39 protein-coding genes and 1 pseudogene are annotated in these 49,583 nt (G+C 33.0%); 30 read left to right on the top strand and 10 right to left on the bottom strand.

The window, feature by feature from the left end:
* Together AABL85_RS15105 and AABL85_RS15100 are read right to left on the bottom strand one after the other, a co-directional pair.
* Positions 1 to 622: pseudogene (locus tag AABL85_RS15105) on the bottom strand (hypothetical protein); the annotation flags it as partial.
* 562 nt (positions 623 to 1,184) lie between these two features.
* Entirely contained in the window at positions 1,185 to 1,574 is a 390-nt protein-coding gene (locus AABL85_RS15100; protein ID WP_006259418.1) for a group III truncated hemoglobin, read from the bottom strand.
* Between the two features lie 58 nt (positions 1,575 to 1,632).
* On the opposite strand from AABL85_RS15100, the gene AABL85_RS15095 reads away from it, so the two are divergent.
* From AABL85_RS15095 to AABL85_RS15075, 5 genes are all read left to right on the top strand, one after another.
* Positions 1,633 to 2,382: a DUF2520 domain-containing protein gene (locus AABL85_RS15095; protein ID WP_341310693.1), complete on the top strand. Its 750-nt coding sequence runs from the start codon at positions 1,633 to 1,635 to the stop codon at positions 2,380 to 2,382.
* A complete protein-coding gene (locus tag AABL85_RS15090; protein ID WP_341310692.1) occupies positions 2,382 to 2,909 on the top strand; it encodes an HAD-IIIA family hydrolase in 528 nt (175 codons plus the stop codon). The genes AABL85_RS15095 and AABL85_RS15090 overlap by 1 nt, the downstream gene beginning before the upstream one ends.
* 8 nt (positions 2,910 to 2,917) lie before the next feature.
* Positions 2,918 to 3,505 (top strand): Maf family nucleotide pyrophosphatase, encoded by a 588-nt coding sequence (locus AABL85_RS15085; RefSeq protein WP_341310691.1) that lies wholly within the window; start codon positions 2,918 to 2,920, stop codon positions 3,503 to 3,505.
* Between the two features lie 2 nt (positions 3,506 to 3,507).
* A complete protein-coding gene (locus tag AABL85_RS15080; RefSeq protein WP_341310690.1) occupies positions 3,508 to 4,032 on the top strand; it encodes a mechanosensitive ion channel domain-containing protein in 525 nt (174 codons plus the stop codon).
* A 253-nt stretch (positions 4,033 to 4,285) separates the two neighbouring features.
* Positions 4,286 to 5,974 (top strand): hypothetical protein, encoded by a 1,689-nt coding sequence (locus AABL85_RS15075; protein WP_341310689.1) that lies wholly within the window; start codon positions 4,286 to 4,288, stop codon positions 5,972 to 5,974.
* A gap of 431 nt (positions 5,975 to 6,405) precedes the next feature.
* On the opposite strand, the gene AABL85_RS15070 is transcribed toward AABL85_RS15075, so the two are convergent.
* Positions 6,406 to 7,014: a trimeric intracellular cation channel family protein gene (locus AABL85_RS15070; RefSeq protein WP_341310688.1), complete on the bottom strand. Its 609-nt coding sequence runs from the start codon at positions 7,012 to 7,014 to the stop codon at positions 6,406 to 6,408.
* A 22-nt stretch (positions 7,015 to 7,036) separates the two neighbouring features.
* The gene (locus AABL85_RS15065) at positions 7,037 to 7,774 is read right to left on the bottom strand and encodes an RDD family protein (RefSeq protein WP_341310687.1); all 738 of its coding nucleotides are present in this window, start codon (positions 7,772 to 7,774) and stop codon (positions 7,037 to 7,039) included.
* A 16-nt stretch (positions 7,775 to 7,790) separates the two neighbouring features.
* On the opposite strand from AABL85_RS15065, the gene AABL85_RS15060 reads away from it, so the two are divergent.
* The 9 genes from AABL85_RS15060 to AABL85_RS15020 all read left to right on the top strand — a co-directional run bounded on the left by AABL85_RS15060 (position 7,791) and on the right by AABL85_RS15020 (position 18,031).
* Positions 7,791 to 8,756 carry a stage II sporulation protein M gene (locus AABL85_RS15060; RefSeq protein WP_341310686.1) on the top strand — a complete coding sequence of 322 codons (966 nt, stop codon included), beginning with the start codon at positions 7,791 to 7,793 and terminating at the stop codon, positions 8,754 to 8,756.
* Between the two features lie 3 nt (positions 8,757 to 8,759).
* On the top strand, positions 8,760 to 9,680 hold the full coding sequence (locus AABL85_RS15055; RefSeq protein WP_341310685.1) for a hypothetical protein: 921 nt from the start codon (positions 8,760 to 8,762) through the stop codon (positions 9,678 to 9,680).
* Positions 9,680 to 10,495 (top strand): DUF4129 domain-containing protein, encoded by an 816-nt coding sequence (locus AABL85_RS15050; RefSeq protein WP_341310684.1) that lies wholly within the window; start codon positions 9,680 to 9,682, stop codon positions 10,493 to 10,495. Before AABL85_RS15055 ends, AABL85_RS15050 begins: the two co-directional genes overlap by 1 nt.
* Position 10,496: 1 nt before the next feature.
* Positions 10,497 to 11,702: a hypothetical protein gene (locus AABL85_RS15045; RefSeq protein ID WP_341310683.1), complete on the top strand. Its 1,206-nt coding sequence runs from the start codon at positions 10,497 to 10,499 to the stop codon at positions 11,700 to 11,702.
* Between the two features lie 9 nt (positions 11,703 to 11,711).
* Positions 11,712 to 12,710, top strand: a complete 999-nt coding sequence (locus tag AABL85_RS15040) for a MoxR family ATPase (protein ID WP_341310682.1) — start codon at positions 11,712 to 11,714, stop codon at positions 12,708 to 12,710.
* A 14-nt stretch (positions 12,711 to 12,724) separates the two neighbouring features.
* The gene (locus AABL85_RS15035) at positions 12,725 to 14,059 is read left to right on the top strand and encodes a DUF58 domain-containing protein (protein WP_341310681.1); all 1,335 of its coding nucleotides are present in this window, start codon (positions 12,725 to 12,727) and stop codon (positions 14,057 to 14,059) included.
* A gap of 4 nt (positions 14,060 to 14,063) precedes the next feature.
* On the top strand, positions 14,064 to 14,858 hold the full coding sequence (locus AABL85_RS15030) for an RNA methyltransferase (RefSeq protein ID WP_341310694.1): 795 nt from the start codon (positions 14,064 to 14,066) through the stop codon (positions 14,856 to 14,858).
* Positions 14,859 to 14,967: 109 nt separating this feature from the next.
* Complete coding sequence (locus tag AABL85_RS15025; protein WP_341310680.1) at positions 14,968 to 17,565, top strand: SEL1-like repeat protein; 2,598 nt, start codon at positions 14,968 to 14,970, stop codon at positions 17,563 to 17,565.
* A gap of 1 nt (position 17,566) precedes the next feature.
* The gene (locus AABL85_RS15020; protein ID WP_341310679.1) at positions 17,567 to 18,031 is read left to right on the top strand and encodes a GNAT family N-acetyltransferase; all 465 of its coding nucleotides are present in this window, start codon (positions 17,567 to 17,569) and stop codon (positions 18,029 to 18,031) included.
* A gap of 39 nt (positions 18,032 to 18,070) precedes the next feature.
* Here AABL85_RS15020 and AABL85_RS15015 read toward each other — a convergent pair whose 3' ends face one another.
* Positions 18,071 to 19,444, bottom strand: a complete 1,374-nt coding sequence (locus AABL85_RS15015) for an MFS transporter (protein WP_341310678.1) — start codon at positions 19,442 to 19,444, stop codon at positions 18,071 to 18,073.
* A gap of 213 nt (positions 19,445 to 19,657) precedes the next feature.
* On the opposite strand from AABL85_RS15015, the gene AABL85_RS15010 reads away from it, so the two are divergent.
* The 11 genes from AABL85_RS15010 to AABL85_RS14960 all read left to right on the top strand — a co-directional run bounded on the left by AABL85_RS15010 (position 19,658) and on the right by AABL85_RS14960 (position 33,839).
* On the top strand, positions 19,658 to 20,560 hold the full coding sequence (locus AABL85_RS15010) for an AraC family transcriptional regulator (protein WP_341310677.1): 903 nt from the start codon (positions 19,658 to 19,660) through the stop codon (positions 20,558 to 20,560).
* A gap of 93 nt (positions 20,561 to 20,653) precedes the next feature.
* Positions 20,654 to 21,127: a GNAT family N-acetyltransferase gene (locus AABL85_RS15005; RefSeq protein ID WP_341310676.1), complete on the top strand. Its 474-nt coding sequence runs from the start codon at positions 20,654 to 20,656 to the stop codon at positions 21,125 to 21,127.
* A 5-nt stretch (positions 21,128 to 21,132) separates the two neighbouring features.
* Complete coding sequence (locus tag AABL85_RS15000) at positions 21,133 to 21,924, top strand: hypothetical protein (RefSeq protein ID WP_341310675.1); 792 nt, start codon at positions 21,133 to 21,135, stop codon at positions 21,922 to 21,924.
* A gap of 589 nt (positions 21,925 to 22,513) precedes the next feature.
* Positions 22,514 to 24,730, top strand: a complete 2,217-nt coding sequence (locus AABL85_RS14995) for a RelA/SpoT family protein (RefSeq protein ID WP_286415490.1) — start codon at positions 22,514 to 22,516, stop codon at positions 24,728 to 24,730.
* A 97-nt stretch (positions 24,731 to 24,827) separates the two neighbouring features.
* Positions 24,828 to 25,298 carry a Fur family transcriptional regulator gene (locus tag AABL85_RS14990; protein WP_025124782.1) on the top strand — a complete coding sequence of 157 codons (471 nt, stop codon included), beginning with the start codon at positions 24,828 to 24,830 and terminating at the stop codon, positions 25,296 to 25,298.
* Positions 25,299 to 25,325: 27 nt separating this feature from the next.
* Positions 25,326 to 26,597 (top strand): adenylosuccinate synthase, encoded by a 1,272-nt coding sequence (locus AABL85_RS14985; RefSeq protein WP_286415491.1) that lies wholly within the window; start codon positions 25,326 to 25,328, stop codon positions 26,595 to 26,597.
* Positions 26,598 to 26,722: 125 nt separating this feature from the next.
* On the top strand, positions 26,723 to 28,405 hold the full coding sequence (locus AABL85_RS14980) for an OstA-like protein (RefSeq protein ID WP_286415492.1): 1,683 nt from the start codon (positions 26,723 to 26,725) through the stop codon (positions 28,403 to 28,405).
* Positions 28,406 to 28,409: 4 nt separating this feature from the next.
* Complete coding sequence (locus tag AABL85_RS14975) at positions 28,410 to 29,603, top strand: aspartate aminotransferase family protein (RefSeq protein WP_041890063.1); 1,194 nt, start codon at positions 28,410 to 28,412, stop codon at positions 29,601 to 29,603.
* 29 nt (positions 29,604 to 29,632) lie between these two features.
* On the top strand, positions 29,633 to 31,030 hold the full coding sequence (locus AABL85_RS14970) for a tetratricopeptide repeat protein (RefSeq protein ID WP_341310674.1): 1,398 nt from the start codon (positions 29,633 to 29,635) through the stop codon (positions 31,028 to 31,030).
* A gap of 39 nt (positions 31,031 to 31,069) precedes the next feature.
* The gene (gene aroE / locus AABL85_RS14965) at positions 31,070 to 31,822 is read left to right on the top strand and encodes a shikimate dehydrogenase (RefSeq protein ID WP_341310673.1); all 753 of its coding nucleotides are present in this window, start codon (positions 31,070 to 31,072) and stop codon (positions 31,820 to 31,822) included.
* A 133-nt stretch (positions 31,823 to 31,955) separates the two neighbouring features.
* A complete protein-coding gene (locus AABL85_RS14960) occupies positions 31,956 to 33,839 on the top strand; it encodes a DUF349 domain-containing protein (protein ID WP_286415495.1) in 1,884 nt (627 codons plus the stop codon).
* Positions 33,840 to 33,956: 117 nt separating this feature from the next.
* Here the strand turns inward: AABL85_RS14960 and AABL85_RS14955 are convergent, their stop codons facing one another.
* Together AABL85_RS14955 and gyrA are read right to left on the bottom strand one after the other, a co-directional pair.
* Positions 33,957 to 35,231, bottom strand: coding sequence for a tetratricopeptide repeat protein (locus AABL85_RS14955; RefSeq protein ID WP_286415497.1), 1,275 nt, complete (start codon positions 35,229 to 35,231; stop codon positions 33,957 to 33,959).
* 18 nt (positions 35,232 to 35,249) lie between these two features.
* The gene (gene gyrA / locus AABL85_RS14950) at positions 35,250 to 37,763 is read right to left on the bottom strand and encodes a DNA gyrase subunit A (protein WP_286415498.1); all 2,514 of its coding nucleotides are present in this window, start codon (positions 37,761 to 37,763) and stop codon (positions 35,250 to 35,252) included.
* A 250-nt stretch (positions 37,764 to 38,013) separates the two neighbouring features.
* Between gyrA and AABL85_RS14945 the strand changes: the two genes are divergently transcribed.
* The 3 genes from AABL85_RS14945 (at position 38,014) to AABL85_RS14935 (ending at position 43,673) form a co-directional block, all read left to right on the top strand.
* Complete coding sequence (locus AABL85_RS14945) at positions 38,014 to 40,548, top strand: ATP-dependent Clp protease ATP-binding subunit (protein WP_341310672.1); 2,535 nt, start codon at positions 38,014 to 38,016, stop codon at positions 40,546 to 40,548.
* Between the two features lie 527 nt (positions 40,549 to 41,075).
* Complete coding sequence (rimK, locus tag AABL85_RS14940) at positions 41,076 to 42,440, top strand: 30S ribosomal protein S6--L-glutamate ligase (protein ID WP_286415501.1); 1,365 nt, start codon at positions 41,076 to 41,078, stop codon at positions 42,438 to 42,440.
* 63 nt (positions 42,441 to 42,503) lie between these two features.
* Positions 42,504 to 43,673 carry an LETM1-related biofilm-associated protein gene (locus AABL85_RS14935; RefSeq protein WP_341310671.1) on the top strand — a complete coding sequence of 390 codons (1,170 nt, stop codon included), beginning with the start codon at positions 42,504 to 42,506 and terminating at the stop codon, positions 43,671 to 43,673.
* Between the two features lie 12 nt (positions 43,674 to 43,685).
* On the opposite strand, the gene AABL85_RS14930 is transcribed toward AABL85_RS14935, so the two are convergent.
* Complete coding sequence (locus AABL85_RS14930) at positions 43,686 to 44,336, bottom strand: carbonic anhydrase (RefSeq protein WP_286415503.1); 651 nt, start codon at positions 44,334 to 44,336, stop codon at positions 43,686 to 43,688.
* Between the two features lie 4 nt (positions 44,337 to 44,340).
* Entirely contained in the window at positions 44,341 to 44,985 is a 645-nt protein-coding gene (locus AABL85_RS14925; RefSeq protein ID WP_286415504.1) for a carbonic anhydrase family protein, read from the bottom strand.
* Between the two features lie 459 nt (positions 44,986 to 45,444).
* Here AABL85_RS14925 and metK point away from each other — a divergent pair, with 459 nt between their 5' ends.
* Entirely contained in the window at positions 45,445 to 46,737 is a 1,293-nt protein-coding gene (gene metK, locus AABL85_RS14920) for a methionine adenosyltransferase (protein WP_341310670.1), read from the top strand.
* A gap of 127 nt (positions 46,738 to 46,864) precedes the next feature.
* The gene (locus tag AABL85_RS14915; protein WP_286415506.1) at positions 46,865 to 47,272 is read left to right on the top strand and encodes a hypothetical protein; all 408 of its coding nucleotides are present in this window, start codon (positions 46,865 to 46,867) and stop codon (positions 47,270 to 47,272) included.
* A 51-nt stretch (positions 47,273 to 47,323) separates the two neighbouring features.
* Here the strand turns inward: AABL85_RS14915 and AABL85_RS14910 are convergent, their stop codons facing one another.
* On the bottom strand, positions 47,324 to 49,255 hold the full coding sequence (locus tag AABL85_RS14910; RefSeq protein WP_286415507.1) for a polysaccharide biosynthesis protein: 1,932 nt from the start codon (positions 49,253 to 49,255) through the stop codon (positions 47,324 to 47,326).
* Positions 49,256 to 49,583: the final 328 nt, after the last annotated feature.

Below are 49,583 nucleotides of genomic sequence, written 5' to 3'. Positions count from 1 at the left end.
CATCCTTGATATAGAAGAACTGATTCTTTTCTGTATCATAGCTTACATTTCCGTACTCTCCTTCTAGCTTATTGATAATGTTTTCAATAAACTCTGTGCTATCTCCTAACTTAGTAATGAACTCTTTGTTCTCTACTAATTGAGTAATGAAATCATTATTCTTAATAAGATTATTAACGAATTCCTTATTGTCAGCTAATTCAGTTATAAAAACACTATTATTAGCAATATCTTTAATAGCAAGAGCTACTACATTATTTTGACTATCAGTAATTACTAATTTTTCCTTATCCTCACTTATTGTAAATGATTTATTAGTCGTATCGGTTATAGTTGATCCCGACATCAAAGGAATCCACTTGTTCTCAAACCAATAATAAAATCCAGCTTTTAAATTAGTGGTTCCAATATTATAGACCAATAAACTTTCTATATGTTCTCCTTTTATTGTACTTGTATCTGTTTCACTTAATAAAGTTACTCTAGGAAGCAAAACTCCTTTATCTTTAGCTGATATATCAAGCATAGTTGCTTCTGCAGGTTTTTTAACCCCAACCCCAACTTGAGCTGTTGCATACCCACTAAAAAAGAGTGCTGCTAATGGAATAATTTTCTTAATCATAATTTTACTTTTTTTCTTGAATTACTTCTTCATAACTAACTCCAACAAAATTACGACTAATTAATTATATTTAATATTAAGCTTATTTTTTAAGCAATTTCACAATATATAAACACAAATAACATGAATAAATTGCAAAAACAAAACAAAACAACAACAAAACACTATTTGAATTAATTACAAATAAACAAGATTAGTAAACGAATAAAAAAAAAGAAATCACATAAAATCACAGTCTTAAAAAAAGAAACATGATAAATAACAAACAATCACTTTTCGCGATTTATTACAAAGAGTAGGGTAATTACATTTTTATTAGCAGTTTTTTAGCAAAATACCTCTTCAAATCTAAAGATGAAGGCCTTTTTCTTCTTTTACAAGAAAGCCTTTTATCATTTTAACATAATAAAAAGCTTAATAATTTTAAATAACTTGAACTGTAAAGGATTTACATTTTCACTCTATTTAAATCTCGACTCATTGTAATAATAAAGTTAATTTTATCAAAAAAGGGACATAGCAATTTTACTATGTCCCTTTTACTTTATAATGTACTTACACTTTACTCCAATGGCTTCATTCCTGCCTCTCTAAAGTATTCTATCTTACTTAAAAACATCGCAGCCATACGCTCTGCACGCCATTTGGCCTCATCTGCTATTTTACCTTCATACAGTTCATCTACAGTACCATTAAAGATCCTTTTCCACTCTTCGAAATGCTCACCTTCTACAGGTAGCTGTGCATGAGGAGGAAAAGGTTTGCCTCTATATGTATATTCTTCCAATAGAATAGTTTGCCAGAAGGCATACATTTTTTCTAAGTGCTCAGGCCATCTTCCTTCTAATTTACTATTAAAAATAGGTCCTATAAACTCATTCTCTTGTACTCTTCCATAAAAGGTATCTACTAATACCTTAATATCTTCTATGTTTTCTATATCTTTTCTCATTACAAATTATTATTTTTACACACTATCTGTTTACAAATAAATGCTAAACTTCACTGCTATGATTACAATATCCATTTTAGGTTCTGGCAAAGTTGCTCATCACTTGATACTAAACTTTTTAGAACACGACAATATTTGTTTACAACAAGTGTATGCACGAACTCCTAACAAAGTTAAGAACTTAGTCTCTCAGAATCAAATTATTTCAGATATCAATGAGCTAAAACCCGCAGATATTTTCATCATTGCAGTCAGTGATGACGCTATAGAAGAAGTCTCTTCAGCTATCCCTTTAAAAGACGCTTTTGTGGTACATACCTCAGGGACTAAGCCTATGAGTTCTATCGCTAACACTAGTAGAAAAGGAGTTTTCTATATGCTACAGACCTTCTCGATAGATAAAGAGGTTGATTTCAGCCTTATCCCTTATTGTATCGAAGCTAGTAATAAACAAGATTTTGAACTTTTAGAAAAGTTAGCTTTATCTTTTTCTGAAAGAGTGTATAAGATCTCTACAGATCAGAGACAGTCTATACATCTAGCAGCAGTATTTGTAAATAATTTTACAAATCATCTTTTTAAACTAGGAGAAGATATTTGTAAAGAGAATATGGTTCCTTTTGACATTCTAAAGCCTTTAATTCTAGAAACAGCGACTAAGGTACAGACCTTATCGCCTAGAGAAGCACAGACAGGACCAGCTGCACGTAATGATCAAGGAACTATAGATCGTCATCTAGAAGCTCTAAATGACCCTATAAAAAAAGAAATATATAAACTTATAACTAATTCAATACAAAACAACTAATGTCTAAACATTTTAAAGAAATAATGAATGACATCACTACATTCATATTTGATGTAGATGGTGTACTAACGGATGGTACTGTACACGTAACACAAGAAGGAAATTTACTAAGAGAAATGTACATTAGAGACGGCTATGCCATGAAAGCTGCTATCGAAAACGGATATAATGTATGTATCATTTCGGGAGGTAGTAATGAAGGAGTACGTACAAGGTTTGCTAACCTAGGGGTGAAAGACATCTACTTAGGAGTACCTGATAAAGTAAAAGTGTTTAAAGAATATATAGCTGCTAATAATATCGATCCTAATACTGTATTATACATGGGTGATGATATACCTGACTATCATATTATGCAGGAAGTAGCTCTACCTACTGCTCCTCAGGATGCTGCACCAGAAATAAAAAGAATCTCTAAGTATATCTCTCATCTTAATGGTGGTAGAGGAGCTGTCAGAGATGTAATCGAACAAGTAATGAAAACACAACAAAAGTGGTTTCAACACTTTAACGCTAAATTTGACTAATAAACGTTATGCTTAATAAGCTATTAAAGGATTATAATATTGTACTAGGATCTAACTCTCCTAGACGTAAACAATACTTAACAGATTTAGGTTTCTCCTTTACCGTTAGAGCTTCAGATATAGATGAGTCTTATCCTGAAGAGCTTGTAAGAGAACAAATCACTGACTATATCGCTAAAGCTAAAGCTGAGGCTATAGAACTACAGCATGATAACGAAATCATCATCACCAGTGACACTACAGTGTGGAATAATCATATCTCACTAGGTAAACCTGAGAATAGAGACGAAGCCTATACGATGCTGAAGAGCTTATGTGGTCATGAGCACGAAGTGATTAGTTCTGTATGCTTAAAGAGCAAAGACAAAGTGAGCGTCTTTCACTGTATTACTAAAGTGAGTTTCTCTGACCTGTCTGATGAAGCACTGTATTTCTACATAGACCAATATAAACCTTATGACAAGGCAGGGGCTTATGGTATACAAGAGTGGATAGGACTAGTCGGAATAGATAGAATAGATGGCTCATATACTAATATAGTAGGCCTGCCAACTAAAGAACTTGTAGAAGAATTATTGAAATTCATTAAGAAATAAATATGCTAAAAGAATATTACACAGAGATTATAGCGACTGTAATTACCTTAGCTCTATACATTCCATGTAGAAAATTAGTAGGATATATCATCCGATCTTTTTCTACTAAAGAACAGCGTAAAGATAGTCGTGTACTACTGATTATCAGATTATTTAATACGCTTCTATCTGTTATTTTTCTAGTGCTTATACTAACTATTTGGGGAGTAAAAGCAGAGAATTTTATGGTGACCTTAACCTCTGTTTTTACAGTAATAGGTGTAGCGATGTTTGCTCAGTGGTCTTTATTAAGTAATATCACAGCAGGAATATTACTATTCTTCTCATTTCCATTTAGAATAGGAGATACTATAAAATTACAAGACAAGGACTTTCCTATAGAAGCCAAAATCATTGATATCAAAGCATTCTGTACTATATTACTTACTCCAGAGAACGAGAAGATATCTTACCCTAACAGCTTACTATTACAAAAAGGAATTGTTATAGTCAATAAAAAAGAGGATATCGACAACCCTACAATATAATAATGGCACACATTTTGTATTTACCAGTTCGGTTTAAATAGTCAAATGGTAGTAGAAGAAAGGCTAGTTAACCTATTTTTAGGTTTTACTAGTCTTTTTTTTATAAAGTCACAACTAATCAATAAAACTACTTCAAAACACGAATACTTATCTATACTGTACACTTTATAGAAGGTCATAGATTCCATTCTAGCTATATAAAGAACAGTATCACAAGATCATTTGCAATTTATACCTCCTTAATTTCGTTGAAATGAATGCAATTGATTGGAGTATTTTCATACTAATTTTATTTATTGTTATCACCATTAAGCATTTTAAGCTTAATAAAGCAGATAATAATTCTATTTACGAAAAGTCAACACTACACTATGGTTTCAAGATTATAGCAGTACAATCTTTTATATACACTTTTATCTCTCTTCCTGGACAAGCGTATTCACAGGGAATGACATTCCTACAGTTATACCTAGGGATTCCTATCGCAGTATTTATCGTTATATTCTTAATTATACCTAAGTATAAAACACATAATATAAAAAGTGCATTTGAATACATTAAAACAAAGTCTAATAAAAGAGTCTATTATTTAACTAGCGCTATATATCTAATTTTAAGATTACTGATTCTTACGATCACATTCTATGCTATGGCTATGATACTATCTATATTATTAAAAATAGATTTCAAAATCTTGCTGTTGATCATTGGAGCTCTTTTTATAGTTCTAAGTATTTTTTTAAAAAATAATACCAATTTATTCCCAAGACGAAATCAGCTATTATACGCCGTTATCATAACTACTATCATCTTTCTGACTATATTATATAAGCTTCCAGAAGGCATGTATCTAGATGATACATTAAGCTTTACCGCCTCTTTTGATAAACTTACTGTTATAGATAGTGACCTTGCCTTAAAAGATAATTTTGACTTAGTCAAGTGTTTAGTAAACGGAACCATACTATTTGTAGCTCTATTATCAATGGATACAAAGATTCTACAGATATATAGACAGAGTAAATACTCTGATAAAACGAAGGATGGACTTATTATCAACGGGTTATTCAACGTCCCTTTTCACTTCTTTATTCTACTAACAGGATGTGTATTATTTACATTTTATCAGTTTAACGATGCACCATTGCACTATAACCCTCATAATGTACACACAGTATATCAATCTGAATATGCAGAACAATACGATCAAATCAAACAAGAATATCAAAAAATATTAAACTTAAAGAAAGAAGCCAGTTTCTTATACAGTGGGCAAATCTATCAGAACTATAGTAATCAAATCTTAAAAGATCAGATATTAAGCTTGACAGAAAATGCCAATAAGCTACAGGTAGAAGCTAAAAAGCTAATCAAAAAAGCCAATCACAATGTAGAAGTGAACGATTCTGATTTTATACTTCTTCATTTTATCAATTTTCATGTACCTACAGGAATTACAGGTATTATCATGGCTTTGTTTTTTATTTGTCTGATTTCAATTGGATTACATGAAATAAATTGGCTGTCAAAAAAAACAAAAAAACTATTATCTCATACCAACCCAGTTATTCTAAGACAACTAGAGCATAAAAGGTCTAGTGATATGGTTACTATTTTTATTATCAGCCTTGTTCTACTTATAGTATATAACATTCCTGTATTTCTAAATCTTATCCAAATCCTATGGGCGTACTCATCTCTATTTTCTGGAACTTTACTAGGTGTTTTACTAGCGACTATGTACTTTAAAAACAATTATAAAGCTTTATTTTACAGTATCTTAGTAACTCAAATTACTATTATTATACTATACATCACTACTCCTATTCATTATCTATGGTATAATACTATTGGGTTAACCTCTATACTTATATTAGTGTCTATGGCTAACCTACTCTGTAAACTATTTTTAAATCATAATAGAACTACTATCCAGGCCTAACCTCAGATTAGTCTTCTATTCCACTTAAGTATGTATCTTGTACTAGTTTCATTTTGTTTAAAACCTATATGATGATACTGTATATCAATATTGTATCCGTTATTTTATTTGATTTAACGGACTTACTACAGACTCATAACGGACTCACTACGGACTCAAATCAAGGGAGACAGAAATAAAACTGCTTCCAGATTAGAACTAGCTCTTAATCACAATAACTTACATAATAAAACTGATTCACTATTGATTTTATCGTGATTAATTGATCGTTATACACTAAACTATTTCGATTATCAAAATCCATAATACAGCACATTTATCTTTACTTATTAATGGCTAATATACAAAACAAAAAAAAGTGTACACTACATCATGATCTGTACTATACACCTTATCTACTATACATACTTACTTCTCTAAAGAGAATAAGTCTACATATTTGCAAATGGCAAACTCCACTTATACTTCACAGCTAACACTCTAATTAAAATAATAATACCTGCTGTACCAACGTATAATATGTCCTTACTCAACTCAAAATAGTTTAGCAAATAATATACTAAACCTCCAAGGATACATGCTGTAGCATAGATCTCTTGTTTAAAAATAAGTGGAATCTTATTCGCTAAAATATCGCGAATAACCCCTCCAAAACAAGCGGTAATCGTACCTAAGGTAACGCAGATAATCGGATGTAAGCCCACTGTCATCCCTTTCTCTATACCGATTAGTGTAAACACAGCGATACCTATGGTATCAAATAAGAAAAGAGAATAACGCAAGAAGTTAAATTTCTTATAGAACACGATGGCCATAGCTACCCCTAATAAGGTTACATAGAAATAACTAAGGTTGGTCAGCCACATCACGGGTGTCCACCCGATCATCATATCTCTGATAGTACCACCTCCTATAGCTGTCGCGAATGCTAAAATAGTCATCCCAAACAGATCTAACCTTCTTTCACGCCCTGCTAATGCTCCCGAAATTGCAAAAGCTAATGTTCCGAGCAAATCTAAAATATCGAAAAAATTAAACATTAAATAGTATAAAAATAATCTGCTAAACCTTAGCTGTTAAATAATTGTAGTCTTTTAATACCGTTTCTATAAACTCCTGATCTGAGAGTGTCTTCAGCTCACCTATACCTAGTACGCTCTTAAGTTTGAGTACTAGCTTCTCTAATAGCTCGTGATCTCTATTAGCCTTAAAAGTAGTTAAAGCTTCTTTTATAATATAAACATCCTTATCGGTTAAACTTAACACTTGCGAAAATAAAGGCGTGTACTCCTCCTCTACTTCCTGAAAAATAGTGGATGACAAAAGTAATCTTTCTTTAACAGATATCACTGCTGTACCTGCTAAAATATCACCTAATCGCTGACTCTTATCTGTACATACAATAGTAATTAAACCAACTGCTGCCGAACCTATCCAAAAATCTACTAATCTCATTACCCAACGGCTAGCATAGTCTACCACAGAAGCTTCATACCCATCTATCTTAATCACCTTAATCCTCATGATCTTCTTACCTGGAGTAGCTCCTTGCATGATCGTCTCAAAAAATAGAGTATAAAATAAAGCAGGAGAAACTAGGATTATTACAATTGCTATTTTTGACCATTCATCCATAAAAGCATTAACTATTCTTAATTGATTTATTATATAAAAAATCAAAATCAAATACAATCCTTTAAAAAAAAGATCTAAAATAGAAGCCAACATTCTTTCGCCAAGAGACGCAGTTTTAAATTCTATTTTGATATTTTGTGTTGTATTTATTGTTAAATTAGCCATAAATTATCTGCTTTAAATGAGAGAAGTCGCTTTTATCAAATATAATAAAGAAAAATGGATTGAATACGAACACACAATATATTCTAACTCAATTCATAAACCTGATTACTTGGCTGATATGTACATTCAGATAATGAATGACTTATCCTATGCACAAACTTATTATCCCAAGAGTAAAGTTACACAATATCTCAATATTTTAGCAGCGCAAACTTATCAAAAAATTTACAAAACAAAACGTATTGAAGAAAATAGACTAGTTTATTTCTTTAAGACAGAAGTTCCTCTAGTTGTGCATGAAAATCGCAATTATCTTTACTTTTCTGTACTAACCTTTCTGATCATTGTAGGTATTGGTTTTGTTTCTGCTCATTATGATTTAGAGTTTATTCGTTTGATATTAGGAGATCATTACGTTAACCTAACAATAGAAAATATTCAGAATGATGATGCTATGGGTATCTATAAGTCTGGGAGTAACTGGGGAAGCTTTATCGGTATAACGTTTAACAATCTATTTGTGTCTCTGAAGTTTTTCATCTATGGAATCTTTGCAGGATTAGGCACACTATTCTATCTACTCTATAATGGTATTATGGTAGGAGCTTTCCAATACATGTTTATCAGAGAAAATGCTTTTATGGATAGCTTTAGAGGAATATGGCTACATGGAGCTATAGAGATCACAGGGATCATCATTGAGGCATTTGCTGGCTTTGTATTTGGGGGTAGCTTATTATTTCCTAAGACCTTCTCGAGAAAGAATTCCTTTATTCGAGGGTTTAAGAATGGATTTAAAATATTCTTAGCGATGGTGCCATTCGTTATCACAGCTGCTTTTATAGAAGGCTTTATAACGCGCTATGCTAAAGAGATGCCTGATGTGCTAAATTATATAATTATACTAGGTACATTCTCTATCATTATTTATTACTTCTTCATCTATCCTAGAAAAGTATATTCAAAACTTATTAAATTATAATCTATGTTTGTTGTTTTTAAAAAAAGAGATTTCAGTGATTTAATGAATGATACGATATCATTCTTTAAAATAGAAGGAAAACCATTCTTCAAAAATTACTTTGCCCTATGTGGTATACTATTACTAGGCTTATTTGTATGTACTTACTTCTTATTTGATATGGTATTTTCAGCGTCTAGCACTGCAAATAACTCATCATTAGACACATTCATGGACAATAATGCTGGTCTTTTCTTCTTAATTGTCTTAGTAGCGGGGATTGTTAGTATTCTTATAAGTATTATAGCTATGTCATATCCTGTATACTATCTAAAGGCGATGGTAGAACACCCTAAGGATTATCAAGATATAAAGCATATCACTAATCCGCTAAAAAAGGATATTTGGAGACTACTTGGTTTCGCACTTGCTTCTTTTTTCACTATATTTCCCTTAATTATAATTGCTTTCTGTATTGCAGCTGTTTTAATCTTTTTATTAATAGGGATTCCTATTTTAATAATTATGCTTCCTGCTGTTGCATCATGGATAAACTTAGCTTATTATGAATACGTGACTAACAGAAGTGGATTTTTTGAATCTTATCAAACAGCTTATTATATGCTGAAAAGTAAATTCTGGATTATTGTTGGGAACACTTTCTTAGTTTATCTAGTAATTCAAATCGTTACTACTATGGTAAACATAATCCCTCAGATAATGTTCTATGGAGGATTAATATTCAGTGAAAAAAGTTCTTATGATCTAGAAGAGACACAAGGTTTTAAACTAATGGTCATTGGTATTATTATCCTAAGTACCCTAGTATCTTTTGTGATGAACAATATTATGTTGATTAATCAAGGATTAATTTACTACAGCATCAGAGAACAAAAAGAAAACACACAGTCTCATACAGACATTGATATGATTGGAAAAAACTAATGAAGAGATTCTTATTTATACTATTATTTTTATCATTTTCTACTCCTCATTTTGGGCAGGCAGAGCAGGATACTATTGTATCTGGTGTAGAGTCTTCACAAGATGAAGAAGACGCTAAGGAAGAAGGAGTTATCAAGGCTAAGCCTGTCAATGTACTTCCGTACTTAGAGGAGACGAGTACAGATGTAGTACCTACTAAATTTGAGACAGATTATAAAAAGAAATACAAGAAAGATCCAGACTTCGATTATAAAGAAGAGCTTAACAAAGACTCTATTTGGAAGCGCTTTAAGCGATGGTTTAATCAACAACTAACTGACTTCTTTAGACAATTTGATATTGACTATGAAACAAGTAGCCGCTTACAAGTTTTTTATAGAATAGGTGGAATAGTGGTTATCTTTCTTTTAATTTATTATATCACAAGAGCTGTTATTCAGAAAGATGCCTATTGGCTATTCAAGAAGAGCGCTAAAAAGATGGAGATACAGGTAGATGAAATAGAGTTAAACCTTAAAGTAGTGGACTTCCCTTCTCTATTAAGCAAAACCATTGCAGAGCAACAATACCGTCTAAGTATTCGTTACTATTACCTATGGCTTCTACAGAGATTACAAGAAAAAGAGGAGATCGAATGGCATATCGAAAAAACAAACTCTGACTATCAAAACGAAATAAAAGATAGCAAACTAAAAGAGGATTTCAGGTACCTTTCTTATCTGTATAACAATATATGGTATGGAGAATTCGAAATAGAGGAATCTGAGTTTAACCGTGCAAAACAGTCATTTGACACTATACTAAAACAAAGCTAAAATGAGTAAATCGACAAAAACAATGTTGTTCCTTTTTATCGTGATTATGGGCTTTGTTTATTTCATAGAGTCTAATAAAGTAGATCCGATAGATTGGCGCGAAACTTTAGATAATACACATAAGATTCCCTTTGGGACATATATACTAGATCAGGAGATAGAGAAAATATTCCCTAATGATAGTGTAATCAGAATAACAGGAAACGTCTATGACTTCTTTAGAGATAAAAAATATGATAGTGTACATAACAGCACACTGTTTTCTTTAAAGAGCTATGGGTATATTGATTCTTTTGCTAGAGTAAATTTACATCACTATATCGCAAAGGGAAACAGTGCTGTTATCTTTCAAGATAATATAGACGGGCTAATAGAAGGTATAGAGATGAATCATCTACAGTATACATTACAAGAAGAACTATTAGATCAAGATAAAGTATCAGTGACATTGACTAATCCGAATATTTCTACTTATTCGTTTCAGTTAAAAGACTTAAATACAAACTACTTCGATATTCCAGATTCTCTACGTACAAAGGTAGAAGTGCTAGGATACTTAAAGTATAAAGGAGTCAAATATCCTAACCTCATCCGCTATAAAAAAGGATCAGGTCAACTTATATTAGGACTTCAACCTATTGCATTTACAAACTATAATTTGTTAGAAAGTAATAATCACCTTTATGTTCAGGGTATATTATCCTACTTACCTCAACAGAATACCTACTTCACAGTATCTAGATTACCAGGAGATAATGAGTACCACTCTACTTCTATTCTTAGATTTGTGTTTAAACATCCAGCCTTGACATGGGCGTGGTATTTCTTCCTAGGAACTTTGTTTGTATTTATCATTTTCACAGCTAAAAGAAAGCAAAGAGTTATACCTATTATCACACCACTGTCTAATACTACTGTTGAGTTTACCAAAACAGTATCTAACCTTTATATTCAAAATAAAGATTACGAAGACCTGATTAATAAACATATAATATATACTCTAGAGAAAATAAGACGTGTACATTGGTTAGACACCTCCAAACTAGATGAATTATTTATCAACAACTTACATATCAAAACCAAGAAGGATAAAGAAGATATCATCAAATTTGTTAGGTTTATAGAGCAGTTTAAAGCTGCACCACACTATGCATCAGAAGAAATGCTAATCGAATTAAACAAAATAATTGAGAAAATCATTGATTAAAAATATACTATGGAAAATACAGTAACCCCAGAAGAAAACTTACACTTCGAATCTAGACTAGATTTGAGTTTGTTACAAGAAAAGATAAAAGGAATCAAAAGTGAGATACAGAAAGTAATCGTTGGTCAAGATAAAACAATAGATCAAATCATTGTGTCTCTATTAGCTAATGGACATATTCTATTAGAAGGTGTACCAGGAGTAGCTAAGACACTTTCTGCTAAACTACTGGCACAGACCATCGATATGGACTTTAGTCGTATCCAGTTCACACCAGATTTAATGCCTTCTGATATATTAGGTACCTCAATATTCAATATGCAAAAAAGTGAGTTTGAGTTTAAAAAAGGTCCTATATTTTCTAATCTAATCTTGATCGATGAGATAAACCGTGCTCCTGCTAAAACTCAGGCTGCCTTATTTGAGGTAATGGAAGAAAGACAGATCACAATAGACGGGCATTCTTATAAAATGGAAGAACCTTTCTTAGTAATTGCTACTCAGAACCCTATTGAGCAAGAAGGTACTTATCGATTACCTGAGGCACAATTAGACCGTTTCTTATTTAAGATTAATATAGACTATCCTTCATTAGAAGAAGAAATCGCCATCGTTCAGAGAGAACATGAATTATTAGATAAAAAGAAAACTACGATGATTAATAAAGTAGTTACTCCTAATGAGATCATTTCTTTCCAAAAGCTAATCAAAGAAATTATCGTTGAAGAAAAGATCATCGAATACATTGCTAAGATCGTTGCTGATACTCGTATTAATCCACTGTTATATCTAGGAGCTTCACCTCGTGCCTCTATTGCTATTCTAAATGCTGCCAAGGGATTCGCTGCTATTAACAACAGGGACTTTGTGACACCTGAGGATATTAAAGAAGCTGCTATACCAGTGCTAAAACACCGTATCATAGTATCACCTGAAAGAGAGATGGAAGGGCTAACAGCGAATGACATTATAAATCAAATCATCGAATCAATAGATATTCCTAGATAATAAAGACAATACTTATGTTTAAATTATTCAAGCAACTTTATTTACAAAAACGAGTGTATATGGTCTTAGGGACTATTATAGCTCTATTTGTACTTGCCTTTATATTTCCAATACTGTATAAAGTTGTTTGGGGGTTATTTATATTATTTTTTGCTATCATATTGGTAGATATCACACTGTTATTCAACAAGAAGAATAAAATAGATGCTGTGCGTATCTTACCAGAAAAACTGTCTAATGGTGATGATAATACCATTTATATCTCCATAGAGAATAAATATAATATCACAGTACAATGCTACATTATAGATGAGATCCCTTTTCAATTTCAAAAAAGAGATTTTGAAATCACTAAACCCCTGACTTCTAAGGAGCAAAAAACACTTAGTTATACCTTAAGACCTACGAATAGAGGAGAATATGTCTTTGGGAAGTTAAACATATATGTATCTAGTCCTCTTAGATTAGTATCTAGAAGATTTGTATTTTGTGATGACATTACCTTAGCTACCTACCCTTCTTTCATTCAGATGAAGAAATATGATTTGATTGCTTTTTCTAAAAACAAATATGCTTTTGGGATGAAAAAAATCAGAAAAATAGGTACTACTACTGAGTTTGAACAAATAAAAGAATATGTATTAGGAGACGATATACGCAATATAAACTGGAAAGCAACTGCTAAATCTAGTCAATTAATGCTCAACCAATTTCAGGATGAGAATACAGAATCTGTTTATAATATTATCGATAGAGGACGTGTGATGCAAATGCCTTTTAATGGTCTATCTTTACTTGATTATGCGATTAACTCTACCCTAGCCTTATCTAATGTTATCCTTAAGAAAAATGATAAAGTAGGATTAATGACTTTCTCAGAGAATATCACAAACCAACTTCCTGCTGAAAGCAAAATAAGTCAATTACAAAAAATCATGGAACAACTATACAGAGTTAATACAAACTTTGTAGAAAGTGATTTCGGTAGGTTATATGCACACATCAAACACAAGATTACACATCGCAGTTTGATTATTCTTTACACTAATTTTGAATCCTTATCTAGTTTAAAAAGACAATTACCTTACCTAAGAGCTATTGCAAAAAATCACGTTTTATTAGTCGTTTTCTTTGAAAATACAGAATTAACTAAGCTCACTGAAAAAAAGGCTAAAAACACAGATGATATTTTTGACAAAGTAATTGCAGAAAAATTTAACTTTGAAAAGCGTTTAATAGTAAATGAATTAACCAAATATGGTATTCAGTCTATACTAACAGCTCCAGAAGAATTATCCATAAACACGATTAATAAATACCTGCAAATCAAAGCTAAAGGTACCTTATAACATGATGATTAAAAGAATAGATAGCCCACAAAACACCTTGATTAAAAGCATTGTCCAACTACAAGAAAAATCTAGAAATAGGAAACAATCAGGTACATTTGTTATTGAAGGGCTTCGAGAAATAGAATTAGCAACTAAAGGAGGATATGCATTAAAGACTCTTTTATTTTATCCTGACCTTGTATCTGAGGCCTCTCTGCGACCTTTCATTTCAAGAGAAACAGAGTTAATAGAAATTTCTAAAGAGGTCTATCAGAAACTAGCTTATAGAGATACAACTGAAGGGGTGATAGCTATCGCGCATACAAAATCATTAGTTCTAGAGGATCTAAAGCTTTCTGAAAATCCTATTATCTTAGTAGCTGAAGCGACTGAAAAACCGGGGAACATAGGTGCTATACTTAGAACTGCTGATGCAGCTAATATAGATGCTGTCATCATCGCTAACCCTAAAAGTGATATCTATAATCCTAATGTAGTCCGCTCTAGTGTAGGATGTGTTTTTACAAATCAGATAGCAATGGCCTCTACTACGGATGCTATTGCCTTTCTAAAAAAACACAATATCAATATCTACTGTGCTACATTACAAGATTCAACTTCTTATCATACGAGAGATTACAAAGAAGCTACTGCCTTCGTAGTAGGTACTGAAGCTACAGGACTTACACAAGAATGGAGAGATGCTAGCACTAAGAATATCATCATACCGATGAGTGGAGTAATAGACTCAATGAATGTATCTGTGGCTGCTTCTATCTTACTGTTCGAAGCAAAACGCCAACGAGATTTTAAATAACAACAAACATAGCACCTCATCCAAGGTGCTTTTTTATTTTATATAGCGGTAAATAGTGACATTGCAATACTGTTTTTTATTCTATTTTTGAATACAAAAATAAAGCAACATGGGACACAGACATATCGTAACTAATATAGACTTAACACCACAGGGAGAAGTAGAATATCATTTTATAGGAGAGTGGAAATATGAAATACCTTTATTCTTTTTTCCTCTATTCAGCATTCCGGTACAGTCTAAAGAGTTAAAAGATTACAGTCTAAAACCTTCTTATCTTCTATACTTTAGAATGAAAGAAGCCATGCCTCTATTTGAACAATTCCACCAATGGATACAATCGAACATAGATATACTCGTTCCTAAAGAACATCAACCTAATTACTTTGAGTCTTATCAAAAACAACTATATTACTTCAATAATTTAGAAGGTGATAGTCTTGTACTTGATGGTTCTGATGTGTATAATATGAGTGAAGGTAGTCACAAGACTTTAGCAAAAGAATATTTAGCTACTTTAGAAGGGTTAGCTACTGAGTTTAAAGAACTATTAGATAGTAATGCAAGTGTAGAAGAGTTTAACACCTCAGATATTGCCAGCTATTTCTTCCCTTTTAGCACCCTTCAAGAGTATCTTAATAATGATAATGCCAACTATGGATGGGATTGGTTAGAAGTTGCTTTTGAGCCAAACTACGACTTTTTACACTTTGAGGAAAATGAGCGCTGGGGAATAAAAAAGCTTAATGGAGAGGTTATTCTACCTGCTATTTATGATGGAATTGGAGAGTTTGAAGAAAGTGGCTTAGCCTATATTATTCTAAATGACAAATGTGGTTTAATCGATAAACAAGGAAACATCGTACTTGAGCCAGTATGGGACTACGTTAGTACAACAGGGATAACTTATGTAGAAAGCACAACTGACAATCCTGATGAATACACATCTATCATAACTTGTTCATTAAAAAAGAACGAGAAATATGCCTTATATAATATCAGTACACAGTCGTATATCACTGATTTTATCTATGACGAAATTGAATTATTAAAAGACGATTACTATAACGTTCTTCAAGGAAATCTATACGCCGTATTCAATTACAAAGGAGAGGAATGCATTCCGTTTACCTCTACTGAACCATTCGAATATTACTATCAGTTCTTCTGTGGTAAGCACGATAATAAGGACATTATGTATTCTAATCAATATAGTTTTATAGGTAATTATGACTTTAGCGATATTTCTGATATTGGTACAGGAGATTGTCTATTAGTGCCATCTGCAAAGGGTACTAAACTAAAAAAGATAATTGATGCACACGGCAACTTGGTCTTAGACGATGTAAAGATGGCAGAAGGCCTAACGGATAAATGTATTAAAGTAATCACAGATCAAGGAATGACGATCTATGATATAGAACTAAAGGAGAACTTAATTGATTATGTGAAAGGACGTATAGAGAAGTACATCTTGATGGACATCAATCTACAAATCGGACAGGTATATATCAGTTCAGGAAAGAAAAAAGGTGTTTACGATTGTGTCAATCGCACTTGGGCTATCCCACTACAAATAGCTGTTGAGCTTAAGGTTTTAGGCATAGAAGCTTATGCAATTAAGAACAACCTATGGAATATAACGCCGATTGGGCAAACTATACCTGTAGTAGAAGATTGTAATTATATTACTTTGCATCCCCTAAATCATGAACCACAAGTTGTAGTGGTGTATAAAGATAAAAAAGTATACCAATACCAAGATAATGCTTTAGATTTATTACCACTTACACAGTTAATCGCATTAGCAACGCGTATGCACTATAATCAAGACGGAGAAGTAAGCCTATTTAAACCGTATTTTGCAGAACGAGTGAAACAAGTCACTACAGATGATTACCTAAGTTTAGAGTCTTTCTATATCCACAGAATTAAAGACTTTTACTTAGATAATGACTGGATAGAAGAATACAATCAATTAATCAACTTTTCAGAACAGCTCAATAATGATGAACTACTTCAGGATTTAGCCTATCGCCATCTCACAGAAGAGGACTATATTGATTATCCTAAAGCTATGAAACTGTTTTTAAAAGCTTCAGAGCTTGGAAATCACTACGCAGCGACCAATATTGGTTATATGTATTTTGAGGCTTTAGGAGTACCTTACAACAGTGAAAAAGGATTACAATACTACTTACTTGGAGCAGAAAGAGGAAATAATCAAGCTAAACTTAACTTAGCTTACCTATATTACCAAGGAGCTGAAGGTATAGACATAGATTTCGAAAAAGCCTTACATTACTTCTTACCATTAGAAAAAGTTGGTGGATTTTATGTCACCAACTATATTGCAGATTGTTACTATCTATTAGGTGAGTATAAAAAAGCAATGAAATTCATCAAAAAAGACCTTAAAGGAGAAGATCATTTAGGTTCCTTTTTAATGGGTAAGTGCTATAATTTAGGCTATGAAGTCAAACAAGATACAGCTAAAGCGATTGAATATTTTGAACAGGCAGTATCTAAAGGTTATGTATATGCAGCCACCGATTTGTTATATATCTATGCCTATGACGAGAAGTTTAAAAACAGTGAAAAGTTAGCCTACTATTTAGAAATAGCTAAAGAGAATGACTTAGATTTACCTACTGACTTCAAAGGTAAAAACACTTTAAAAAGTTTTTTAAAGAAATGGTTTAAATAATATGATACACATACGCCCAGCCATATTAGAGGATATACCTCAACTACAACTGCTTTATCAAAAGCAGTTTGTAGTGATGCAAGAATATCAACCAGATTACTTTAAAGCTGATCTACCTGCTATTGATTTCTTAGAAGAAACAATACAATCAGACGAATGGGACTTCTTAGTAGCTGTTGATCAAGGCAAGCTTATTGGTATGGTTGCTTTATTTATTGAGCAAACCTTACCTTATGAGTGTTTTGTACCTCATAAATACCTCAACTTTGCAGATATTTTTGTAGAACCTGAGTATCGTAGTAAAGGGATTGGAAAACAATTAATAGATGCTGTTAAACAATGGGCAAAACATAGACAAGTAGACTACATAGAACTTCTGGTAGTGGAGCAAAACAAACGTGCTTATGACCTCTATCTCAAAGAACACTTTGAACCTGTACATACCGTAATGAGGTATAAAATATGATAGAGATACCCTTATATATCATTGCAAGGGCATTTCTTATTATTCTTTTAGAGCTTTAACAATGCCAAAACTCAAAAACAAAGCTATCAATAACAATACACAAATTAAAACCAGCACTACTGCAAATGCTAAAGTGTAATCTACTCTATTTGCTACTCCAAAAAACACACTTCCAATAGCTGCTACTCCAAATGCTGAACCTATCTGTAGACCACAGTTTACTACTCCCGAAGCTAATCCTGCAAACTGAACAGGTATATTACTTAAGCTTAATCTAACTACAGATGCTAAGGTCAATCCCATTCCACATCCAATGACAAACAAATCAACCTTAAACAACAAGGGCTCAAAACTATACAAAGTATATAGTAATAATAAGAAACCTATACCATAAATAACTAATCCCAAAGAAAGAATAGTCTGTTTAAAATATCTACTAATTACAGAAGAACTCAATGACATAATAATAAATCCAATACCAAAAGGAATAATAGCCTTACCCGCTTCCATACTTGTCCAATACAATTCTTCTTGTAAATAAATACCTAATACTAAATAAAACACTCCACTTGCATAGTATAGAAAACTTATAATCACTCCTAGTTTTAAATTCTTAAACTTAAAGATAGTAAAGTCTACTAAAATGCTCTTTCCTTCTTGTTTACGCATATTCTGAACCTTGATAAACAAGTACAAAAACACTACTGATGCTATTAAAAACATAACAGTCTGTATAGCTATTCCTTTCTCTACTATTGTCGTTAAAGGATAAATAAAGCTCATTAATCCTAGACTTAACAATGCAGTCCCTCTATAATCAACTTTCTCTATAGACTTATGATCTTGTTTTGGTAATGTTATAATTGCCATCACCAACGCAAACAACCCAACAGGTAAATTAACTAAAAATATCACACGCCATCCTAAGTCAAATATATTCCACTCTATCAAAACTGCTCCAAGATATTGTCCTAACGCAGCGGCTATCCCAAAAGTAAAACTATACAAAGCCATTACTAAACGCTTTTCTCTTTCGTCAAAAAGCGTATGAAGAATAGCCAAAACCTGTGGTATCATAACTGCTCCTGAGATCCCTTGTAATACTCTACCTATAATCATCATCACAGGAGATTGAGAGAGACCACAGAGTACAGATGAACTAATAAAACCTATCAATCCAATAATGAATATTCTCTTACGCCCATAAATATCTCCAAATCTACCACCTGATATTTGAAACACAGCATAAGCACAAGTATAGAAAGATACTATCATCTGCAATTCACTACTACTCGATCGAAGAGAATGTTGTATAGAAGGCAATGCTAAATTGACAATATAAAAATCCAAGGGAGAAAGTATAGTGGCTACTAATAAAATAAATAGTATAAACCATTTGTCTTTAAAAATCATAAAACACATTTTAAAAACTTAGTTTAAGCTTTAACTCAACTAAGCTATTATTACCTTACAAAATTCCTAAAGAATTACACCTAATAGATAACGCATATAGAATTATAAACAACGTTAGAAGAAGTATTATAACTAACTACAAATCATTTTACTAACAACTTATTTAAAACCAATATAAATACTTATTTTTGCAAACGATAAGAAACATAAGCTATGTTACAAGGAAATAATCAGGGAAACTTAATCGTAGATAGTCATCATATAGAAGGAGCTACACATACTATGGATATTACAGTGATCCATACCGCTATAGCCAGTATAAAACACGGAACTTATACTGCGGAACAAGACTTCTATCACACTGTACTTCCTACTAAAGAATCTATCCTTACGTATAATTGTATACAAGGAAGTAGCTTAACCTTAAACCATGACAACCTCAACATTCATGAACAAGGAGCGCTATTGTTTAAAGAAAGAGCTGTTCCTTATGAACACATTATGAAAACGGCAAAAGACAAAAGAGGAGAGTTTTTAGAAATAGCAGTAAACAAAACCTTTGTGACCAACTTATTTGAAGAAGAAAAAGAATACTTAGAAGAGCTATTAGGTAGCCAGTCTCCTAAACTTGTATTTGACTTAAATCTAAATTCCCTCCAAGTCTTACAACAATTAGTTTCTCATCCTTATCAAGGAAAACTTGCTGAGCATTATATCAATAATAAAATAGAAGAAGCTCATTTATTACAATACCACAATTGGAGTTATAATAAAACCCCTAAAGAATTAAGCCTTCACAGAAAAGATGAACAAGCACTACACGAAATCAAATCGTATATCACAGATAATTATAACAAAGACTTCACGATACAAGAGTTAGCACTGAGAGTAGGTATTAATCAAACCAAACTAAAGAAAGGCTTTAAAGCACTCTTCGGAACGACTACGTTTAAGTACATCCATGACCTGCGCATGCAGAAAGCCTTAGAAATGATAAAAAGTAGAGAGTATAATATCTATGAGATAGCAGAGTATGTAGGTTATAGACACAGTCACCACTTCTCCACAGCATTTAAGAAGTACTATGGTCAACTACCTACTAAAATAAAAACATAACCTATGCTACCAACTCCTTTCATATAAAACCCTTCCCTTGTTCCCTTTCTTATCTTTAAATCCCTTATTTTAGTCATCATAATACTATAACACATGATTAGAAAAGCACACTTAGAAGACATACCTACTATACAACAGTTATACTTTAATTTATTCGAAGTAATGGCTGACTTAGAACCTCACTATATGAAGGCTGCTCAGCAAGACACTGCTTTTATAGAAAGCGTTATCAAAGGAGAAAATGATTTTATTATTTTTGTAGCAGAAGACGATAAAGAAGTTCAAGGCTTTGCTATAGCACAGCTGCAGAGTGCACCACCCTATAACTGCTTTGTACAACAGCGTTGTGTTTATCTAATGGATTTAGTTGTTGACCCAGATAGTCGCGGAAAAGGCTATGGAAAGAAGCTAATCCATGCTGTCAAAGAATGGGGAGTACAAAATAAGGTTGACTACTTCGAACTAAATGTTCTCTCTCAAAATAAAAAAGCAATAGACCTATACCTAAGAGAAGGGTTTGAACCATTTAATATCTCTATGCGTATGCGTCTTGACAACAAAGCATAAAACAAATGAATCAAACTGACTATGCAATAGGTATCACCATACCAATAGAGGCAGACTATGTACTATCACCTACTGTACTGTATGATGATACACTTACAGGTATCTACTTTAACACAGAAGATGAGCAATATGGCCGTATCACATTTAGTAATCTAGATGCGATACGAGTATGTCGTGGAGAATATCTTCCCTATCCAGATGACTGGACAGAAGATAAGGAAATGCCTTGGGTCTATGTAGTACAGCATTCTAAATGGCAAATGGAACGATATGTGTATGAAAAAAGTCATTATGGAAGAACTTATGAATTTGGTGGTGATGTAGAAGATATGCGTACAGACTTTAAGCACTATATCTTTAAGTTTCACGACCAATTTGTTGAAGTTATCGCAAGAGGTTTTTGGTGGGAAAAGGACGCTAAGTCTTTAATGAACCAACCTCTACAAAAAGGCCATCCTTTCTTAAACTTACCAGAGGAAGAAGCAATTTTACATCAAGCACATGGATTAACTACTCAGATTACTAAAAATACACTGCCTATAGATGTACTAATAGAACAAGCTAAATATTGCTCTCAAAAGTTATATCAATTCGCTCTAATATTTGAAGGTAAAGCCAGTGTTGACAATACTGTATCTATAGTCAATAAAGATGGTAAAATACAGAGCGAGCTAAGAGGATATTTTGGCGGAAAGAATAAGGTGTTCGAGGGGATTCCTACTTTAGAAGAAGTCCTTCCATACATAGAAAAATATATGTCAGAAGTAGCAGAAAGAAGAAAAGCAATGAGAAAATAGATTTTATTTTCATTATATTACGCTCTAGAATTTCTAATCATTATGTAGACACTTCCAGATTAATGACTCATAAAATATTTCAAATTATCTAATTATCCAAAACTACTCTAGTTTTCTAGCTGACAGGTGTTAGATTGATTTGATACAAGTACGTTATGAGTCCGTAGTGAGTCCGTTATGAATCCGTTATTTTAGTCAAAATAACGGAGTGAATATAGAAGCATTTCTCTATCACTACTTATTCATTTCAAGTTAGACACGACATAAACATTAAGAGAGGTCAAAGGGATTTACTAGATTATTCTTAACAATTACACAATATCATTCAGAATATATCTCTTTCGTAAGAATATACTTCATCAATTCACCTTCACCAATTGATATTTTATCATCACGTAGTGTGTTATTTAGTCTATCAAATCCTATATGCACTGCAATATACAACCTAATCAATTGATAACAAACAAGGTGTAACAAATAATTCTAAATAATAAATCTCTATTTTTTTAACAAAACATAGTTCATCTATAACTGTTTTTTCACTATATTTAATGAACACTATTTTAGATATAAAAGTTGCGAATTATATATGACAGAGGAAGAAATAGAATTAGAAAACAGAGCAATTGCTAAAGAATACAAAGAGCTTTTAAAAATAAGTTATCAGACCTTATCTGAGGATGATAAAAAATTAATCCGTAAAGCATTTGATGTAGCGGTTGAAGCTCATAAAGATCAAAGAAGAAAATCTGGAGAAGCTTATATTTTCCACCCTATTGCTGTGGCAAAAATTGTCGCTTCAGAAATCGGTTTAGGTCCTACTTCCATTGCTGCGGCATTAATGCATGATGTAGTAGAAGACACAGATATTACAGTTGAGCAAATAGAAGAATGGTTTAATCCAAAAATTGCCAAAATTGTAGAAGGATTGACCAAGATGGCTATGTTAGAGCCAGATCCTCATATCTCTATGCAAGCGGAGAACTACCGTAAAATGCTATTGACACTAAATGATGATGTGCGTGTAATCTTAATTAAGATAGCTGACCGACTTCACAATATGCAGACCATGGAAAGCATGGTAGATTATAAACAGGCGAAAATAGCGTCAGAGACTTTATATATCTATGCTCCGTTAGCTCATCGATTAGGGTTATTTAATATTAAGACTAAACTAGAAGATTTAGGTCTAAAATATACAGAACCTCGCATCTATCAGGACATCGTCAATAGGATGAAAGAGAGTAAAGAAGAGCAAGATCAATACATACAAACAGTAAGTGATATTCTGAAAAAGTCATTAGACGAAGAACAGGTAGAATATTCAATGAAGGGAAGACCGAAGTCGATCTACTCTATTCGTCGTAAGATGAAAGCACAGAATGTAACATTCGATGAGGTATATGACAAGTTTGCCTTGCGTATAATTTATAAATCTACTCCCCACGATGAGAAATTCATTGCCTGGAAGATTTACTCTATTGTGACAGATCACTTCCGCCCTAGTCCGAATAGACTTAGAGACTGGATATCAGCACCGAAATCTACTGGATATGAAGCTTTACATATTACAGTAATGGGGCCGAAAGGAAGATGGATAGAGATTCAAATCCGAAGTGAGCGCATGGATGAAATTGCAGAAAAGGGATATGCCGCTCACTATAAATACAAGCAAGGTATTACAGAAGAAAATAGCTTAGACAAATGGTTAAATCAACTTAAAGAAGCTTTAGAAAATGCAGAGACAGATGCTGTAGACTTTGTTGAAGACTTTAAGCTGAGTCTATACGCTAAAGAGATTTATATTTTCACACCGAAAGGAGAGATTAAATCACTCCCTAAAGGAGCTACTGCTCTTGACTTTGCCTTCGCGATACACTCAGAAGTAGGATTGCGCACTAGAGGTACTCGTGTCAACGGCAGATTAGTACCGTTAAATCATGTACTTGTCAGTGGTGATCAGGTAGAAGTAATCACATCTGAGAATAAGAAGCCGAGCGTAAGCTGGCTAGACTATGTGACTACTACTCGAGCAAAAAATAAGATTAAAAGTTCGCTAAACGAAGACACGAAGCGCATTGCTGAAGATGGTAAGGAACAATTACAGCGCAAACTGAAACATCTAAAAGTAAATCTAGACGAAAAAACTGTGAATGAAATGGTAGCTTATTTTAAGCTAAAAACAAGTCAAGATTTATTCTATAGAATTGGAGCTGGTGTCATTGATAACGTTCAGTTAAAAGAATATGCTGCCAATAGAAACAACTCTTTATTTAGCTTCTTTAAAAAGACGATAAAAAGAGCGCCTTCTATCCCAGTTATCACAGATACAGCAGCTAATAAAACAGGTGATTTACTTGTATTCGGTAAAGACAATGAGAAGTTAGATTACAAACTAGCTACCTGTTGTAACCCTATACCAGGTGATGATGCATTCGGGTTCGTAACGATAAATGAAGGAATAAAAGTACATAAGACAGACTGTCCTAACGCGATCAGTATGCGATCTAACTACGCTTATAGAATCATCCAAGCACACTGGGTAGATTCTAAGGAAGCGATGAACTTCGAAGCGACTATCAATATCACAGGTCTTGATTCAGCTGGTCTAACTACTGAGATTACGAAGATTATCATAGAAAGTAAAGTCATCAATATTCGCAGTATCTCATTAAGTGAAAATGCTGGAATATTTAAAGGATCTATCACAGTGATCGTTCCGAATAATGATGTACTGAAAAAAATGATGGGTAACCTTAAGAAAATCGAGGGAATAGAGAAAGTAACACGTGTAAATCCATCATAAAATAATTATAATTTATTCGCATATAGACTAACCTTATTTGATTTATTATAATTCAAACGAAAATAGCTCTATATTTGCAACTAAGATATTTTTGAATATGGGAAGTGAAAAAAATCAAGAAATCGTAAAAAATGTGTTCACGAAGTTTTTAGAAGAAAGAGGACATCGTAAAACACCTGAGAGATATGCTATTCTTCAAGAAATATATGATAGCGAAGAGCACTTTGATATAGAGTCTCTTTATATCAAAATGAAGAATAAAAATTATCGTGTAAGTAGAGCTACGCTTTACAATACTATTGAAATTCTTTTAGAATGTGGACTTGTAAGAAGACACCAATTCGGTCAAAACCAAGCACACTATGAGAAGTCCTATTTCGATAAACAACATGATCACATTATTTTAACTGATACAGGAGAAGTAATCGAGTTTTGTGATCCTCGTATACAGACTATTAAAAAGACAATTGAAGAAATCTTTAATATAGACATCCACAATCATTCTCTATACTTCTATGGAAATAGAAAGACAGTAGAAGAGGAAGAACAAGTGGAAAACAACAACTAATTTTCAAACTTTTTAACAACACAAACAATGACAGTAGACTTACTACTAGGCTTGCAATGGGGCGATGAAGGAAAAGGTAAAATCGTAGATGTACTAACTTCTAAATATGACATCATTGCTCGTTTTCAAGGAGGACCAAACGCGGGACACACTTTAGAATTTGATGGGATTAAACATGTATTACGCACTATCCCTTCTGGAATTTTCCATAAAAATTCTATTAACATCATTGGAAATGGTGTAGTGATTGACCCAGTAGTTTTCATCAAAGAGATTGAGGGATTAGAGAAGTTCAACATCGACATTTACACAAGATTATTAATTTCTAGAAAAGCTCACTTAATCTTACCTACTCACCGCTTACTTGATGCAGCTTCTGAAGCAGCAAAAGGAAAAGCTAAAATCGGTTCTACATTAAAAGGTATTGGCCCAACTTATATGGACAAAACTGGTAGAAATGGATTAAGAGTTGGAGACATTGAACTTGCTGACTTTAAAGAGCGTTACCGCAACTTAGCAGACAAGCATGAGGCAATGATTAAGTTCCACGATGTAGAATTGCAATACAACTTGGCTGAATTAGAAGAAGAGTTCTTCGCAGCAGTAGAGCAATTAAAGAAATTAACGTTCATCGATAGTGAAAACTATATCCATACAGCTCTAAGAGAAGGTAAATCAGTCCTAGCAGAAGGTGCTCAAGGATCACTGTTAGACGTTGACTTTGGAACATATCCATTCGTTACATCATCTACTACTACGGCAGCAGGTGCATGTACAGGATTAGGAGTAGCTCCAAATAAAGTTAAAAATGTATTTGGTATTTTTAAAGCTTATACTACACGTGTTGGTAGTGGACCATTCCCTACAGAATTAGATAACGAAATCGGTGCTACTATGGCAACTGTAGGTCGTGAGTTCGGTTCTGTTACAGGACGTGCTAGACGTTGTGGATGGTTAGACCTAGTGGCTTTAAAATACGCAGTAGACGTGAATGGAGTTACAGAATTATACATGATGAAAGCTGACGTATTATCAGGTTTTGAATCATTACAAGTATGTACTAAATACTCGTATAAAGGAGAAGAGATCACTCACTTACCTTACAATATCGAGCCAGAAAACGTTGAGCCAATTTATGTTGAGAAAAAAGGTTGGAAAGCTGACTTAACAGGATTGACAGAGTATGACCAATTACCAGCGGAACTAAAAGAGTATATCAAATTCATCGAAGATGAAGTAGGTGTACCAGTAAAAATAGTTTCTGTAGGTCCAGATAGAACACAGACTATCTTAAAATAAGATACTTAAAAAACACTTCTTACGAAGTGTTTTTTTTTTGCCCTTCTTCTAGCCTGTTTATAAATTCTTCTTAACTAAAATCTTTGTACGTATTTTTTACTTAAATTTGAAAAAAATATAGTGACTTGAGAACAATACCGTATTATTTACTTTTTATACTATTCGCATTACTAGGTTTTAGTCAAAACAAAAAAAAAATCATCATACATCACGCAGACTACTCTGATATCAATCATGAGGTACTGCCAGATGCCGTAATCTTAACAGGAAATATATCTGCTGAGCATGACGGTATGAATATGACATGTAATAAAGCGTACTTCTTCGAAAAAGAGAATTATCTAAAGCTTTTTGGGAATGTTCACATTGTACAAGGAGACACCTTAACAATGAATAGCCATTATGCTGAATATAATGGAATCAATGGTTTTGCTTATGCGCAAGGAGATGTATTACTTACTTCTCCAGACTCTACCTTAGAGACAGATACTTTAAAATATGATCGTTTAAAGGATCTTGTATTCTATGACAGTCATGCCACTATTCACAACAAGGGTAATGTATTAGAAAGCGAAAAAGGACGTTACTACACTACAGAAAAGAAGTTCCAATTCTTCACAGCTGTAAAAGTAACTTCAGATAAAGGAACAGTGATCAAGTCTAATCACTTAGATTTTTATGAAGTACCACAACACTCATATGTATTCGGTCCTTCCACTATAACTAACAAGGAAGATTATATCTATACTGAAAATGGTTTTTATGATGTAAAAAACGATTTAGGAAAGATGGTAAAGAACTCTTTTATCTGGTATGATAAAAGAAAAATAGAAGGAGATTCTATCTATTATTCTAAACTAAAAGATTTTGCTTCTGCAACGAATAACGTTAGAATAACTGATACTATCAATAAAAGTAAAATAACTGGACACTACGCAGAGTTATACAAAGCTAAGGACTCGATGTTCGTTACTAAAAAAGCTTTAGTTAGTATGAAATCACAAGAGGGAGATTCTGTGTATATGCACGCTCCGCGTATTTTACTGACAGGAAAGGATAAAGAGCGCGTAATACGCGCCTTTAACGATGCTCGTATACTACGTGATAGTATGAGTGGTAAAGCAGACTCTATTCACTGGAGTGAAAAAGCGGGCTTAACACAGATGATAGGTAAACCTGTTATCTGGAATGGAGATAGTCAGGTCACAGGTCGTTTTATTCACCTACTTAGTAATGCAGAGACTCAGAAGATGGACTCTCTAAAAGTATTAGAAAATGCCTTCGTGATTCAAAAAGATACAATAGGAGATGGTTATAATCAATTAAAAGGTGTTAACTTATACGGTAAATTTAAAGAGAATAAACTAGATGAGTTAGACTTGATTAAAAATGCAGAGCTTATCTATTATATGTATAATGACAAGAACGAATTAGTCGGTATCGACAAAGGGATTTGTAGTCATATCAATGTCAGTTTCTTAGAAGGAAAGATTAACACGGCTACAAAATATGTAGATCCTAAAGGAGACTTATATCCTGAGAAGCTACTACCTAAAAATGCTCGTCTATTAAGAGATTTCTTATATAGAGGTGACGAAAAGATAAACTCATTAGAAGATATATTCACTGATGAGGAATTACATAAAGAGAAAAAAGGAGAACAAGCAAGAGAAGACATGAAAGAAGGTTATAATAAGCCTATAGACATTCTCCCTGAAACAATAAAAGCTACACCTGGTCTATCTAAAAAACTAGAAGAGGACAGCAAAAAACAAGAGAACAAAGCGCCTAAAAAAGGCAAAAAGTAAAGTAATGAAAGAAGATTTTTATAAATATCAAGCACAGACTTCACCTAATCCTCTAGCAATGGAGATATCTCATGCTAAAGGTTCTTATATATATGACAAGAATAACAAAGCGTATTTAGACTTCGTAGCAGGTGTATCTGCATGTACATTAGGACATCAACACGAAAGAGTGAATAACGCGATTAAGGATCAATTAGATAAATATTCGCATGTAATGGTATATGGTGAATATATCCAAGACCCTTCTGTAGAATTCTGTAAACTGCTAGCAGAGAATATCCCTGCTCCACTAAATAAAACCTATTTAGTAAACTCAGGTACTGAAGCTACTGAAGGTGCTTTAAAATTAGCAAAAAGAGTAACAGGAAGAAGTCAACTAATCTCTTGCTTCAACGCGTATCATGGTAATACTATGGGATCTATGAGTGTTATGGGGTTTGAGGAAAGAAAGCGTGCTTTTAGACCACTACTTCCAGATGTAGACTTCATTCACTTTAACTGTGTAGAAGATTTACAAAAGATAACAACCAAAACAGCTGGTATTATCTTAGAGACTATACAAGGAGGCGCTGGATTTGTAGAGCCTTTTGACGGGTTCTTAACGAAAGTACGCGAAAGATGTACTGAAGTAGGTGCCTTAATGATCGTAGATGAAATCCAACCAGGTTTCGGTAGAACAGGTAAGCTATTTGGATTCCAAAACTATGACGTAGTTCCTGACGTGATCGTTATGGGAAAAGGTATGGCTAGTGGGATGCCAGTAGGTGCATTCACTGCTAGTGATGAACACATGAATCAGTTATATGACAACCCTAGATTTGGACATATCACTACTTTCGGTGGTCACCCTGTTATCGCAGCAGCGAGTTTAGCGACTTTAAGAGAATTAGTAGAAACTGACCTTATGGCTCAGACACTAGAAAAAGAAAAGTTATTTAGAGAACTATTGGTTCACCCTCTTATTGAAGAAATCAGAGGTCGTGGTTTAATGATCGCTCCTATGACACCTAGTGCTGATATTACTAATAGAGTAATCATGAAGTGTCAAGACAAAGGATTAATATTATTCTGGCTACTGTTTGAAGGAAAAGCGATAAGAATCACTCCTCCCCTTACAGTATCAGAAACAGAAATAAAAGAAGGATGTGCTATCATCATTGAAGCACTAAATGAAGTACAAAAAGAATTAGGATTATAATATCCTAAATAATCAACTTAAATACAAATATGCATTTAGATAACGAAGAAGAAGAATACAAATTATCTCTATCTCGTTTTGAGTCTATGTTAAAGACCAATAAGGTTTTGTTTTTTGATTCAGAAGAGTTTGAGAATATCATTCTACACTATCTCGATTCTGGAAAGCTAAACCTAGCGAAAAAAGCGCTAAAACTGGGACTAGAACAACATCCTAACTCTATTGGGTTAAAACTGGTAGAAGTAGAATTATTAGTATTCCAAAATAAATTAGAAGCTGCTGACCGCTTATTAAACGAAATAGAAAGTATAGATCCGGAGAATGAAGAAGTGTTCATTCAACGCGCTACTGTATACTCTAAAAAAGGAAGACATGAAGAGGCTATCGTATCTCTACAAAAAGCATTGACTCTGACAGAGGATCTAGCAGACGTCTACTCTTTATTGGGAATGGAATATCTATTATTAGATAAAATAGATCAAGCAAAAGATAACTTTATTCTATGTCTAGAACATGATGAAGAGGATCAGTCTGCTTTATATAATGTTGTATACTGTTTTGACTTCCTTAGTGAGAATGAGGAAGCTATATCGTTCTTAACTAAATTTATTGACAAGAACCCTTATAGTGAGATTGCTTGGCACCAATTGGGAAGACAGTATTTTACAATTAAAAATTACGAAAAAGCAGAATGGGCTTTTGATTATGCTACTTTAATAGACGAAGAGTTTATCGGTGCTTATATCGAAAAAGGTAAAACACAAGAAAAGCTAAATAAGTTTAAAGAAGCTATTGACAACTATATGAATACTTTAGAGTTAGATGATCCTAACTCTTATGTATTAATGCGCATAGGTAGTTGTCATGAAAGTCTTAATAACTTTCCTCAAGCTTATCAATATTACAAAAAAGCAGTACATGAAGACCCTATGTTAGACAAAGGATGGATAGCATTAACTGATTTATGTATCACAGAGTCTAATTATGAGAAAGCATTATTCTATTTGCAAAAAGCACTTCAAATAGATGAATTCAATGAAAAATACTGGATAAGACATGCTATTCTAAATAAAACATTGTTTAACTTTGAAGAGGCTGAACGAGGTTATAAGGTAGCTGCTGAACTTGGAACAGATATTGTAGAGCATTGGACAGGTTGGGCGGATGTATTGTATCTTCTAGGAGATTTTAACACTGCGATACAGAAACTTTTACAAATAGCTAACTTCCATCCTAATGATGCTGAAATAGATTATAGATTAGCTGTTATATACTTTACCCTACATGATATAGATAAAGGTACAGAATATCTAATTAATGGTCTGAATAAGAACTTTGAAAAGAGAGCAATTATAGAAACATACTTCCCTAATCAATGGGAGAATCCTATAGTACAAAGTATTATCAAAAATTACAATAAACAATAAAGCTATTCTTAAGAATAGCTTTTTTTATAAAAACTCAATATGACTAAACGCTACGGATTAATAGGTAAAAACATAGATTATTCTTTCTCACGTACCTACTTTGCAGAAAAGTTTGAGAAATTAAAAGACAAAAAAAGTATTTATATAAACTTTGATTTACAAAACATAAATGAGTTTTCTAAAATACTAGAAAACCACAAGGATATTAAAGGGTTAAATGTAACTATACCTTACAAACAATCGATTATTCCCTATCTAGATTCACTTTCTAAGAAAGCTAAAGCTATTGGAGCTATTAACACAATTCAAATCAATAAAAAAGGACAATTAAAAGGCTATAATACAGATTGGTATGGCTTCTACCACTCCCTAAAACCAATGCTAAAGTTTCATCATAAACGTGCCTTAATACTCGGTACTGGAGGAGCTAGCAAGGCAATTGAATATGCCCTTAAGAAATTAGGTATAAAATACACTTTCGTCAGCAGAACAAAAGAAGACTATAATCTAACTTATAGTGAACTGACTGAAGAAATAATGAATCATTATACGATCATAATCAATACTACACCGGTTGGAACATTTCCTAATATTGACCAGATGCCTGAAGTTCCTGTACATCTGCTATCAAAAAGGCATATAGTATATGATCTTATCTATAACCCTGAAGAAACTACCCTAATGAAAGAAGCAAAAGTATATGGCGCAAAAGTAAAGAACGGCTATGAAATGCTAGTACTTCAGGCGGAAAAAGCATATAAGATTTGGAATAAACCATTCAGTAGAGATTAATACTAAATAATTGATATAATTAGTTCTAGCAGAATAAAAGTACGATTTATTCAATATTTTTTACTAAATTTGAGAGAGCGCGTTTATTTATTGCGCTTTACTACATATTGTTTAAATAAATACTTTTTCAAACATGTTAGAACAAAAGAATGATAACCTGCATGAGCTAGCAGATGGACAAAAACCGGAATCAAATTCAAATGCGGTTGTCCCAACTGATAAAGAAATAGCTCTTGATTCTATTACAGCTTCAAATGCTGAAGAAGGTGAAGATTTAGCTTCTTATGAAGAAACCAACATCCCTACTGTTAACTACGAAAAACTAGACTTAGAAAAACTAACTAAAGAACTTCATAAATTAGTCAAGAATTACAAAGTAACAGCTATTAAAGATCACGTAGAAGACATCAAAAAAGAATTCTATAGTAAATATAATGATCTTATAGATGAAAAGAAAGAAGCTTTCTTTGACGAAAACCCTGATGCAAATGAATCAGATTTTCAGTACATCCTTCCTATTAAAACTGATTTTGACAAATACTATGATGAGTATAGAGTAGCTAAAAATGCATACTTTAAACAACTTCAGAATAACCTTAATGTAAATCTAGAAAAACGTTTAGCTATTATAGAGAAATTAAAACAATTAATAGAAAACGAGCATAATGGTGATGCATTAAAACAATTAGGAGAACTTAGAGAAGAATGGAAGACCGCTGGTCCTATACCCAAAGACAAATACAATCACGTATGGAATAACTATCACTTCCATGTAGAGAGATTCTATGACCAGTTACACCTAGATAGAGAATCAAGAGATCTTGACTTTAAATATAACTTAGAACAGAAACAAAAGCTAATCGCAAGAGCAGAAGAACTATTAGAAAATGACGACATTATTAAGTCATTTAGAGAGCTACAGACGCTACATAGAATCTGGAAAGAAGAGATAGGACCAGTAGATCGAGAGATAAGAGAACAAATCTGGGATCAGTTCAGCGAAATCACAAAACAACTACACGATAAGCGAGAAATATTATTCGAACAACTGAGAAGTGTCGAAAGAGAAAATCTTGCCTTAAAAGTGGCTATAATAAGCGAAATAGACATTCTTTCTAAGCAAAAGATAACCAACCATAACCAATGGCAGAAAGAAATAGCTAAAGTAGAAGAGCTAAGACAGCGTTTCTTCTCTATAGGTAAAGTACCAGTAGATAATAACGAACAAGTTTGGGATCTATTTAAACTAGCTACAAGAAACTTTAATAGTAATAAAAATGCTTATTACAAAGAGCTTAAAAAAGAGCAACAAGACAACTATGCTAAAAAACTAGCATTGATAAAAAGAGCTCAAGAACTAAAAGACAGTGAAGATTTTGCAAAGGTTACTCCTATAATGAAAAAGATACAGGATGACTGGAAACTAATAGGCCACGTACCTCGCAAATACTCTGATCAACTATGGGCTGACTTTAAAGAAGCTTGTAACTCTTACTTTGATAGATACCATGCTATTAAAAATAAAGAATCTGCTGTAGAACTAGATGCTTATAATAGAAAGAAAGAATACTTAGATCTATTAAAAGGATTTCAGTTATCTGGTGATCACAAGACAGATTTAGGAGAAATCAAGAATCATATCAACAATTGGAAATCTATTGGTGCTGTACCTGCTAACAAACGTTTTATAGAAGGTAAATTCAACAAGATTCTAGATGTGCTATTTGACAAACTAAGTTTAAGTAAAAGAGAAACTGAAGCGGTTAAGTTCAATAATAGATTAGAATCTATATTAGAGACAAATGATAAGCGAAAGCTACAGAATGAAGCTGTATTTATTCAAAGAAAAATAGAAGAAATAAACTCATCTATTATTCAATTAGAAAATAACCTAGCTTACATTCAGAATCCTAGTGACGATAATCCTTTTGTAAAAGAAGTTAAAAAGAGCATAGAAAAACAAAGAGATGATTTAAAAATCTGGGAAGATAAATTAACCCAAATCAGAAATATATAAGTACAAAAAAAGAGAAACCTTAGTTTCTCTTTTTTTTGTATTCTTGAACAGAAATACTTTAGAAAAAAAGGTGGATTTAATAAATCCACCTTTTTATATCATAATAGAATCCTATTATTATTTATTTGTTTTAGCTTCTAATGCTTTTAATTTATCAGTCATTTCTAATGCACGATAAATATTTTTTAAAGTACTAATAGCTGCTTCATTACCAGGATTGATAGAAATAACTTTCTCTAAGTCATTCATCGCATCTTTATAAATAGCATGTTTTTCTTTTTGATACTGCTCATATTTCTTATTATCAGCAGCAGACATACCTAAACTATTCATTTTATTAGTCAACTCCTGGTCTGGTTGTAACTTAAGGAAAGCCATGTTTAAATAAGCATTTTCAGACTTAGGGTTAATACGGATAGCTTGTTCATAATATTTACGAGCATCTTCAAAACGTCCAGCATCAAAACTAGTAACTCCTAAGTTGTATAATAATACATCATCATTAGGGTTTTTAGCTAAAGCTTGTTTTGCTAATTCCTCATATTTACCCATATTATTAGACTTTAGGTAAAGATCCATATGAGTTAATAATAAGTTGATATCGTCTGGATTAGCTTCTCTAGCTGCTACGATAGCTTTTTCAGCCTCTTCTGTTTTACCTTCTTGGCTATAGATCAACACTAAGTTTTTAAGAATCTCTGGTCTTTTAGAGTCCTCTTTTACAAACTTAGGGTCAGTATGAGTACCTTGTTTTACCATCAAGTCACGCATTTTAGCGTCTTTCCCGAAACTTTGTACTTGACCAGAAGCTTTCTCTACTGCAGTATAGTAAGACTCACTTCCATTATATCCTAAATCAACTAATTTCTTATAGTTCTCTACAGCAGTAGCATAATCTTTAGAGTTAATAGCCGTAGAAGCCGCATAGTATAAATACACAGTATCTTTAGGACTTAACTCATAAGCTTGAGTAAAACGTCTAGTAGCACCTTTATAATTAGCAGAACCATTATCTTCGATAGCTTGTCCTACAACTTTAGTAGCAACACTTGCTATCTCTTCGTCGGCTTGCTTAACGATTTTACTTCCTTTATTTGTTTCAAACTCATTCAATTTTTTGTAAGAAGCAATAATAGCATCAACGTTATTATCTACATCTACATCCTTTTGAATTTGAGAATAGGCTAATGTTCCTTGTAGAGCATAATATTGTGCTTTCTCAGCGTTAGAAGCATTTCCTAATACTGCTTCAACTGCTTTTAAGGCAGCAGTTGCTTCAGTTACATTTCCTTTTTTTACAGCTTTCTCAGCGTCTTTAAGCTCTTTTTTTTGAGCCATTGTCAACCCTGATAACATTAAAGCTGACAATAAGTAAACATATCTTTTATTCATAATATATTGGTATGTGTTTTATTCTAAATTATCACTCCCTTGATCATCAATATCAATGATTGTATCAATATCTCCTTCTAAGATATCTTCATCATCCTCTGCCATAACTTTACATACAGCTGCGATAGAGTCATTTCCTTTAATATTAATTAAACGAACTCCTTGAGTTGCACGTCCCATTACACGAAGATCTGAAACTTTCATACGAATAGTTAAACCTGATTTATTAATGATCATTAAGTCATCTGCATCAGTAACAGAATTAATAGACACTAACAATCCTGTCTTATCAGTAATGTTCATTGTCTTAACTCCCTTACCTCCACGGTTAGTCTCACGGTATTCATCTAAAGAAGAACGCTTACCATAACCATTCTCTGACACCACAAGAATCTCACTATTTAAATCACTTACAGATACCATTCCGATTACTTCATCTTTATCATCTGCTAGAGTAATACCTCTAACACCTGACGCAGTTCTTCCCATAGGACGAGTTTTCTCTTCATCAAAACGAACTAATTTACCAGAACGAAGTGCTAATAACACCTTACTCTTACCATCAGTTAATTTTGCTTCTAGTAATTCGTCATCTTCTTTAATCGTAATTGCATTAATACCATTTTGACGAGGTCTAGAATATTGCTCTAATGGTGTTTTCTTCACCTGACCTTGTTTGGTAGCCATGATAACGAAGTGCTCATTGATGTACTCTTCATCTTTAAGATCTTGAGTACAGATGAATGCTTTCACTTTATCATCATTCTCAATATTGATTAAGTTCTGAATAGCACGTCCTTTACTTGTCTTAGTTCCTTCTGGAATTTCATAAACTCTCATCCAAAAACACTTACCTTTTTGAGTAAAGAATAACATGTATTGGTGATTAGTAGCCACATACATATGCTCTAAGAAATCTTGATCTCTTGTACCAGCAGATTTCTGCCCTACTCCTCCTCTATTCTGAGTTTTGTATTCAGTCAGTGGAGTACGTTTAATATATCCTGCATGAGAAATAGTAATTACTACTTGCTCATCAGCAATTAAATCAGTGATACTAACATCTCCTCCTGCATATTCAATAACAGAACGACGCTCATCACCGTATTTTTCTTTTATCTCAGTTAACTCCTCTTTAATCAAGTTCATTCTTAGCTCTACGCTAGCTAACAACTCTCTTAAATGATTAATTAACTTCATGATTTCTTCATACTCAGCACGTAGTTTATCCTGCTCTAGTCCTGTTAACTGACGTAAACGCATTTCTACAATAGCACGAGCTTGAATCTCTGATAAGCTAAAGCGCTCTATTAATTTAGCTCTAGCCTCATCAGCATTACTAGAAGAACGAATAAGAGCAATTACTTCATCGATATTATCAGATGCAATAATTAATCCTTCTAAAATATGCGCTCTTTCTTCTGCTTTTCTTAACTCAAACTGAGTTCTACGAGTCACCACATCTAAACGGTGATCTACGAAATGAGAGATTAACTCTTTTAAATCTAATAACTGAGGTCTTCCATTTACTAATGCGATATTATTCACACTGAACGAAGACTGCAATTGAGTATATTTATACAGTGTATTTAAAACAATATTTGGAACAGCATCACGCTTTAATACGTATACAATACGCATTCCTTTTCTATCAGATTCATCACGAATAGTAGCAATACCTTCGATCTTTTTCTCGTTAATAGCTTCAGCAGTTTTCTTAATCATTTCTGCTTTATTAACTTGGAAAGGAATCTCAGTCACTACGATAGACTCTCTACCATCTACTTCTTCAAAATTAGCTTTAGCACGCATTACTACACGTCCACGACCAGTTTTAAAAGCTTCGCGTACTCCTTCATATCCATAGATAATACCACCAGTAGGGAAATCAGGAGCTTTAATATAATTGATTAATTCATCGATTTCAATATCATTATTATCGATATAAGCCAATGTACCATCTATAACCTCTGATAAGTTATGAGGTGCCATATTCGTTGCCATACCCACTGCGATACCCGATGCCCCATTCACTAATAAAGTAGGGATTCTAGTCGGCATTACTTTAGGCTCTTCTAAAGTATCATCGAAGTTTAATTGAAAATCTACAGTCTCTTTGTCAATATCAGCAAGAATCTCTTCAGACATCTTCTTCATTCTTGCCTCTGTGTAACGCATCGCTGCAGGACTATCTCCATCTACAGATCCAAAGTTACCTTGTCCGTCCACTAGTAGATAACGCATACTCCAATCCTGTGCCATACGTACCATAGCGTCGTACACTGAACTATCTCCATGTGGGTGATATTTACCTAAAACCTCTCCTACAATTCTCGCAGACTTTTTATGTGCTCTATTAGACATGATGCCTAATTCATACATTCCAAATAATACTCTTCGATGAACAGGTTTTAAGCCATCTCTAACATCAGGAAGCGCTCTAGAAACAATAACTGACATCGAGTAATCGATATAAGCAGATTTCATTTGCTCCTCTATGTTAATAGGAATTAACTTTTCTCCTTCAGACATAAGTATATAAAATTAAAAATTGTCAAATTATTAAACGCGCTAATATACAGTTTTTATAGGTTTTCTCCATGTTTTTATACAAGTATTTCACTTGATTATCTAACAAATTGATTTTTTCTAAAAAAAACACTTTCTTCCTTTTTTATTAAAGTTTTTTTTTGTCAATTAGCTAATGTCAGCTTTATACTATAGGTACACTTTTTGTATCTTTAAAGATTAAAATGAATATTCACCTAATTTGAATTGAAAAATGGATGATAATTTCTCACAAGAAGTAAAAGATGTAATTTCGTATAGCAAGGACGAGGCTATTAGGCTTAGTCATGACTCTATTGGTACTGAGCATCTATTACTAGGACTATTAAAAGTGGAACAAGGTGAAGCGTCTAATATTTTAAATAACCTGGACATAGATGTTGATTTTCTACGTCACAAAATAGAAACATTAAACCCTGCTTCTCATAATAAAGAACTGCTGAGTAATAAACTACAATTACACCTCACAAAGCAAGCTGAGCGTGCATTAAGACTTACATACTTAGAAGTAAAGTTATTCAAAAGTACAGAGATAAACTCTGTTCACTTGCTACTTTGTATTCTAAAAAATAGCGATGATCCTACTACGCAAATCTTAAATAAGATGAAGGTGGATTATGAAACTGTGAAACAAGCTTATTTAAATACTAGCGAGCCTCAAAAAGACTCTTCTGATGATTTGTTCGAAAGTCCTAAAGCACAAACTTTTGATGATGCAAGTCAAGATGACAGTAAAAGTACTGACAGTAATGACAATGTTACAGCTAAAACATCTAAGAGAAGTAAAACTCCAGTATTAGATAATTTCGGTAGAGATTTAACCGAAATGGCAGAGAACGGCAAGCTAGATCCTGTAGTTGGACGTGAAAAAGAAATAGAGCGTGTGTCTCAAATTCTAAGTAGACGCAAGAAGAACAACCCTCTACTAATCGGTGAACCTGGTGTAGGTAAATCTGCTATAGCGGAAGGATTAGCTCTACGTATTATTCAGAAAAAAGTATCTCGCATCCTATACAATAAGAGAGTTGTAACTCTTGACTTAGCTAGTCTTGTAGCAGGTACTAAATACAGAGGACAGTTTGAAGAGCGTATGAAGGCTGTAATGAATGAACTAGAGAAGAATGATGATATCATCTTGTTCATTGATGAGATACATACTATAGTAGGTGCTGGTGGAGCTACGGGTTCACTAGATGCTTCTAATATGTTCAAACCTGCATTAGCTCGAGGAGAAATCCAATGTATTGGTGCTACTACATTAGATGAGTTTAGACAGCATATCGAGAAAGATGGAGCTTTAGAACGTCGTTTCCAAAAAGTAATCGTAGAACCTACTACTGTAGACGAAACAATTACTATCTTAAACAACATTAAAGACAAGTACGAAAGCCATCATAATGTAACTTATACTGACGAAGCTATCGAAGCATGTGTTAAGCTAACGAACAGATATATGAGTGATCGTTTCTTACCAGACAAAGCTATCGATGCTATGGACGAAGTAGGTTCTCGTGTTCATATAACTAATATCAATGTACCAGATAATATCCTTGAACTAGAACAAAAGCTAGAGCATACTAAGGAGCAAAAGAATGAAATGGTACAAAAACAAAAGTATGAAGAAGCTGCTCGTTTAAGAGATGATGAAAAACAACTAGAGAAAGACTTAGCTGTAGCTCAAGAAAACTGGGAACAAGAAGTAAAAGAAAACAGAATAGTGGTTACTGAAGAAAATGTAGCTGATGTAGTTTCAATGATGACAGGCATTCCTGTAAATAGAATTGCAGAAAAAGAAATCACTAAGCTCGCTAATCTTCCTCAGTTAATTAAAGGTAAGGTAATTGGTCAAGACGAAGCTGTTAGCAAAATAGCGAAAGCGATTCAAAGAAATAGAGCAGGATTAAAAGATCCTAATAGACCTATTGGTTCCTTTATTTTCTTAGGACAAACAGGAGTTGGTAAAACCCAACTAGCTAAAGTAATCGCTAAAGAAATGTTTGACTCAGAAGATGCTCTTATTCGTATCGACATGAGTGAATACATGGAAAAGTTTGCTATCTCTAGATTAGTAGGAGCGCCTCCAGGATATGTCGGTTATGAAGAAGGTGGTCAGTTAACAGAGAAAATTAGAAGAAAGCCTTATAGCGTGATTCTTTTTGATGAAATCGAAAAAGCACATCCAGATGTATTTAATATGCTGCTGCAAGTACTGGACGATGGACATCTAACTGATAGCTTAGGACGCAAAGTTGATTTTAGAAACACCATTATCATCATGACTTCTAATATCGGAGCACGTCAATTAAAAGATTTCGGACAAGGAGTTGGTTTTGGTACAACTGCTAGACAGGAACAAACAGATCAACATTCTAAATCTGTGATAGAAAATGCACTAAAAAAGGCCTTTGCTCCAGAATTTTTAAATAGAATAGATGATATCATTGTGTTCAATGCTCTAGAAAGAAAAGACATAGACTTAATCATAGATATAGAACTTCAGAAGTTATTTAGAAGAATTACTGACCTTGGTTATGAATTAACATTAAGTACAGACGCAAAAGACTTTATCGCAGAAAAAGGCTTTGATAAACAATATGGTGCAAGACCTCTTAAAAGAGCGATTCAGAAGTATATCGAAGACCCGCTAGCAGAAGAAATTGTAAACTCTAAAATAATGCTAGGCGACAGTATCGAAATGAAGCTTAATGAAGCGAAAGATGCACTAGAAATAGCAACTATAGCAAAATAATAAATACTCTTCTCTCAAAAAGAAATCAATAAAAAGAGGATATCCCTAAGGGATATCCTCTTTTTTTACCTCCTTACGTATTTTATCCCTCTTCCCTTCTACCCCATACTTTTCTTTATTTCATTCTAAGTTGCTTTAGGATTCTCAGGAGTACTCTAGAGCATTTCTTCGACAAAACCCTCCTTTTACCTAGTAAACTCCAAGTATACCCCTAACAAACCTCAAGAAAGTGCAAGCTAAGCCCTTACATTTTATCTTTTTAAACCAAAACTATTACCCTGCAACTTAATTATCCATCTATTTTTTGATTTGATTATAATTTTTTACTCTTAATGATCATAGTCCGCTTTACGATCCAAACCCTACTATAAAACATAAAAAATCAAACACTTAACTTACTTGTTTCTTACATATTCTCTCTAAAGCACTGTCAATATGTTGTAAAATTATTAAATTTTACTTTTTTTTCTATCTCGTGTAAAAGCATTATATTTATTACACTACATTCGCATTAGATTTATTATTATATGTTAGACAAAGTAATTGTTGGTAGTGAAGAATGGTGTTCTTTTTCTACTTTAAATATTCCTGCTATTAAAGCGCGTGTTGACTCAGGTGCTAAGACATCTGCGTTACATGCTATAAACATTGTCCCTTTTGAAAAAGAGGGAGAAAAGTGGGTTAAATTTGACGTCAATCCTCTTCAAAACAATGGAAAAACAGTAATTCATTGTGAATCTAAGGTAATAGATAAAAGAATCGTAAAGAGCTCTAGCGGCTCTAGAGAATCTAGATATGTAATCCAAACCGAAATATCTATTGCTGACACGAATTGGATGATCGAGCTAACTTTGACCAATAGAGATTCTATGGGATATAGAATGCTACTAGGAAGAGAAGCTATGGGAGGACGTGTACTAGTAGATCCAGAAAAACACTTCTTACTAGGTCAACCCACTACAGAAAAACTAGAAGAATACTATACTAAACCAAAAACAGAGAAAAAAGGTCTACGTATAGGTCTATTAGCAAGTAATCCTGATTTGTATAGTAATAAAAGAATTATAGAAGCAGGAGAATTAAGAGGTCATGAAATGCACTTCTTAAATCTGAAGTACTGTTATATGAAACTAGATGCTAACCAACCAGAGATACACTATCGAGGTGGACGAGTTCTAAATGATTTTGACGCAGTAATACCACGTATACGTCCTAGTATGACGTACTATGGATGTGCATTAACTAGACATTTTGAATCTTTAAAAGTATATAGCTTGAATAGTGCCGCAGCGATAGCACAGTCAAGAGACAAACTATTTTCACTTCAGTTATTACTAAATAATGGGGTAGACATTCCTACTACAGGATTTGCTAACTCACCTTTGGATACTAATGATTTGATAAAAATGGTAGGAGGAAGTCCTCTTATTGTCAAATTGTTAGAAGGGACACAAGGAAAAGGTGTAGTATTAGCAGAAACTAAAAAAGCAGCAGAAAGTGTAATCAATGCCTTCAAAAGTCTGAATGCAAACATCTTAGTACAAGAATTCATTAAAGAAGCAAATGGCAAGGATATACGCTGTTTTGTAGTAGACGGAAAAGTTGTAGCAGCGATACAGCGCGAAGCTCTACCAGGTGAGTTTAGAGCTAATATTCACTTAGGTGGAACAGCATCTGTGATCAAAGTAACACCTGAAGAAAAGAAGATAGCCATCAAAGCTGCTAAGGCAATGAATCTAAAAGTAGCTGGAGTAGATATTATTCGCTCTGCTAAAGGTCCTCTATTATTAGAGGTAAACTCTTCTCCTGGATTAGAAGGAATAGAAGGTGCTACAAATAAAGATATTGCTTCGGAGATGATTAAAGCGATAGAAAAACAAGTTAAATGGTAATATTATAAGAGAGTGGTGATCTAACAATCACCACTTTTATTCTTTTTAAAATCAATATAAATTATGAACCCATCTACTAACGGCTGGATCAAAAAATACTTTACAGAACACCGAGACTATCAAATCTTCTCTACACAGAACTGTCATGAGATATCAACACAAATTAGAAAAATAGGTTTTAGTTACGGAATAATTGATATTGATGAATTACCTAGTATTTATAAAAACTTTAAATACACACAAGAAGAACTTTCTAAAATCTGTTACTTACAGCTCTTAGAAAAGATCTATTATATATATAACAATGGTGATAATCAACAAAACTTCATTGATAAGCTCATAGAGTTTTACGAAGTATTCATTCCTCACAAGAGCAATATTTTCTCTTCTTTCTTTGAAGAAAAGAATCCTTATAACAAACTAGAAAATATCTTTTCGATCAGATGTAAAGAACACTTCTTTTCACAGTCAAAAAACAATGATTTTGTACTAAACATGATTCTATTATTCATTGATACACTAGCATTCGAGGCTTATATCAATGAAAAAATAGATCCTACTATCTTTATACAACACACGGTAGAACAATTAAAGGAAATAACATTATCCGTTAAAAAAAACAAAGAAGAGTTCAGTAAAAAAGATTTACAACTTATTGACTTTTTAGACAAAACGAATAGTACTAACTCTATAGACTCTATAAAGTTAAATACACCTATCAGCAGCTTCGAGGCAAACTTTATGATAGATTATATCGTATGTAATTCTTGGAAAAATGATATACAGGAGATTATACTTCCTAACTTTGAGGAAGCTCCTTTCTTAGCTATTCCTTATTCACAAACGATGATAGAGGAAAGTATCTTTTACTTTTCGATAGTATTAGTCAAAAATAAATATGATTACCATTATTACAAATCAAGTAATCTATTTGATAATGTCATTAAAAATTCTACAAGTTATATAGAACTTCTATTAACGCGAAACAAAACTAGGTTAATCAATGAGTTACAAAAGAATACACAACTCATGAAGTTATTAGTGGACTCTACACATAGAGACTTAAATAAAGAAGAAAAAAAGATGGTTAAAAAACAAACTATAGAAGTTATTAAAACCATCCCTTCTCTTGCTATCTTTATTTTACCTGGAGGAGGTATATTATTACCTATTTTATTAAAATTTATTCCTTCATTACTACCTTCTTCATTCAACGAAAATACAGAGCAGTAAATTTAGGACAGACTATATCTTTTTAAATCGGAGCTGGTATACTTCATCTAGATCTGCATTGTTCATCAGATTTACATTTAGATCAGTTACATAACCAGAGTTAAGACCATATACCCATCCGTGTATTCCAAGTTCTTGATTGCGAGCCCAAGCTTCTTGTACAATGGATGTTTTGGCTAAGTCATACACTTGTTCTTGAACATTTAGTTCAACAAATCGATTAAATCGCTGAACTTCATCATCAATTTGATCTAACTCTACATTGTGTAATCGATAGACGGTCTTGATATGTCTAATCCAGTTATCTATTAGACCATAAGACTCATTCTTCATTGCAGCCAGCACTCCACCACATCCATAGTGACCACAAACTATGATATCTTTAATTTTAAGAATATTAACAGCATAATCTAGTACACTCAGCATGTTCATATCTGAATGTATAACCATATTAGCAATGTTACGATGGACAAAAACATCACCTGGTTCTGCCCCAATAATTTCGTTCGCTGGTACTCTACTATCAGAACACCCTATCCATAATACAGGAGGTGTCTGTTTTTCACTAAGTCTTTTGAAGTAATTAGGATTTACAGTTAGCCTCTCCTCTACCCATTGCTTATTGCGCTCTAAAATCTTCTTATAAAAATCACTATGTGCCATAGTCTTATTTTTTCTCTACAAACATTTCTTTTACAATGTTTACTTCTCCTGTTTCTACTTTATAAAAAGCCCCTACAATTCCAATCTCACCAGCTTGATACATTTCACTTAGAACAGTACTTTTGCTCAAAATGTGGTCAATAGTATGATCTACATTGTGATAAGCTACTAAATCAACTGCTTCTTTCGATTGTATATCAAGGTCTTTATTATTCTCTTTGACATACTCTATCGAAGGTTCTACTTTTGCCAACAGATTCGTTAAGTGGCCTAATTTTGCACCTTTACAAGCTCCAGTAATAGCACCACAATGTGAATGTCCTAAAACCATGATAAGCTTACTCCCTGCTAATTTACATGCAAATTCCATAGAACCAATAATATCTTCATTTAATACATTACCAGCAATACGAGCACTAAAGATATCTCCTAACCCTTGATCAAAAATTAACTCTGCAGAGGTACGGCTATCGATACAACTCAAGATGATAGCGAATGGAAACTGTCCTTCTTTAGTTGAGTTTACCTGTTCTAATAAATTACTGTGAGCTTTTAGGTTCTCTACGAAACGTTTATTTCCTTCTTTTAAAAACTCTAAAGCTAGTTCTGGAGTAATTGATTTTTGATCTTCTATGTTGTGTAGTCTCATTCTCTTTGTTGTTTATTTAAGTTGTAAACTAATAGCAAAAATACAAAACAATCAATAAAATATAACGTATTATTATTTTTTGAAGCAATTTTTATTAATACTATAATTCATAAACAATAATTAACAATTAATATCTCAATCTTTATCCTACTCTCCAATGTAAAAGAGTTAAAAAGCGACTAACAATACACAGATAGAAAATTAGCATTGTATTCTAATCAATTGTTAGTTCTAAATATATATTTCCCAATCAGTTATAATTGTGATCAATCGTTAACATTAATATAAATTGCAAAAATATTTGTTTGATTACCAAAATAGTTAATACATTTGCATCATAAAATAACAGGAGGAAAAATTTGTACTGATTGCAACCTCGGTAAAAAATGCTAAAGCAGAAATTCATACTTCCCCTTTAGCCATTTCCTCTATTTTTAAAATCTAAAAAAAATAATTATTATGGCTTATTACTTTACATCTGAATCAGTTAGTGAAGGACATCCAGATAAAATTGCTGATCAAATCTCTGATGCTTTAATCGATAACTTTTTAGCCTTCGATCAAGACTCTAAAGTAGCTTGTGAAACTTTAGTAACAACAGGACAAGTAGTTTTGGCTGGTGAAGTTAAATCTAAAACATACCTAGACGTACAACAAATCGCTAGAGAGGTAATCAAACGTATTGGTTACACTAAGAGTGAATATATGTTTGACGCTAACTCATGTGGTATCTTATCAGCGATCCATGAGCAATCTGCTGACATCAATCAAGGAGTAGATAGAAAAAGTCCAGAAGAACAAGGAGCTGGTGACCAAGGAATGATGTTTGGTTACGCAACTAAAGAGACTGAAGACTATATGCCTCTAGCATTAGACCTTTCTCATAAATTGTTACAAGAATTAGCAGCTATCCGTAGAGAAAATACGGAAGTTACTTATTTAAGACCAGATGCGAAAAGTCAGGTTACATTAGAATATGATGATAACAATTCTCCTATCAGAATCGTTACTATCGTACTTTCTACACAACATGATGATTTCGTTAAACCAACGGATAACTCTGCTCAAGCTAAAGAAGTTGCTGAGAAAGCAATGCAAGCAAGAATAGAGAAAGACATCAAAGAAATCTTAATTACTCGTCTTTTAAATAAATATCCTCAATATAAATATTTATTTGAGAATAATGAAGAAATAGAGTACTTAATCAATCCAACAGGTGTATTCGTTATTGGAGGTCCTCATGGAGATACAGGATTGACAGGTCGTAAGATTATCGTAGATACTTATGGTGGTAAAGGTGCTCACGGTGGAGGTGCTTTCTCTGGTAAAGACCCTAGTAAAGTAGACCGTAGTGCAGCTTATGCAACTAGACATATTGCTAAAAACCTAGTAGCGGCAGGTGTTGCTGACGAAGTATTAGTTCAAGTTTCTTATGCTATTGGAGTTGCTAAACCAACAGGTTTATACATCAATACTTACGGTACAAGCAATGTTAATCTAACTGATGGTGAAATCGCTAAAAAAGTTAGTGAGTTATTTGACTTAAGACCATACTTCATTGAAACTAGTCTTAAATTAAGAAATCCTATCTATAGTGAGACAGCTGCTTATGGACATATGGGACGTAAACCTCAAGTAGTGAAAAAAGTATTCACTAGACCTGGTGGAGAAACTAAAGAAGTAGAAGTAGAACTATTCACTTGGGAAAAATTAGACAGAGTAGAAGATATCAAAGCTAAATTTAGCTTATAATATTCTTATTCAATTCATATAAAGAGACTGCTATTAGTAGTCTCTTTTTTTATACTTTACTATAAGAGAATCCTCTCTTATACACATTGCTAGAATTGGTTTATATTTACTTAACTAAACCAAAATTATGAACTGGATCCTAGGTACACTTATATTACTGATACTATATATTCTTCTCAATAAAAAAAGGAATAGAAACAAAAGGAATGCTCAACTTCAAAAATTAAAAGAAAGCTGGGGACATCCAAAAGGATTAACTGATTTTAATTTTGCCAAAATAGCATCCTACCATCTTGCATTAAGTCATAGTACATCGTATCAAACAATTAGTAAAACCATTAATCAAGATCTTGATTTAGACGATACGTTTACTTATCTAGACAGAACACACTCCTTAATAGGACAACAATACCTGTATCACAAACTACACACCTTTAAATCACCAGAAGAAGTAAGAGACCTTGATCAAACAATTAATTTCTTCAGAACTGACAGTACTGAGAGATTAAAACTACAAACATTACTAAGTTCCTGAAAGATAGACATAGTTTTTGTTACACTCCCTATACCACAAAAAAAAGTTCAGTTAACTAACTGAACTTTTTTCTATTTCTTCATCCAAACATTCAAATCTAGAATTCTGAGATTTAAACTCTGGAACTATTACTTTTAATTGCTTAACAAGATATTCCACATCATCCTGGCCCTCATTCTCACATACATAGTTACACATCATTTCGAGGTTCGCCTTTATCACATCTAAATCTTGATTACGTACTTTAGCAATCATTATCTTTTCATGATGCGTCTTCACAGTATTCTCATCATTAGCTAACAACTCTTCGAATATCTTTTCTCCAGGCCTTAATCCTGTTATCTTAATGTCTATATCTTCAGGATAACTATAACCACTCAAACGTATCATTCGCTTAGCTAAATCAAATATCTTCATAGATTTACCCATATCGAAAACAAAGATCTCACCTCCATTCCCCATAATTGAAGCTTCTAACACTAATTGACAAGCTTCAGGTATTGTCATGAAAAAACGTGTAATATCTTGATGTGTTACTGTTAACGGTCCACCGGCATCGATTTGACGTTTAAACAATGGAATCACAGATCCATTAGATCCAAGAACATTTCCAAAGCGAGTTACTATAAAGCTTGTAATACCATTATCTTTTAATGTTGACACATATAGTTCAGCAGCACGTTTAGTAGCTCCCATAACATTAGTAGGGTTAACAGCTTTATCTGTAGATACCATTACAAACTTTGATACGCCAAACTGAACTGATAAATCAGCTATAACCTTAGTTCCTTTCACATTGGTATGAATTGCTTCATAAGGAAAAGATTCCATTAAAGGGACATGCTTATATGCAGCTGCATGATATACTAAATTAGGTCTATACAATTCGAATAAAGATTCCATCTTCTTGTTATCTCTAATATTCCCAACAACATAAACAATGTCATTACACTTATTAGACACCATCGTCTGCTGTATATCATATAATGGAGATTCTGCATGATCAACCAATATAAGTTTCTTAAAGTTAAAGCGCGCTACTTGTCTAGCTATCTCACTTCCAATAGAACCAGCAGCCCCAGTAATCAATACTACTTTATCATTTATCTCTCTACCAATAATAGGATTATCTAATTGTATAGCTTTACGTCCTAGTAAATCATCAATTTTTAATTCCTTAATTTGTTTATTAGTATAAGAACCGTCTAACCAATCTGTAGCAGGTGGAATAATTTTAATCTTTACAGGAAGTTTCTCTAATACTTCTGATATATCATTTAATCTTTCTCTTGTAATATTCTGAATCGAAATAATTATTTCATCTATTCTATTACTTGTAACATATGCTTCATCTAAGATAGATGGATTGTATATTTTATATCCGCTTAACCTATTACCTGATTTGCTAGGATTGTCATCCACAAAAGCGACAATATGCGTTCTAACTTTTGTATCCCCTTGTAATGCCCCTACAGTAATTATTCCAGAATCACCAGCACCATAGATAATCACACGTTTATGATTTCTAACATCTAATACATAGCTGCGATAAAACTGACTGTAGAACAAGCGCGCTAAAATAAGCATCGCTGATGTAAAGAATAAATGCAGCAATACAAAAGAGTATGAATACCTCAAATAAGACTCAAAACTAGATCCTAATAACTCATTTCGCTGTAGTGAACTTACAATCATCATGATTGCCCCAGAAAATAAACATGAAATAAAAATAGTTTCAATATCTTTTATACTCGTTTGCCTAATAACACCTTTAAACGGTTTAAATATTAAAAAACTAACGATATAACAAACTAATAATACTGGTATTCTCTTCAACATTAATTCAATAGAGAAATTACCAAAAAAATTAGTTAACAAAAGGTTAGAAATAAAATAGGTAAACAAGACAATTAATAAGTCTATTATAAATATGATACCCCTTGGTGTATCACGCTTTAACTGTCTTTTCAGCGCATTATTCATACGATTTTCTTTTGGTAGCAATTATTACAATTATTTTAACTGCAAATATAATGCATAAAATGTCACCTTTATTACTCTACACTAGAAAATACAGTCTCTTCACCCTTTTCTTATGCTTTTTACTCTTTACAAATAAAGTAATCAATGATACCAAATTTAAATTAAGAGAAACTAAACATCAACACCAAATTACTGCGAAAAGCTAAGTTCTAAAAGTAATCCACCTATTATACAAACAAAAAATCCCCAACCTCTAATGAGATTGGGGATTTCTAAAGAAAGGCGGCGACATACTCTCCCACTGGTTAGCAGTACCATCTGCGCTAGC

Source organism: Myroides odoratimimus (assembly GCF_038039805.1).
Classification (GTDB): domain Bacteria; phylum Bacteroidota; class Bacteroidia; order Flavobacteriales; family Flavobacteriaceae; genus Flavobacterium; species Flavobacterium odoratimimum_B.
The sequence above is the reverse complement of the archived record's forward strand: the minus strand, read 5'-3'. Positions and strand labels throughout refer to the sequence as shown.

Excerpts from the sequence above, each read along its gene's own strand:
- AABL85_RS15100 (WP_006259418.1), bottom strand. The coding sequence starts at position 1,574 with ATGAGAAAAGATATAGAAAACATAGAAGATATTAAGGTATTAGTAGAT.
- AABL85_RS15095 (WP_341310693.1), top strand. The coding sequence starts at position 1,633 with ATGATTACAATATCCATTTTAGGTTCTGGCAAAGTTGCTCATCACTTG.
- AABL85_RS15090 (WP_341310692.1), top strand. The coding sequence starts at position 2,382 with ATGTCTAAACATTTTAAAGAAATAATGAATGACATCACTACATTCATA.
- AABL85_RS15085 (WP_341310691.1), top strand. The coding sequence starts at position 2,918 with ATGCTTAATAAGCTATTAAAGGATTATAATATTGTACTAGGATCTAAC.
- AABL85_RS15080 (WP_341310690.1), top strand. The coding sequence starts at position 3,508 with ATGCTAAAAGAATATTACACAGAGATTATAGCGACTGTAATTACCTTA.
- AABL85_RS15075 (WP_341310689.1), top strand. The coding sequence starts at position 4,286 with ATGAATGCAATTGATTGGAGTATTTTCATACTAATTTTATTTATTGTT.
- AABL85_RS15070 (WP_341310688.1), bottom strand. The coding sequence starts at position 7,014 with ATGTTTAATTTTTTCGATATTTTAGATTTGCTCGGAACATTAGCTTTT.
- AABL85_RS15065 (WP_341310687.1), bottom strand. The coding sequence starts at position 7,774 with ATGGCTAATTTAACAATAAATACAACACAAAATATCAAAATAGAATTT.
- AABL85_RS15060 (WP_341310686.1), top strand. The coding sequence starts at position 7,791 with ATGAGAGAAGTCGCTTTTATCAAATATAATAAAGAAAAATGGATTGAA.
- AABL85_RS15055 (WP_341310685.1), top strand. The coding sequence starts at position 8,760 with ATGTTTGTTGTTTTTAAAAAAAGAGATTTCAGTGATTTAATGAATGAT.
- AABL85_RS15050 (WP_341310684.1), top strand. The coding sequence starts at position 9,680 with ATGAAGAGATTCTTATTTATACTATTATTTTTATCATTTTCTACTCCT.
- AABL85_RS15045 (WP_341310683.1), top strand. The coding sequence starts at position 10,497 with ATGAGTAAATCGACAAAAACAATGTTGTTCCTTTTTATCGTGATTATG.
- AABL85_RS15040 (WP_341310682.1), top strand. The coding sequence starts at position 11,712 with ATGGAAAATACAGTAACCCCAGAAGAAAACTTACACTTCGAATCTAGA.
- AABL85_RS15035 (WP_341310681.1), top strand. The coding sequence starts at position 12,725 with ATGTTTAAATTATTCAAGCAACTTTATTTACAAAAACGAGTGTATATG.
- AABL85_RS15030 (WP_341310694.1), top strand. The coding sequence starts at position 14,064 with ATGATTAAAAGAATAGATAGCCCACAAAACACCTTGATTAAAAGCATT.
- AABL85_RS15025 (WP_341310680.1), top strand. The coding sequence starts at position 14,968 with ATGGGACACAGACATATCGTAACTAATATAGACTTAACACCACAGGGA.
- AABL85_RS15020 (WP_341310679.1), top strand. The coding sequence starts at position 17,567 with ATGATACACATACGCCCAGCCATATTAGAGGATATACCTCAACTACAA.
- AABL85_RS15015 (WP_341310678.1), bottom strand. The coding sequence starts at position 19,444 with ATGATTTTTAAAGACAAATGGTTTATACTATTTATTTTATTAGTAGCC.
- AABL85_RS15010 (WP_341310677.1), top strand. The coding sequence starts at position 19,658 with ATGTTACAAGGAAATAATCAGGGAAACTTAATCGTAGATAGTCATCAT.
- AABL85_RS15005 (WP_341310676.1), top strand. The coding sequence starts at position 20,654 with ATGATTAGAAAAGCACACTTAGAAGACATACCTACTATACAACAGTTA.
- AABL85_RS15000 (WP_341310675.1), top strand. The coding sequence starts at position 21,133 with ATGAATCAAACTGACTATGCAATAGGTATCACCATACCAATAGAGGCA.
- AABL85_RS14995 (WP_286415490.1), top strand. The coding sequence starts at position 22,514 with ATGACAGAGGAAGAAATAGAATTAGAAAACAGAGCAATTGCTAAAGAA.
- AABL85_RS14990 (WP_025124782.1), top strand. The coding sequence starts at position 24,828 with ATGGGAAGTGAAAAAAATCAAGAAATCGTAAAAAATGTGTTCACGAAG.
- AABL85_RS14985 (WP_286415491.1), top strand. The coding sequence starts at position 25,326 with ATGACAGTAGACTTACTACTAGGCTTGCAATGGGGCGATGAAGGAAAA.
- AABL85_RS14975 (WP_041890063.1), top strand. The coding sequence starts at position 28,410 with ATGAAAGAAGATTTTTATAAATATCAAGCACAGACTTCACCTAATCCT.
- AABL85_RS14970 (WP_341310674.1), top strand. The coding sequence starts at position 29,633 with ATGCATTTAGATAACGAAGAAGAAGAATACAAATTATCTCTATCTCGT.
- aroE (WP_341310673.1), top strand. The coding sequence starts at position 31,070 with ATGACTAAACGCTACGGATTAATAGGTAAAAACATAGATTATTCTTTC.
- AABL85_RS14960 (WP_286415495.1), top strand. The coding sequence starts at position 31,956 with ATGTTAGAACAAAAGAATGATAACCTGCATGAGCTAGCAGATGGACAA.
- AABL85_RS14955 (WP_286415497.1), bottom strand. The coding sequence starts at position 35,231 with ATGAATAAAAGATATGTTTACTTATTGTCAGCTTTAATGTTATCAGGG.
- gyrA (WP_286415498.1), bottom strand. The coding sequence starts at position 37,763 with ATGTCTGAAGGAGAAAAGTTAATTCCTATTAACATAGAGGAGCAAATG.
- AABL85_RS14945 (WP_341310672.1), top strand. The coding sequence starts at position 38,014 with ATGGATGATAATTTCTCACAAGAAGTAAAAGATGTAATTTCGTATAGC.
- rimK (WP_286415501.1), top strand. The coding sequence starts at position 41,076 with ATGTTAGACAAAGTAATTGTTGGTAGTGAAGAATGGTGTTCTTTTTCT.
- AABL85_RS14935 (WP_341310671.1), top strand. The coding sequence starts at position 42,504 with ATGAACCCATCTACTAACGGCTGGATCAAAAAATACTTTACAGAACAC.
- AABL85_RS14930 (WP_286415503.1), bottom strand. The coding sequence starts at position 44,336 with ATGGCACATAGTGATTTTTATAAGAAGATTTTAGAGCGCAATAAGCAA.
- AABL85_RS14925 (WP_286415504.1), bottom strand. The coding sequence starts at position 44,985 with ATGAGACTACACAACATAGAAGATCAAAAATCAATTACTCCAGAACTA.
- metK (WP_341310670.1), top strand. The coding sequence starts at position 45,445 with ATGGCTTATTACTTTACATCTGAATCAGTTAGTGAAGGACATCCAGAT.
- AABL85_RS14915 (WP_286415506.1), top strand. The coding sequence starts at position 46,865 with ATGAACTGGATCCTAGGTACACTTATATTACTGATACTATATATTCTT.
- AABL85_RS14910 (WP_286415507.1), bottom strand. The coding sequence starts at position 49,255 with ATGAATAATGCGCTGAAAAGACAGTTAAAGCGTGATACACCAAGGGGT.